This window comes from Micromonospora sagamiensis (assembly GCF_014680085.1).
In the GTDB taxonomy this organism is placed as follows: Bacteria; Actinomycetota; Actinomycetes; order Mycobacteriales; family Micromonosporaceae; genus Micromonospora; species Micromonospora inyonensis.
The window spans coordinates 6,416,809-6,472,995 of record NZ_AP023438.1 but is presented as its reverse complement, the minus strand read 5'-3'; the positions used below and the strand labels follow the sequence as shown (position 1 = coordinate 6,472,995).

Here is a 56,187-nt window from a genome sequence, read left to right as displayed (position 1 = left end):
GAGCCGAGCAGCAGGCCGGTCAGTTCACCCCGGCCCCGCGCGCCGACCACCAGCAGTTGCGCCCGGCGGGACGCCTCGGTCAACGCCGGACCGGGTTTGGCGTGGACCACCTGCCCGGTCACCGGCACCTGCGGATACCGGTCGGCCAGCCCGGCGAGGGACTCGGCGAGCAGCCGCTCCTCCTCGCCGCGTAGGGCCCCCTCCTGGTGCACGAGGGGTTGCATGTCGCCGGGCCCGGTGGACGCCGGATGCCGGTAGGCGTGCACGGCCAGCAGCCCGGTGTCCCGCCACGCCGCCTGCTCGGCGGCGACCTGCACGGCCAGCCGGGACAGGTCGGAGCCGTCCACCCCGACGACCACCGGGCCGGTCGTCCGGTCGGTGCCCCGGGCCACCAGCACCGGGCAGTCGGCGTACGCGGCGACCTGGATCGCCACCGACCCGACCAGCAGCGAGGTGAACCCGCCCAGGCCCCGGTCGCCGACGACGACCGAGGAGGCGGTGAGGGACTCGCCGAGCAGCACCGCGGCGGCACCACCGTCGATGATCTCCCCGGTGACGGGCAGGTCCGCCACGGTGGCCCGGGCCTCGTCGACGGCCTCGTCGACGATCCGGTGGGCCTGCTGCCGCAGTCCGCTGCCCGGTGGCCCGCCGGCCGGTGGGGCGCCGCTGACGTGCAGCAGCGGCCAGATGTACGCGTGCACCACGCGCAGCGGCCGCTGTCGCCGGTCGGCCTCCACGGCGGCCAGGCGCACCGCGCGCAACGCCTGCGGGGAGCCGTCCACCCCGACCACCACCGCCGCGCCGTCCGCCGAGTTCACCGCCGTGGCCCCTTCCGCGCGTCGTCCGACCCGCCTGCCTCGGCCCAGTATCGCGGCCGGGGCCGCCGTGCCGTGGCGATACCGGTCAGGACACCGGTCGGTACGCTGTCGACGATCACAGTGGAGGGGACGAGACGATGGCCGAGCCGACCGCACCGAGCACCGCCCGGATGATCGACTTCTGGCTCGGCGGGAGCGACCACTTCCCGGTCGACGTGGCCGCCGCGCACGCCTTCGAGCAGGCGTACGGGCCGTGCGCGCCGGTGTTCCGGTCGTTGCGGGCGTTCCTCGGCCGGGCGGTGCGGCACATCGCCGACGCCGGCGTGGACTCCTTCCTCGTTTTCGGCGCGGGCGTGCCGACGTGCGGCAACGTCCACGAGGTGGTGCCGGAGGCGACCGTCCTCTACACCGACGTGGACCCGGTGGCCGTCGAGATCGGCCAGCGGATGCTCGCCGGCCACGACCGGGTGGGCTACGGCTTCGCCGACGCCACCGACGTCGGCGGCATCGACCCGGCGCTGCGGCGGCGGTTCCTGCCCGGCTGGGGCGACCGGCCGGTGGGGCTGGTCTTCCTCGGGCTGGCCGCGTTCCTCGACGACGACACCCTGGCCCGCACCCTCGACGACCTGTACGAGGCGGTGGCGCCGGGCAGCCGGCTCGCCGTCGACTTCGACACCGAGGAACTCGCCGGATATCCGCAGGCCCTGGCGATGATGGGTCCGGCGTTCCGGATGCGACCGCCGGAGTCGTTCGCCCGGCTGCTGGGGCGCTGGCAGCCGACCGCCGACGGGATCGTGCCGGTGGCCCGGTGGCGTCCGGACGGCACCGGCGAGGCGGTGCCGGACGCGTTCTACGGGGCGGTGGCGGTCAAACCCGCCGGGTGACCACCGCGGGCGAGGCGCCCGCGGCGTCCTCCGTATGCTTGCTTGCCATAGAGCAACAGTTTTCGGAGGAATCCATGCCGCAGGCGCCCGCATCGGTGTCCCGCGCGTTACGCCAGGCTTCACCCGACCGGTTGGTGGAGGCCGCCGACCGGGTCATCCGCTCGTCGACCGGCGCCCTGCGAACGGACGTCTTCATCGCCGACTACCGCATCACCGGCCTGTGGCCGGTGCTCGACCCGACGCTGCCCGACGCCGGATCACTGCTCGACAGGGGCGGCGCCCAGCGGTGTTTCCGCAGTCAGCAGCCGGTGCTCGACGACGCCGGGAACGGGCGCTGCCAGTTGTGGCTGCCGCTGACGGCGTGGGGTGAGCGGCTCGGGGTGCTGCTGGTGGAGGTGGCCGGGCACCCGGACCGCGACCTGCTCGGCTGGGTCGGGGAGGTCGCCGGGGACCTGGCGGTGGCGCTGCGCGCCGCCGACCGGGAGACCGACCGGTACCGCCGGGCGCGGCGACGGGAGCGGCTGACCCTGGCCGCCGAGATGCAGTGGGACCTGCTACCCGGGCGCAGCCTCAGCCACACCGCGTTCCTCCTGGCCGGGCAGCTCGAACCGGCGTACTCCGTCGGCGGCGACCACTTCGACTGGTCGTTGGACGCCGACCGGTTGACCGTGACGGTGCTCAACGGCACGGGCAGCGGCCTGCCGGCCGCGCTGCTGACCTCGATCACCGTCAACGCGATGCGTAACGCCCGCCGTTCCGGCGGGAGCCTGGTGGAGCAGGCCGAGCTGGCCTCCGACACGATCTTCTACCAGCATCGGGGCGGCCGGCACGTGGCCACCCTGCTGCTGGAGGTGGACGTGCCCTCCGGGCGGGTACGGGCCGTCGACGCCGGGTCGCCGCACCTGCTGCGGGCCCGGGCCGGTGCGGTGCAGCGGATCCCGCTGGACCAGCAGATGCCACTGGGCATGTTCCCCGACACCCGCTACGAGGTGCAGGAGTTCGACCTGGAACCGGGGGACCGGCTGTTCGCGGTCAGCGACGGGGTCTACGCGGCCGACCCGACCGGCACCGAGTCGTACGGGCGGCGGGCGATGGCGCGGGCCATGCGATCGACACGGCTGCAACCGGCGGCCGAGGCGGTTGGTACGGTGATGCGCGAACTGCACGCCTACCACGCTGACGCCGATCTGCGCGATGATGCGGTGGTCGTGTGCCTCGACTGGCGGGGAATACCGCGCCGGGACGGGCGGGAGCAGTAGCCGTACGTCCGGGGACGACCCGGTCGGGACAATCGCAGGGGACATCGGGTGGAGCGACCTCCGAATCTGGCCGCGGCGGTCGAGGCTGCGGCCGGGGCTCTCGTCGGTGTGCTGGAGTCGGCCGCGTCCCGGCACAGTGTGTCGGTGCCACCGACCCAGCTCCGCGTGCTGTCCATCATCACCGAACGGCCGGGCACCAACGTCAACCGGTTGGCCGAGCTGCTGGACGTCGTACCGTCGTCGGCGAGCCGGCTCTGCGACCGGCTGGAGGCGACCGGGTTGGTGCGTCGGGTGCCCGACCCCCGGGACCGCCGTGAGGTCCACCTGGTGCCCACCGCCGCGGCGGAGAACCTGCTGCGGGAGATCAAGGAACGCCGGCACCGGGCGGTGCAGGCGGTGTTGGACCGGATGCCGAACCGGGCGCAGCACGAGCTGCTGCTGGCCCTGCTGGCGTTCGGGCAGGCCGCGGCCCTCGGCGAGCCGGTCCCCGCGCAGCGCGACAAGGCCGCCCGTACGGCCTGAGGCGGCACCGGGCCACCCTGTCATCCTAGGACGACCCACGGAACGTGCCGTCGCACCCACCCGGTGGGCACGACCACACCCGGCTCCAACGACCGGCACCACGGCCAGGAGACGGGAGCCGGATATAGTGGCACCGCGAATCGACGGCCCATGATCACCACGACCACGGGTCGGGGTTCGCGTCAGCGCCCCGACACGGGGCAGAGGGTGCCGGCGACCGCCGGCCCGGCAGCGCGCACGTCCCTCCGCATTGCCCCGACCACCGGCCGGGCGTCGGACCGTGTCGCGGAGGGAGGTTCGGTGTCGCGTCGGCAGGCTCGGGCGGGGCACGCCCAGCCGTCCGGGGACACCGTCGACCGGGCGGCGGACGCGGGCTCGCGGGTGTGGACCCTGCCGAACCTGATCAGCTTCGTCCGGCTGCTCGGGGTGCCGCTCTTCCTCTACCTGTTCCTCACCGTCGAGGCCGACGTCGCCGCGATCGTGGTGCTGGCGATCGGCGGCACCACCGACTGGGTCGACGGGTGGGTGGCCCGCCGGTTGCGTCAGGTGAGCCGGCTCGGGGAGCTGCTCGACCCGTTCGCCGACCGCCTCTACATTCTCGCCACCCTGCTCGCGTTCACCGCCCGCGAGGTGGTGCCGTGGCAGTTCACCGCCGCGCTGCTCGGCCGGGAGCTGCTGCTGCTCGGTGCCCTCGCGGTGCTGCGCCGCCACGGCTACGGCCCGCCGCCGGTGCACTACGTGGGCAAGACGGCCACGTTCGTGCTGCTGGCGGCCTTCCCGATCCTGCTGCTGGGCGCGACCACCCCGGCCGTGGCAACGGCCGCCGCGGCGATCGGCTGGGGCCTGGCCTGGTGGGGGCTGGTGCTCTACTGGGTGGCCGGGGTGTTCTACGTGGTGCAGGCCGGTCAGCTGGTCCGGCGGCGCGGCGGAGCGGCGGCATGACCGACAACACCCCCCGCGACGGCGGTGGTCGCGGTGAGCGGGTCTACGCGCCGGACTTCCTCACCGAGCTGTTCCAGAACCCGCTCGACCAGGGTTACGCCGACGCGGCGCAGCGGCGTCGGGTGGATCCGCCGTCACCGGCCCGGGTCCGGTCGGGTCGGGTGGTCAGCGCGGTGGTGCTGCTGGCGCTGGGGTTCCTCTTCGCGGTGGCGTATCGGCAGACCGTGGCGGAGGAGCCGGACCGCAGTCAGGCCCGCTCGGGGCTGGTGAGCCAGATCCGGGAGCGGCAGGAGGAGACCGACCGGTTGACCCGCCGCGCCGAGCAGTTGCGCGAGGACGTCACCCGGCAGCGGGACGCGGCGTTGACCCGCAGTGCCGCGGCCCGGCTGCGGGACCTGGAGGCGATGACCGGGCTGGGTCGGGTCCGCGGCGACGGGGTGGTGGTGCAGCTCGCCGACGCCTCGGGCAACCAGGACGCGGTCACCGGCGCCGGTGGTCCCGGCCCGGGGCGGGTGCTGTACCGGGACCTGCAACTGGTGGCGAACGCGTTGTGGGCGGCGGGCGCGGAGGCGATCGCGGTCAACGACCAGCGGCTGACCTCGACGTCGACGATCCGGTCGGCCGGCGAGGCGATCCTGGTGGACTTCCGTCCGGTGACCGGCCCGTACCGGGTGTCGGCGATCGGCCCGGACGGGATGCGCCGTCGGTTCGAGGCGAGTACGGCCGCGGCGCTGCTGCGGCGGGTCGCCGACCAGACCGGGCTGTCGTTCGGGTCGCGGGAGGCCTCGGACCTGACGTTGCCGGAGGCGGCCACCGACTCGCAGCTGCGCTACGCCAGTCCGCCGCCGGAGTCCCCGCAGCCGTCCCCGTCGTCCCCGGCGGCGGGCTCGTCCAGCGTTCCCCGGCCGTCCGGGTCGGGAACGTCGTCTCCCAGCCCCTCCGGAGGTGGCCGATGATCGCGGTGCTGGCACTGATCGCCGGTGTGGTGCTCGGGGTGTACCTGGACCCCACCGTTCCCGCCGGCTTGCAGCCGTACCTGCCGATCGCCGTGGTGGCGGCGTTGGACGCGGTCTTCGGCGGGGTGCGCGCGAAGCTGGACCGGATCTTCGACGACAAGCAGTTCGTCGTGTCGTTCATCTCCAACGTGCTGGTCGCCGGGCTGATCGTGTACCTGGGTGACCAGTTGGGGGTGGGCGGGCAGTTGTCCACCGGTGTGGTGGTCGTGCTGGGGGTGCGGATCTTCGGGAACGTGGCGGCGATCCGCCGGCACCTGTTCCGGGCGTAGGTTGGTGGGCGATGAGCGACGAGCAGAGTGGTACCGGTGCCGAGCAGACCGGGCCGTCCCGCCCCACCGGTCCGGCGGCGGAGCCGGATCCGCGTCCCGACGCCCCCGACCCGGAGGAGACCGCGCCGCTGCGGGTCGAACCGCAGCCGGGGGAGACCGCCTCCGACGGTGAGCGCTCCGACGGCGCCGAGGTCACCGTCGACCTGAGCCGGTCCGTGGTGGCCGGTGGCGCACCCGCGGCCACGCCGGTGAAGCGGATGACGTCGGCGTCGGTGATGATCGCCGTGCTGCTGGCGCTGCTGGGGTTCACCCTGGTGGTGCAGCTGAAGACCACGTCGACGGATCCGACCCTGTCGGCGGCCCGGCAGGAGGACCTGGTGCGGATCCTCTCCGACCTGGACGCCCGGGAGAACCGGCTGCGGCAGGACATCGCCGAGTTGGAGGAGAGTCAGCGGCAGCTGGCCTCGGGCGCGCAGGGCCGTGAGGCGGCGCTGGAGGAGGCCGCGCGGCGCGCCGACGAGTTGGGGATCCTGGCGGGTACGTTGCCGGCGACCGGGCCGGGGTTGACGATCCGGATCAGCGGTGGCGGCCGGTCGGTGCCGGCGAGTCGGATCCTCGACGCGGTGCAGGAGTTGCGGGGCGCGGGCGCGGAGGCGATGCAGATCTCCGGTGGGGTCGGTTCCCCGGTGCGGATCATCGCGTCGACGTACTTCCTGGACGGCGAGGGCGGTGGCCTGGTGGTCGACGGCCGTCGGATGACGGGGCCGTATTCGATCACGGTGATCGGTGACCCGGCGACGATGCGAACCGCCTTGAACATTCCCGGCGGGGTGGCCGCATCGATCAAGGGTGACGGCGGTAACGTGAGCTTCGAGGATCGTGAGGTTGCCGAGGTTTCGGCGCTGCACGAGCCGATCAAGTTGGAACACGCCCGTCCGGTCTCCTGACCGGTGGGCGGCGCCGGGACGCAACCCCGGCGCGCGTTTGGTCAGTACGAGGACGAAGGACGCGTCTGGTGATTCCTGAGGACCTGCGATACACCGCCGAGCACGAGTGGGTGGCGGGTGACGGTAGCGGCCCGGTGCGGGTCGGCATCACCCACTACGCCCAGGACGCGTTGGGTGACATCGTGTACGTCCAGTTGCCGGACGAGGGTGCGGTGGTGGCGGCCGGTGAGCCGTTGGGTGAGATCGAGTCGACCAAGAGCGTGTCGGAGATCTACGCCCCGGTGAGCGGGACGGTGGCGGCGCGCAACGAGGCGCTCGGCGACACGCCCGAGGTGATCAACACCGACCCGTACGGCGCGGGCTGGTTGTTGGAGATCCGGCCGGATGATCCGGGTGTGGTGGCGGGTCTGCTGACTCCGGCCGCCTACCAGGATCTCATCGGGGGCTGATTCCTCCGGTCCGGATCGCGGTGTCTCCGCGCGTCCGGTTGCCCTGCATTTCGGCGCTGGCTAGGCTCGCCCAGTCGACCGAGAAACCAAATAGTTGCGCGTCGTGGAAAATTGCCTTCCCGGGCCCGGGGAGCCAGCCGCCGGGTGTTCCTCAGCCCGGCGGCCAAGACCGGTCTTTACCCGACGCCGACCGAACAGATCCGTGAGGTGGTCCCATGACGCGCCCAGACGACGAGTTCCCCCCGCTCGACGTCACGTCGACGCTCAATCTCGGTTCGCTCGACGAGGTTCTCGAGGGTCCGGACACCGACGTGGTGCCGAGCCGGATGTCCGGTTCGCTGCCGCCGGGTATGGCGTTGCTGGTGGTCCGTCGCGGGCCGAACGCCGGTGCCCGCTTCCTGCTGGACCATGACGTGACGACAAGTGGCCGGCACCCGGACAGCGACATCTTCCTCGACGACGTCACGGTGTCCCGGCGGCATGCCGAGTTCCACCGCGACAGCGGCACGTTCACCGTGCGGGACGTGGGAAGTCTGAACGGCACGTACGTCAACCGGGAGCGGGTGGAGGCGGCGACGCTGAGCAACGGTGACGAGGTGCAGATCGGTAAGTTCCGGGTCGTGTTCATCGCCGGTCCGCGCCCGGAGGAGGAGGCCGGCCGGGGGTGAACGAGCCTGCGGCCTCCATGCCGCCCGGGGCGGCCCGGTCCCAACCGCTGATGAGCATCGGCGAGGTGCTGGCCCAGCTGCGGGTGGAGTTTCCGGACACCACGATTTCGAAGCTGCGGTTCCTCGAGGCTGAGGGCCTGGTGGAGCCGCAGCGCACACCGGCGGGTTACCGGAAGTACAGCTGGGACGACGTGGCCCGGCTGCGGTTCGTGCTGGCAGCTCAACGGGATCAGTACCTGCCGTTGCGGGTGATCCGTGAGCAGTTGGCCGAGTGGGACTCCTCGCCGGATGGTGCGGGCCGACCGCGACCGACGTTGGTCGCGGTGGGCCCGGGCGGTGAGGTACCCGGTCGCGCGCCGACGGAGCCGGATCCGGCTCTGTCGGCGTCGGTGCGGCTGAGTCGGACGGACCTGGTGGCCCGTAGCGGGATCGAGGAGTCCACCCTGGGTGAGCTGGAACGGCTCGGGGTGGTGGTGTCGAGTCCGCCGGGCTGGTACGACGGTGACGCCCTGGTCATCGCGAAGGCGGTGGCGGGTCTGGCGGCGTACGGGCTGGAGCCTCGGCACCTGCGGGCCTTCCGGACGGCGGCGGACCGGGAGGCGGGACTGTTCGCGCAGTTGCTGCTGCCGTTGGCGCGGCAGAGCGACCCGGCGGCGCGGGCGCGGGCGGCGGAGACCGCCCGGGAGCTGGTGGCGTTGTCGCAGCAGTTGCACGCGGCGTTGGTGCGGGTGGGGTTGCGGTCGACGTTGGGTCGCTGAGACGGCGGCAGAGATCTGCTCCAGGAAGCGTGCCGTAGGCTTCCTGGGGTAATCCCTCCCGGCGCGGATGCGGCGGGCGTGGTGCGCGCGGGACGGTCGTCTCGGGGTCCGTGTACCGTGCAGGGAAGGGCGCGGTGCGGCGTAGGTGACAACGACACGGAGGCGGCGGTGCGCGAGCTGAGCGTGGTCGGAGTTCGGGTGGAGCTGCCCACCAATCAGCCGATCGTCCTGCTCAGGGAGGTTGACGGGGACCGCTATCTGCCGATCTGGATCGACGCGGTCGAGGCGACGGCGATCGCCTACGAGCAGCAGGGTGTGAAGACGGCCCGGCCGTTGACGCACGACCTGCTGCGGGACGTGCTGACGGCGTTGAAGGCGCCGTTGCGGGCGGTGGAGATCACCGAGCTGAAGGAGAACGTCTTCTACGCCGACCTGCTGATCGGGGACGGGGTGCGGGTGTCGGCGCGGCCGAGTGATTCGATCGCGTTGGCGTTGCGCGTCGGGGCGCCGATTCGTTGTGCCGAGCAGGTCCTCAGCGAGGCGGGGATCGTTATTCCCGACGAGCAGGAGGACGAGGTGGAGAAGTTCCGGGAGTTCCTGGAGCAGGTCCGTCCGGAGGACTTCGCCGGCTGAGCCGGTGCCCGGGGCCACCCGCCTGACGGCTGTGAGGTTGCCTGTCGTCACGTTCGGTGATGTGTGGTGATCGTTCGGCGTGTCGCGACGGTGCCTGCCCGGTAACTCCTGAACCCCGCTATAAGGTTGCCGTGTCGAGGGGTGCACGTCCCACACGACGTGTCACCGCACGGGCGGGGAGGTTGTCGGGATGCACGGGCCACGAGATTCAGATCCGGGTACGGCGCCGCAGGGCCTCGGTGAGGTGTCGCCGCCGTTGGCGACGGAGGGTGACGACTCGGTGGGTTACCGGGGCGTGACGGCGTGCGCGGCGGTGGGCATCAGCTACCGGCAGCTGGACTACTGGGCCCGTACGACGCTGGTGGTGCCGAGCGTGCGGGACGCCTCGGGTTCGGGGACCCAGCGGCTCTACTCCTTCCGCGACCTGGTGGTGTTGAAGGTCGTGAAGCGGTTGTTGGACGCCGGGGTGTCCCTGCAGAACATTCGCAAGGCGATCGAGGCGTTGCGTTCGCGTGGCGTCGGTGACCTGGCCGGCATCACGTTGATCTCCGATGGGACGACGGTGTACGAATGCCGTTCCCCGGAGGAGGTGGTCGACCTGTTGCAGGGCGGCCAGGGGGTGTTCGGCATCGCGATCGGTGGTGCGTTCAAGGAGATCCAGGGTTCGCTGTCGCATCTGCCGGCGGAGCCGGCCGTGCCGGGCCCCGAGGAGCCGGCGGAGCCGGCCGTGGGTGACGAGCTGGCGGCGCGGCGGGCCCGGCGTCGCGCGGGTTGAGCCCGCCGGGTCACCACCGTCGGTGACGGCCGGGGCACGGGAGGCCGACAGGCCGGGCGCGAGTCGTCCACGAGGACACGCTATGGTCCGTCACACGGTCAGTCGGTGTGGCCCGAAAGGGTCATGCCGGTTGGCCGTGTGTTGGTCCGCGCTGTCCTTTGCGCGGTTCCCCTCCCTTCTTGGAAGGATTGACCGTGACGGTTACCGAGCAGTCCATTCCCTCGCACTACGACCGCATCGGCGGTGCGGCCGCCGTGAAGGCGGCCGTCGATGTGTTCTACGGTCGGGTACTCGCCGATCCGGAACTGGCGGGTTACTTCACCGACATCGACATGGTCGGGCAGCGTCGCCACCTGGCATTGATGCTGACCGTGGTGCTCGGGGGTCCGAACGAGTACGCCGGCCGTGGGCTGGCCGAGGCGCACCAGCCGCTGGGTATCCCCGACGCGCACTACGACCTGGTCGGCGCGCACCTGCTGGCCACGTTGACGCAGCTGGGTGTGCCCGCGGACGTGCAGGACCACGTACGGACGGTGTTGGGTCAGGTGCGTGACCAGGTGGTGACCAGCGGCCGTCCGGGCGTCTGAGCGTGGACGTCGCACGGCTCAGGACGAGTTGGAACCTGGTCGCCGCGCACGGCGACCAGGTTCCGCTCTACTTCTACTCGGCGCTGTTCCTGTCCCACCCGGAGATCCGGCAGATGTTCCCGACGAACATGGCCGGCCAGCGGGACCGGCTGGTGACCGCGTTGGGGCACATCGTCTCCCAGGTGGACCAGGTGGACCGGTTGACCGGGTTCCTGCGGGACCTCGGCGCGGACCACCGGAAGTTCGCGGTCCGCCCGGAGCACTATCCGGCGGTGGGTGAGGCGTTGCTGGCCACCCTGCGGCACTTCCTCGGCGACCAGTGGACCGAGGACCTGGCCCGGGACTGGGCGGACGCGTACCAACTGGTGTCCCAGGTGATGATCGAGGCGGCCCAGGCGGCGGAGCAGGTCAACCCGCCGTGGTGGGTGGCGGAGATCGTCGGGCACGAACGGCGGACCTTCGACGTGGCGGTGCTGACGCTGCGTCCGCAGTACCTGCTGCCGTTCACGCCGGGCCAGTCGATCGGGGTGTCGCATCCGGCGGTGCGGGCCTGGCGGTACTACTCCCCGGCGAACGCGCCCCGCCCGGACGGCACCATCGAGTTGCACGTGCGGGCCGCTGCGGGCGGGGCGGTCAGTTCCCGGTTGGTGTACGGGTGCGCGGTGGGTGACCAGATCCACCTGGCGGCCCCGGTGGGGGACCGGTTGACGCTCTGGTCGGCGGGTGGGGCCGACCTGCTGCTCCTGGCCTCCGGCACCGGCTGGGCGCCGGTGAAGGCCCTGGTGGAGCAGGTGGCGGCGGAGGGTTCCCGCCGGCGGGTCGACCTGTACGTGGGGGCGCGGTCGAGGCTGGAGTTCTACGACACCGACGCGGTCGACAAGCTCGCCGCGGCGTACCCGTGGTTGACGGTGACGTCCGTGGTGGGGATCGACCCGCGCCGGCCGGGGGAGGTGACGTACCCGGTGGACCGGGCGCTGGCCGACGGTGACTGGCGGTCCCGGCACGTGTACGTGTGTGGTTCGGACGAGATGGTGGGGCGTACGGTGCAGACCCTGTCCCGGGCCGGCTACCACGCCGGCCAGGTGCACCACGAGGGGCTGGGCCGGCACTGGTACGGCCCGGCGTGGCGCACGGCGGTGGAGTCGTCGCCCCAGGACGATTCCGGAGGTGCCCGGTGAACACGACCCCGATCGGCAGGTACGAGGGGGTGCCGGTGCCGGCGAGCGGACCGCAGGTGCGGTTGACGGCGGACCGGGTCCGGCGGTGGGAGTTCACGACGGCGTCGTTCACCCGCCGGGGCTACGACCATCAGGACGTGGACCGGTTCCGGGTGCAGGTCGCCGACGAGTTGGACCTGCTGGCCGCGCAGCTCGCGCACCTGCGCGCGGAGAACGAGCGGCTCACCGACCGGGTGGAGCTGCACCGGCACGGGGTGATCCCGAGCGCCGGGGCGGCGGGGGCGACCCCGGCGGCGAAGGAGGTGAACCTGCTCTCCGCCGCGCAGCGCGAGGCGGAGCAGATCATCGCCCAGGCGCACGACTACGCCCGGCGGGTCGCCGAGTACGCACGCATGCAGTACGAGAGCTACGTGCAGGCCGCGGCGGAGGAGGCCCGGCAGGAGGCGGAGCGGGCGGTGCAGGACTACCGCCGGTCCGCCGGGTCGGAGTTCGACGACTCGGTGGCCACCCGGGAGGCGTTGCGCATCTACGGCGAGATGATGATCTCGCACATGCAGGCGGCGGCCCGGCAGCTCGACGACGGCAGCGCCCAGTTGGCGCGGACGATGGACCGGCTGGTGGGTGCGGCCGGTGCCGGGCCGGCGGTGGCCGCCGCGGGGGTGGCCCCGGCGTTGCCACGGCAGCAGCCGCCGCCACCCGCGCCGCGTTGAGGCGCGGGGGTCGGTCCGGACGCGGGCCGGCCCCTGGGCGACCCGTTCTCGCCGTGGGCACGTCGGCTGAGGCAGCATGGACGGGTGACGGAGCGGGTCGACGCGGTGGCGGAGCTGGTCGCCGCCGGTGGTGTGGTGGTGCTCAGCGGTGCGGGGCTGTCCACCGAGTCGGGTATCCCGGACTACCGGGGGCCCAGCGGGGTGGCGCGCCGACACACCCCGATGACGTACCAGACGTTCACCGGTGACGCCGCCGCGCGGCGTCGCTACTGGGCGCGCAGCCACCTGGGGTGGCGGTTGGTGGCGAGGGCCGCGCCGAACGCCGGGCACCGGGCGGTGGCCCGGTTGCAGCACGCCGGCCTGGTGGACGCGGTGATCACCCAGAACGTCGACGGCCTGCACACCGCGGCGGGCAGTCCCCGGGTGGTGGAGCTGCACGGCCGTCTCGACGAGGTGGTCTGCCTGGACTGCGGGAACCTCACCTCGCGGGAGGAACTGGACCGGCGGCTGCGCGAGGCGAACCCCGGATTCGACGTGACGGTCACGGCGGTCAACCCGGACGGTGACGTGGACCTGCCCGACGAGGCGGTGGCCGCGTTCCGGGTGGTGGACTGCGCGTTCTGCCGTACCGGGCTGCTCAAGCCGGACGTGGTGTTCTTCGGTGAGACGGTGCCGGCGTCGCGGGTGGCCCGCTGTTTCGACCTGGTGGAGCGGGCGCGGCTGCTGCTGGTGCTCGGGTCGTCGTTGACGGTGATGTCGGGTCGCCGGTTCGTGCTGCGGGCGGCGAAACGGGACGTTCCGGTGGTGATCGTCAACCAGGGACCCACTCGGGGCGACGGGTACGCGGCGGTGACGGTCGACGCGCCGTTGGGGCGGTTCCTGCCCGCCCTGGCCGACCGGGTGGTGGCCGCGCCGGCCGACGTGTCCTCCTGACGGGGTACGCCCCGCCGGCCGCTGGTAGCGTGGACCTTGCCGGTACCACCCACGGGGGAGAGACCGCGCGGGCATCCGTCCCGCCGCGGCGCCGAAGGGGCAACCCCTCCCCGGAACCTCTCAGGCAAAAGGACCTCGCGGGCAGGCACTGTGGAGCGCTGTCCGGGCGCGACAGAGGGGGAGGCCGATTGAGTCGACCTGGCCCCCGGGAGCGCAGCCCATGACCGTAGAGCAGTTCGCCGCCCGTCACATCGGTCCCGATCCGGACAGTGAGCGCCGGATGTTGGAGACGGTGGGATACGGCTCCGTCGAGGAGTTGATGGACGCGGCGATCCCCGAGGTGATCCGCTGGCACGGCACCCTGGACCTGCCGGCCCCGGCCACCGAGCGGGAGGCGATCGCCGAGCTGCGGGCCCTCGCCGCGCGGAACACCGTCGCGGTGTCGATGATCGGGCTGGGCTACCACGGTACGCACACCCCGGCGGTGATCCGCCGCAACGTGCTGGAGAACCCGGCCTGGTACACCGCCTACACCCCGTACCAGCCGGAGATCAGCCAGGGCCGCCTGGAGGCGCTGCTGAACTTCCAGACCATGGTCACCGATCTGACCGGTCTGGCCACCGCGAACGCCTCGATGCTCGACGAGGGCACCGCCGCGGCGGAGGCGATGACCCTCGCGCGCCGGGCCACGAGGACGAAGAGCAACGTGTACGTGGTCGACGCGGACACCCTGCCGCAGACCGTCGCGGTGATCGTCGGGCGGGCCGAGCCGCTCGGCATCGAGGTGCGGGTGCTCGACGTCGACGCCGAGGAGCTGCCGGCGGAGTTCTTCGGCCTGCACCTGCAGTACCCGGGGGCGTCCGGCGCGGTACGCGACCACGCCCCTGTGGTGGCGGCGGCGCACGCCGCGGGTGCGCTGGTGACGGTGGCCGCGGACCTGCTGGCGTTGACGCTGCTGCGCCCGCCGGGTGAGATCGGCGCGGACATCGCCGCCGGCACGACCCAGCGGTTCGGGGTGCCGATGGGCTTCGGTGGCCCGCACGCCGGCTACCTGGCGGTCCGTTCCGGGCTGGAGCGGATGCTGCCGGGCCGCCTCGTCGGGGTGTCCCGCGACGCCGACGGCAACCCGGCGTACCGGTTGGCGTTGCAGACCCGTGAGCAGCACATCCGCCGGGAGAAGGCGACCAGCAACATCTGCACCGCGCAGGTGCTGCTGGCGGTGATGGCCGGCATGTACGCCGTCTACCACGGCCCGGACGGGCTGCGGGAGATCGCGTCGCGGACCCACGACATGGCGGCGCGGCTGGCGGCCGGGCTGCGCGCCGGCGGGGTTGCCGTCGCGGAGGTGCCGTTCTTCGACACGGTGTGCGCGCACGTGCCGGGTCGGGCCGCGCGGGTGGTCGACGCGGCCGCCGCGCGGGGGGTGAACCTGCGGCTGGTCGACGCCGACCGGGTGGGGATCTCCTGCGACGAGACCACCACCGTCGCGCACCTGGAGGCGGTGTGGGCGGCGTTCGGGGTGGCGCCGGTGACCGGTGCGGTGGACGCGGCGCTGCCGGCCGCCCTGGCGCGTACCGGGGACATCCTCACCCACCCGGTGTTCCGCAGCCACCACTCGGAGACGGCGATGCTGCGTTACCTGCGCCGGCTCGCCGACTTCGACTACGCCCTGGACCGGGGCATGATCCCGCTGGGGTCGTGCACGATGAAGCTGAACGCGACCACCGAGATGGAGCCGGTGAGCTGGCCGGAGTTCGCCCACCTGCACCCGTTCGCGCCCGCGGCGCAGACCGCCGGCTACCGCGACCTGGTCGCCCAGCTGGAGGGGTGGCTGGCCGAGGTGACCGGCTACGACGCGGTCAGCGTGCAGCCGAACGCCGGTTCGCAGGGGGAGCTGGCGGGTCTGCTGGCGATCCGCTCGTACCACCGTGGTCGGGGTGAGGCGCACCGGGACGTGTGTCTGATCCCGTCGTCGGCGCACGGCACGAACGCGGCGAGCGCGGTGATGGCCGGGATGCGGGTGGTGGTGGTCGGCTGTGACGCCGACGGCAACGTGGACCTGGTCGACCTCGACGCGAAGATCGACAAGCACCGCGACGCGCTCGCGGCGATCATGGTGACGTACCCGTCGACGCACGGCGTGTACGAGACGGGCATCGCGCAGCTGTGCGCGAAGGTCCACGACGCCGGTGGCCAGGTGTACGTGGACGGGGCGAACCTCAACGCCCTGGTCGGCTACGCCAAGCCGGGCCGGTTCGGGGCGGACGTGTCGCACCTGAACCTGCACAAGACGTTCTGCATTCCGCACGGCGGGGGCGGCCCGGGGGTGGGTCCGGTGGCGGTGCGGGCGCACCTGGCGCCGTTCCTGCCGGGTGACCCGGTCGGTGGGCACGACGCCGACCGGCCGGCGGTGTCGGCGGCCCGGTACGGGTCGGCGGGGATTCTGCCGATCCCGTGGGCGTACCTGCGGATGATGGGCGCCGAGGGCCTGACCCGGGCGACCGGGGTGGCGGTGCTGGCGGCGAACTACGTGGCGGCGCGGCTGCGCGCCCACTACCCGGTGCTGTACGCCGGCAACAAGGGCCTGGTGGCGCACGAGTGCATCCTGGACCTGCGGCCGTTGACGAAGGCGGCCGGGGTGAGCGTGGACGACGTCGCCAAGCGGCTGATCGACTACGGGTTCCACGCGCCGACGATGTCGTTCCCGGTGGCCGGGACGCTGATGGTGGAGCCGACCGAGAGTGAGGACCTGGCCGAGTTGGACCGGTTCTGCGACGCGATGATCGCTATCCGGGCGGAGATCGACCGGGTGGGGTCGGGGGAGTGGCCGGCGGGGGACAATCCGCTGTCGAACGCCCCGCACACCGCGGCGATGGTGTCGGCGGACGAGTGGCCGCACCCGTACCCGCGGTCGGTGGGCGCGTATCCGGCCGGCGTGGACCGGGTGGGACGGTACTGGCCGCCGGTGCGGCGCGTCGACGGCGCGTACGGCGACCGGAACCTGGTGTGTTCGTGTCCGGCGCCGGAGGCGTTCGCCGAGTGATCCGGGCTGCGCCGGGGCGGTGGTGACCGCCGCCCCGGCCGGCGTGGAGCGTGTTCCCAGGTCTAGCCTGGACCAGCGCGGACGCCGGAGGGTGGACGCGGGCGGGGTCCGTCAGGCGGCGAGCGCGTGGCGGGCAGGGCCGCGGTGCGGGGCGATGGTGCGTCCGTCGGGGAGTAGTTCGCCGGTGTCCTCGAAGACGATCACCCCGTTGCAGAGCAGGCTCCAGCCCTGCTCGGGGAAGCAGGCGATGATCCGGGCGGCTTCCCGGTCGGTCGCCTCAGCGGAGGGGCAGGTGGGTTGGTGCTGGCACATCGGGTTCTCCGGACTGTGGGGGCACTGTGTCATGGTTCACATGACCAGTGACGCACAGTACCAAGCGAAAGTGCACGGCATCGAGCAGCTATGGACATAATCGCCCGGAAATCCTCTGAACAGACGATCCCCCATGGCCCGGACGTCGTGGAAGCGCTCCCACAGCGGGTGGGTGTTCCCCCGGCCGCCCCCGCCGGCTGCCGGCACGCCCTCACCGCCGTCGCCCGCCTCGAGTGGCGGACCGCCGACGGCGGTGATCCCGCCACCGTCGTGCAGGACTTCCTCACCGCCCACGGCCTGCCCGTGGCCGACCTGACCCGCCCCGCCCGCCACGACCCCACGGGCGTCTGCGGCGCCTCCCTCTACGTCTCCGCCGCCGCCGGCGCCCGCATGGTCGGCGCACCGACCGGCCCACCCACCCCCGTCCCCGCACTGCCCGACGTCGCCGTCGTCGTCCACGCCCACACCGACCGGCCCGCCCCGCCGCCACCCGCGTCCCGGCCTTGGTGGCTCGGCCAGTGGCGACCCAGCTGGACCCCCGACCAGCACGCCGCCGCCGTCGACACGGTCCGCGCCGCCATCGCCCGCGGCGACGTGTACCAGGTCAACCTGGTCGGCCACGCCGCCGCCGACTACACCGGCGACCCCCTGCCGGCGCTCGCCCGCCTCGGCGCCCTCCCCGGCGCCCGCTACGGCGGCACCCTGCACGGCCCCGGCTGGGCACTCGGCTGCGCCTCCCCGGAAACCCTCGTCGAGGTCACCGCCGGGCGGATCCTCACCCGCCCGATCAAGGGCACCCGCCCCGCCACCCCCACCGGCCGCCGCGACCTGCTCGCCTCCGCCAAGGAACGCGCCGAACACGTCATGATCGTCGACCTGGAACGCAACGACCTGGCCCGCGTCGCCCGCACCGGCAGCGTCCGCGTCGACGAGCTGTTCGCCGTGCGCCGCTGGTGCGACCTGTGGCAGGCCGAGTCCACGGTCTCCGCCGTCGCCGCCGACGGCCTCGCCCTGGCCGACCTGCTGCGCGCCGTCTGCCCCGGCGGCTCGGTCACCGGCGCCCCGAAACTCGCCGCGCTGGCCGAGATCGCCGCCTGCGAACCCGTCGGCCGGGGCGCGGGCATGGGCGCCCTCGGCTGGGTCGGTCCCGGTCACGTCGACCTCGGCCTGACCATCCGCACCGCCGCCGCCGACCCCCACCGGATGCACCTGTGGGCCGGTGGCGGCATCACCTGGGACAGCGACCCGCACGCCGAGGTCGTCGAAGCCGCCGCGAAGGCCGCCCCGCTGCGCGCCGCCCTGGCCCGCCCCTAGGTCCGTCCCCCGCCCGGTGGACCGGGGTCGGCTCAGCGCACGGCGGCGAACTCGTCCAGCGCGGCGGTCACCGCCGCGACCATGTCGGGCCCGCGGGAGCCGTGCCCGTCCGCGTCGAGCAGCACCAGCCGGGCGTCCGGCCATGCCTGCGCGAGCTGCCACGGCCCGTCGGCGGGGCTGCTGATGTCGAGGCGGCCGTGCACCAGCACCCCGGGGATCCCGGACAGCCGGTGCGCGCCGCGCAGCAGTTCCCCGTCGTCGAGGAAACAGCCGTGCCGCCAGTAGTGGGTGACCAGCCGGGCGAACACCATCCGGAACTCCGGGTCGGCGTACCGCTCGTCGGGGCGGTACCCGGGAACGGTGGTCACATGGGTGTCCTCCCACGCACACCAGTCGCGGGCGGCCCGCTCCCGTACGGCCGGGTCGGAATCGGCCAGCAGCCGGGCGTACGCGTCGGCGAGACAGCCGTCCCGGTCGGCGGGCGGCACCCCGTCCCGGAACCGCGCCCACTCGGCCGGGAACACCCGACCCATGTCCCGCAGGATCCACTCCACGTCCCGGCGGGTGCCCAGGGTGACGCTGAACAGCACCAGCTCCGACACCCGCCGCGGATGCCGCTGCGCGTACGCCAGGGCCAGGCTGCTGCCCCACGACGCGCCGAGCACCAGCCACCGGTCCACACCCAGGTGTTCCCGCAGGCGCTCCACGTCGGCGACCAGGTGGTCGGTGGTGTTGGTGGACAGGTCCACCGTCGGATCGCCGGCGTTGGGGGTGCTGCGCCCGCAGCCCCGCTGGTCGAGGAACACGATCCGGTACCGGGCCGGGTCGAACACGCGGGCCGCGCCCGGCGCGGACCCCGACCCGGGGCCGCCGTGCAGCACCACTGCCGGTTTGCCGTCCGGGTTCCCGCCGACCTGCCAGAACACCTGGTGACCGTCGCCGACGTCGAGCATTCCCTCGGCGTGTGCCTGCATCGTCGGGTGCATGGGCGGCTCCTCCGGTTTTGTCACAGCAACGGCAACCGACCATGCTCGCCGGTCCGGTCGCGGTTCGGCGACCGGTTTTTCTCAGCCGCCGCCGAGCAGCGCGGCGGCGCGGGCCGCCGCCCGGGCCACCAGCCCCCGCAGCTGCTCCGGGTCGACACCGGCGGCGGGGGAGAACAGTGGCGGCGTGACCGGCCCGCCCGGTGGTCCGGCCGCCGCCGGCAGCGCCGCCACCGGCCGGGCGTACGCCCGGTGGGGGCTCTCGCCGGGCGGTTCGTCGTCGCCGGCTCGCCCGGATCCGTCGCCGGCCGGCCCGGGTTCCTCGGCGACGCGGATCCCGGCGAGGAAACCCGCCTCGTCCCGGCCACGCATCAGCAGCAGCAGGAACGGGTCGGTGTCCAGCAGCCAGGCCACCTGCGTGACGAGCGCGGCGACGTGCCGGCACGGGTGCTCCCAGTCGGGGCAGTCGCACTCCGGGGTCAGGTCCGCCACCCCGGGCAGCAGCGGCACCCCGGCGTCGTCGGGCAGCCCGTCGGGCAGGTGCCGGGCCAGCAGCGCGGCGAGGTGTCCGGTCCGGTCGGTGACCGCCGCGCCGAGCCGCCCCCAGTCGGCGTCGGCCAACCGGGCCACCCGTACCACCGCCCGGTGCGCACGCTCGGGATCCCCGTCGTGGACGGCGGCGGCGACCCGGCCGGCGCTGACCGTGACCGGGCCGACGTGCCCGGCGACGGCGTACCGGCGGCCCCGGCGCAGCGGCCGTTGGTCCAACGCGACGTCGTCCCAGGTCCGCAGCCACGCCGTCGCCCACCACGACCGGACCCGCCGGGCCCGGCCCGGGGCGAACGCGGGAAAGCCGCGGGCGGTCACCGGGGCTCCTCCGTCAGCCGCACCAGGTCCGCCAACCCCGCGTCGTCCAGGGCACCCCACCCGCCCGGACCGGCGTCGAGGACCGCCCCGGCGAGGTCCCGTTTACCGGCCAGCAGCGCGGCGACGCGTTCCTCGACCGTACCCACGCACACCAGCCGGTGCACCTGCACCGGGCGGGTCTGCCCGATCCGGTACGCCCGGTCGGTGGCCTGGTCCTCGACGGCCGGGTTCCACCACCGGTCGTAGTGCACGACGTGGTCGGCGCGGGTCAGGTTCAGCCCGGTGCCGGCGGCGGTCAGCGACAGCAGGAACACCGGCGACCGGCCGGCCTGGAAGCGGGCCACGAGGTCGTCGCGCGCGGCGACCGGCAGCCCGCCGTGCAGCAGCAGCGCGTCCACACCCCGCCCGGCCAGGTGCCGGTGCAACAACCGGGCCATGGCCACGTACTGGGTGAACACCAGCACCGCCCCGCCGGCCGGCAGGATCCCGTCGAGCAGGTCGTCGAGCAGGTCCAGTTTCCCGGAGCGCCCGGCCAGGCGCGGCGCGGTCTCCCGCAGGTACTGGGCGGGATGGTTGCAGATCTGCTTGAGCGCGGTGAGCAGCCGCACGACCAGTCCCCGCCGGGCGAAGCCGTCCCGCCCGGCGATCGCCGCGAGCAGCTCCCGGACGGTCGCCTGGTAGAGGGTCGCCTGCTCGACGGTCAGTGACACCGGGTGGTCGGTGACGGTCCGGGCGGGCAGTTCGGGGGCGACACCGGGGTCGCTCTTGCGGCGGCGCAGCACGAACGGCCGCACCAGCCGGGCCAGTTCCCGCCCGGCGGCCGCGTCCCGGTCGGTCTCGACGGGCCGCACCCAGCGGGCCCGGAAAGCACCCAGCCCACCCAGCAGGCCCGGGGTGCTCCAGTCCAGGATCGCCCACAGGTCGGTGAGGTTGTTCTCCACCGGGGTGCCGGTGAGCGCCACCCGCGCGGCGGCGGGCACCGTCCGCAGCGCCCGCGCCGCCCCGGCAGCGGGGTTCTTCACCTGCTGCGCCTCGTCGGCGACCAGCAGCGACCAGCGGTGCCCGGCCAGTCGGGCGGCGTCGCGGCGCAGCGTCCCGTACGTGGTGAGCGCGACCCCGCCGGCCAGGCCGGTCAGCGTCCGGGCGGGACCGTGGAAGCGGCGTACCGGGGTGCCCGGGGCGAACCGGGTGACCTCCCGTTCCCAGTTGCCCAGCAGCGAGGCAGGGCAGACCACCAGAGTCGGTCCGGCGGTCACCGGGTCGGTCTGCCGGTGCAGGTGCAGCGCGATCAGGGTGACGGTCTTACCGAGCCCCATGTCGTCGGCGAGGCAGCCACCCCAGCCGAGCCCGGTCAGGCGGGCCAGCCAGGCCAGGCCGTCGCGCTGGTAGCCGCGCAGGGTGGCGGCCAGCCCGGGCGGGTCGGGCACCGCCAGCGGAGCCTGCTCCAGGGTGCGCCGCAGGTCGGCCAGACCGCCGGTGACGGTCACCTCGACGGGCACGCCGCGCACCGGCAGCGTCCCGGTCAGCGCGGCGCGCAGCGCGGCCGGGCCGGTCACCGGGGCGAGGTCGGGTCGGCGGGCGCGGTCGGCCAGGTCGGGGTCGACCAGCACCCACCCGTCACGCAGGCGGACCACCGGCCGGCGGGCCCGGGTCAACTCCTCCAGCTCGGCTTCGGTGAGCACGTTGCCGCGCAGGGTCAACCGCCAGTCCAGGCCCCACCCGTCCGGGTCGGTGAACACCGATGCCCCGGCGGGGCTGCGCAGCCGTACCCCGGCGGTCAGCCCCCGGTCGACGGTGGCCGGCCAGTGCACCTCGACGCCCGCGTCGGCGAGCCGCCGCCCCGCCGGCCCGGCCAGGTCGGTCAGGTCGAGATCGGACAGCGGCAGCGGAGCCGGGGCGGCCGTGTCCAGCAGCGCGCCCAACGGCGGCCACACCCCCGCGGCGTGCCGCAGGGCCAGCAGCACCGTGGCCCGCGACCGGGACGGAAATCCGGGCACCGGACCCCGCCACAACGCGGCCGCGTCGGTCAGCAACCCCGCGTCGGCGCGGTGGTGCACCTGGGCCACCGCCTGCCAGGGCCCGTCGGGGTGACCGCCGTCGGCCGGTTCCAGCCGCAGCGACAGCCGGGTCGTCGCGTCGGCCCGCGCCTGCGCGGCCCACTCCCGCAGGCGCGCGTCGACCCGTACCGGCGTGGTCCCCGCCCAGGGGAGCCGCGACCCGCCAGCGTCCGCCGGCGGATCGGCGCGGGGGAGGGTGTCGGCGACCGCGTCGCAGAACCGACGCAGCAGGGCCAGCGGGTCGGGCAGCCACCCACCGGGGCCGGGCACCGCACGCGCGGCGGCGGGCATCGCGGCGGCCAGGGCACACAGCCGCTCCTCGTCGGCCGGGCCGTACGGCCCGATCCGCCACGTGTCGTGACCGCCGGCGGTCACGGCGGGCCACACCAGACCCCGGGCGACCAGGTGCAGGGCCTCCCGGACGGCGCCCGCCCAGAACACCGCCGTCGGATGCGCGCCGGCCGGCACCGCCAGCAGCGGCCCGACCGCCTCGGCGATCGGCACCGGCCGCACCGGCAGCGCCGTCACCGTCCCGTCCGGCGGGACCGCCAGGTCCACCCGACGGTCGCCGTCGTCCACCCACACCAGCAGCGCCCCGGCGCGCGGCGGGTCGGCCGGCGCGAACGTCACCGGATGCTGCCCGTCGAAGCCCACGTCCCCGCCCATCGCGGCCACCGTACACCCTACGGTAAGCCGCACGGGTACAGTGTCGCCGTGACCACCGAGTACAGCGGCACCGGCGACCCCGCCCGCAGCCTCGCCCTGCTCTGGCGCACCCGGGAACGACCCACCCGACGCGGCCGCCCCGACCTCACCGTCGACCGGATCGTCCGCGCCGCCATCGACCTCGCCGACACCGAAGGACTACCCGCCCTGTCCATGCGACGGGTCGCCGAACACCTCGGCGTCGGCACCATGAGCCTCTACACCCACATCCCCGGCAAGGGCGAACTCCTCGACGTCATGGTCGACACCGTCTACGGCGAACCCACCGACCCACCCACCCCGACCGCCCACGACTGGCGCACCCGACTCACCCACATCGCCCACACCAACTGGAACCGCTACCTCCGCCACCCCTGGCTCCTCCAGGTCGCCACCACCCGCCCCCCACTCGGCCCCCACGTCATCGCCAAATACGAGAGCGAACTCCGCGCCGTCGACGGCATCGGCCTCACCGACCTCGAAATGGACGCCGTCATCACCCTCCTCAACGGCTACGTCCACGGCGCCGTCCGAGGCGCCGTCGAGATCGCCCAAGCCGCCGGACACACCGGCATGACCGAGGAACAGTGGTGGCACGCCCACGCCCCCTACCTCGAAAAAGCCCTCGACCCTCGCCGCTACCCGACCGCCGCGCGCGTCGGCACCACCGCCGGCGAAGAATACGGCGCCACCACCGACCCCACCCGCGCCTTCACCTTCGGCCTCGACCGCATCCTCGACGGCATCGCCGTCCTCATCACCAACCGACCGGACACCACACCCCCCGCACCCGGCCGCTAACCTTCCGCCATGACCATGCGCCCCATCCGCATCATCGGCGACCCCGTCCTGCGAACCCCCAGCGAACCCGTCACCACCTTCGACGCCGACCTACGCGCCCTGGTCACCGACCTCATGGACACCCTCCTCGGCGCACCCGGCCGCGCCGGCGTCGCCGCCCCCCAGATCGGCGTCAGCGCCCAGGTGTTCGTCTACGACGCCGACGGCCACCGCGGCCACCTCATCAACCCCACCCTCGAACTGTCCACCGAACTCCAGGACGACGACGAGGGCTGCCTCTCCATCCCCGGCCTGTACTTCCCGACGCCCCGCGCCCTGCACGCCACCGCCCACGGCTTCGACCAGCACGGCGAACCCCTCACCATCACCGGCAGCGGCTTCCTCGCCCGCGCCCTGCAACACGAGACCGACCACCTCGCCGGCACCCTCTACGTCGACACCCTCCGCGGCGACACCCGCCGCCGGGCACTCCGCGAGATCCGCGCCGGCCGCTACGACTCACCCCGCCGCCGCTGACCCCCACGCCGTCAACACGAACTCCCCGTACCCCGCCACCGGCGTGAACCCCAACCGCCCGTAGAGCCGCAACGCGGCCACGTTGTCCGCCCGCACGTTCAACGCCACATGATCCACACTGCTCCGCAACCGCCCACACAGCGCCGCCACCACCGCACCCGCCCACCCCCGACCCCGATGACCCGGCCGGGTGGCGACATTCCCCACCGCCGCCACCCGGAACACCGGCGACCACACGTGCACACCCGCCACCGCCACCAGCTCACCAGCCACCCGCACACCCACGTACTGACCGGTCTCCACCATCCGCGGATCAAACCAGTTGTCCGGATACGCCACCGCGTACAACTCCTCCAGATCCGGCAGATCCGCCCCCGTCAACACCGCACCCGCCGGCCGCACCCCCGCCAACCGCCCCACGTCGGTCAACGCCAACCGGTGATGCGCCACCGCCGCATCCACCCGGAACCGGCCACCCAACGCACCCACCAGACCAGGGGAGAGGTGCGCGTACACCCGCTCCGGCAACACCGGCGCCACCTCCGCCAGCAGCGCCCCCAACCCACCGACACACTCCGCCCCACCGAACGCCAACAACGTCGGCGGACTCGTCGCCCCATACAGCAACACCACCTGGTCACCACGACGGAACCACGTCGTGTACGGCCAGAAGAAATCGTCCAGATCACCCAACTCGTAGACGTGCAACAACGGATCCCGCCCCAGCAGACCCGCCAACACCGCCCGGTCACGTTCCACCCGCACCCGCAGATGATCACACAGCCGCCCCGGCGGCCCACCCCACCAGGATCAGCCCGCCCGCCACTGGTCGTAACCCAACTTCGCCACCAACGCCAGCACCACCACCAGCAACACCACCCGCACGAACCCGGCACCCCGCCGCAACGCCATCCGAGCCCCCAGAGCCGCACCGGCGATGTTGCACACCGCCATACCGAGCCCCAACAGCCACCACACATGCCCCGCCAGACCGAACACCACCAGCGCGCCGAGGTTCGTACCCGCATTCACGATCTTCGCCATCGCCGACCCGTGCACGAAGTCCGCCCCCACCAACACGGTGAACGCCACCACCAGGAACGTCCCCGTACCCGGACCGATCAACCCGTCATACAGAGCGATCCCACCACCGGCCACCGCCACCGCGACCACCACCCGCACCCGGGTACGCCGCTGCGGCACCGCCACCGTCCCCAACCGCGGCCGCACCGCCACGAACACCGCCACCGCCACCAACACCACCAACACCACCGGCCGGTACGCCCCCGCCGGCACCGCCCCCGCCAACGCCGCACCCACCCCGGCCGTCACCACCGCCAACCCCGCAGCCGGCCCCGCCACCGCCCAGTCGACCTTCGTCCGCCGCGCATAGGTGACCGCCGCCGTCGACGTCCCCGCGATCGCCGCCAACTTGTTCGTCCCCAACGCCGTCGCCACCGGCACACCCGGCGCGGCCACCAACAACGCCGGCAACAACAGCAGGCCACCCCCACCCACCACCGCATCCACCCACCCGGCAACAGCGGCAGCAGCGAACAAGGTCGTCAACGACAGCGGATCCACGGGCCGCATTCTGCCCACCCACACCCACCCGCCGAAGGCCCTGTGGCCAGCCTCACCGGCCCCGACGACGACGCACCCACACCCCGACCGCCCCGACCGCCACGAACAACAGCACCGAACACAGCAACGCCCTGACCACCCGGCAACCCTCCCACGGCCACGTATCGTGCAAGAGTGCGCCTGGCCACCTTCAACCTGCTGCACGGCCGCTCCCCAGCCGACGGGCTCGTCGACCCCGACCGGCTCACCGCAGCCGTCACCGCACTCGACGCCGACATCCTCGCCCTCCAGGAAGTCGACCGCGACCAGTCCCGCAGCGGCCACCTCGACCTCACCGCCATCGCCGCCCGCGCACTCCACGCCACCGAACACCGATTCGCCGCCGCGGTCGTCGGCACCCCCGGAGAACAGTTCCGACCCCTCACCCACGACGACGACGGCCACGGCGAACCCTGCTACGGAGTCGGCCTCATCAGCCGCTACCCCGCACGCACCTGGCAGGTCACCCGACTACGCCCCGCCCCCATCCGATCCCCGGTCTACCTACCCGGCCCACACGGCGGCCTCGTCCTCCTCCACGACGAACCCCGAGTCCTGCTCGCCGCCGTCCTCGACACCCCACACGGACCACTCACCGCCGCCGCCACCCACCTGTCATTCGTGCCCGGCTGGAACGCCCACCAACTCCGACAGGTCGTCCGCGCCCTACGCACCCTCCCCGCACCCCGGATACTCCTCGGCGACCTCAACCTCCCCGCCGGCGCCGCCCGCCTCATCTCCGGCTGGCAACCACTCGGACGACAACCCACCTTCCCCGCCGCCCAACCCCGGGTACAGCTCGACCACATCCTCATCGACCGCCACGACGCCCACCGACTCCCACCGGTCACCGCCGTCACCACCCCGGTCTCCACCATCTCCGACCACCGCCCCCTCGTGGTCGACCTCACCTGACCGCAGACCCGATCACGCCCTCCACCGCCGGCGCCCCACCACCCACCAACACCCGCTTATGCGCCAACGCCGCACCCACATCCGCGAACACCAGACCCTCACGTCGCAACCGATCCACCGCCCCCACCGCATCCAGCACCCGATCGTGGCCCGGCACGACACCCGACAACAACACCACCACCCCCCGCCGACCCAACGCAGCCACCACCTCACCAGCTCCCCGTCGGGCCCACACCCTCACTCCACCGACACCAACCCCACCAACACCCGATGCGTACGATTCGACCGCACCGCCGCCCGCTGCTGACCCGCCGTCACCTCGATGTACGTCTGCGACGACGCCAACGACGCATGCCCCAGCAACCGCATGATCTCCGCAGCGCTCGCCCCGTCCTCGGCCAGCCGCGTCGCGAACGTATGCCGCAACGCGTGCAACCGCGCACCCCGCGGCACCCGATCCGCGATCCCCGCCCGCCGATAACACGAATCCACCAGATACTGCAGACCACCCCGCCGTAACGGCTCACCCCGCCGATCCACCAGCAACGCCGAGTCCGGCCGCACCGAACGCGCACCGAACCGCCGCACCCGACTCTCCAGATACGCCACCAGCACCCCGTCCAACTCCGGCTCCACCGGCACCACCCGCGGACGACCACCCTTGCCCGCCACATCCACCCGACGCTCACCCGGACGACCCGCCACCGAACCGACCCGCAACGCCAACAACTCCGACAACCGCAACCCCGTACACAGCGCCAGCGCCACCACCGCCAGATCCCGCTCCGGCCACGGATCGTGCTGCCGGCCCGCAGCACGGGCCACCGCGTCGAGCAACCGCTCCGGGGTGTCCTCGCCGCGCAACGGCTTCGGCTGGGGGAGCGGAGCGCGGGGCCGGTCCACCGCCGGCATCGGGTTGCCCGGCACCACACCCTCGGCGACCAGGAACGTGAAGAAGTTGTTCCAGGTGGACCACGCGCGATGCACCGACGCCGCCGCCCGGGGAGCGGCGAACGCGGCGAACGCCGCGCGCAGCACCCGGGGGGAGAGGGCGGTGACCGGCAGGGCGTCCAGCGGCAGGGGAGGGGTGGCGCGCTCCGCGGCCAGCCGGGCTACCCCCACCAGATCCCGCCGGTACGCCTGGAGCGTGTGCGGCGACGGCTTCCGGGTCGCCCGGGCGATCAGGAACTCCTCGATCAGCACCGTAACCCGATCGTCCACTTTGTCATGCATAAGGGTAATTATGCATGATTTTCGGATTACTGCACATCGCTACGGGAGTGGGGCAGGAGCGGAGCGTGATCGTCCGACGACAACCGTCGAGGCCGGGGTGCACGGCCCCGACCTTCGCGACGGTCGAACGGCCCCCAGCACCGCTGGGGGCCGTTCGACGCATTCGAAGAGCGGAAGGTCAGACGCCGAACGCCGCCGGGTAGCGGATGACACCGCTCGGGACCGGCTGTTCCGGGTTGAGGGCGAGCGCCATCATGTACTTGTCCTCGACGTCGAAGGGCGGGCGGATGCCGAATCCGGAGGCCGGGGTGAAGCCGAAGCGCGGGTAGTACTCGGCGTGCCCGAGCACGAGCACCAGGTTCTCGCCCCGCTCGCGGGCGGCTTGCAGAGCGGCGCGGATAGCGGCGGAACCGGCGCCCCGCCGCTGATGTTCGGACTTGACGGCGCAGGGGCCCAGGGTGAGTGCGGGTGAGTCGCCGACGTGGCAGCGGGTGAGCAGCGCGTATCCGGCGAGCTCGCCACCGGGGGCCTCGGCCAGCCAGGACAGGCCGGCCAGCCACGCCTGCGGGTCGGCCCGCAGCGCCTCGACGAGGTCGGCCTCGTGCGGGGTGGGGAAGGCGGCAAGGTTGATGTCGCGGATGGCGGCGACGTCGCCGGCGCTCTCGGGACGGGTGGTCCAGGAAGGGGTCATGGTCGGGTTCGTCTCCTTGTCCTTTGGACGATGAGCGGTCGGGGAGGCCGGTGGGATGCGGCCGGTCATGGCTGCTGGTCCCGGAACCTGTAGGTGGCGCGCAGGTGACTGGTGATGGCCTTCTGCCGGTTGACGTGCTCTTCGCGCAGCCGGGCATCGGTACGTGAGGCCGCCCAGGCGTTCTCCCGTCGCAGCTTGTGGTAGCTGCGCAGGCGACGTTCGGGCAGTTCACCCGCCTCTATGGCGGCCTGCACCGCACATCCTGGTTCGGTGTCGTGGGAGCAGTCGCCGAAGCGGCAAGACGTGGCGAGTTCTTCGATCTCGGCGAAGACCTGCTCCAGGCCGTCGGCGGCATCGTGCAGGCTGATCCCGCGCAGGCCGGGCGTGTCGATGAGGACCCCGCCGCCGGGCAGGGGGAGCAGCTCGCGGCGGACGGTGATGTGGCGGCCCTTGCCATCCCGCTCTCGTACCGTGCCGGTGGCCAGCAGTTCCTCGCCGAGCAGCGTGTTGCCGAGGGTGGACTTGCCCGCGCCCGAGGGGCCGAGCAGCACGGTGGTGCCGTGCATCATCGCGGCCAGCACGTCGATGTTGTCGCCGGTGGCGGCGCTGGTGACCAGGACGTCCACGCCGGGTGCCAGCGCTGCGGCCTCTGCGTGGACGGCCGTGGGATCGTGGGCCAGGTCCGCCTTGGTCAAGACGATCACCGGCTGTGCCCCGCTCTCCCAGGCCAGGGTGAGCAGCCGCTCCAGTTTGGCCGCGTCCAGGGGGGTGGCCAGGGACAGGGCGATGACGACCGTGTCGACGTTGGCGGCGAGCATCTGTCCGTGGGAGGACCTGGACGCCGACGAGCGCACGATCGCGCTGTGCCGCGGCAGCAGCGCCACCAGGTGCGGCTCGGTGCCCGGGCGCAGCGCGGCCCAGTCGCCGGTGCAGGGTGTCAGGAGCGGGTCGGGCGGGTACGGCGCGGCGAACGTGGCCCGCGTCGGGCCCGACGCGGTGATCGCCGTGCACAGGCCGCGATCGACTCGGGAGATCCGGGCCGGTACGAGGCCTGCGTCGTAGTGCTCGGTGAAGGTTTGGTCGAGTGTGCCGGTCCACCCGTATCGGGACAGGCCGGATGGATCGGTGTGCGTGTATGGCAACGTGAGAGACCCTTGCGGAGAAGGGGCCCCGACGAGACGCGGACATCACCCCGCCTGGCGAGCGCGATGGCTCGAGGCTGGGGGAAGAAGTAGGTCAGACCGGGGCCCGGGACGTGAGGTTGGTCCGGGCGCTGCGCATGGCAGCGGTCTTCACCGCGGTCATCAAACCTCACCTCCCTCGCACGCTGATCCGATACTGAACGAGTGGCAGCCTAGCACCCCGGCGCCGGGGTGCATCTACGTGGTTCTCTCGTCTGGATCCGCAGTTTCCGGCTCCGCGCCCGGGGAAACCAGATTCGATAATGTGCATTATGTCAAGTAGACCGGTTGGGGGCCCTCCTCCGGCGCGAGGCGGGTCAGAGGCCGCCGGCGACGCGCAGCACCGTACCGGTGGTGTAGGAGGCTTCCGGGCTGAGCAGCCAGGCGATGGCGGCGGCGATCTCGTCGGGTTCGCCGGCCCGCCCGATGGGGATCCGTTCCGCCGCGCGGTCGGGTCGGTCGGGCATGCCGGACAGGGCGTGGATGTCGGTGCGGACGATCCCGGGCGCGACGGCGTTGACCCGGATGCCGCGTGGGGCGAGTTCCTTGGCCAGGCCGACGGTGAGGGTGTCGGCGGCGGCCTTGCTGGCGGCGTAGTGGATGTACTCCCCCGGGCTGCCGAGGGTCGCGGCGGCCGAGGAGACGTTGACGATGGCGGCTCCGGCGGTCATCCGGCGGGCGGCCTGCTGGGCGCAGAGGAGGTAGCCGACGACGTTGACGTCGACGACGCGGCGCAGGTCCTCGACGGTGAGGTCGACGAGGGGGCCGATCGGGCTGGTGATGCCGGCGTTGTTGACCAGGCCGGTGATCGGGCCGAGGGTGTCGGTGGCGGTGTCGAAGAGGTGGGTGACCTGGTCGGGTTCGCGGGTGTCGGTGGGTACGGCGACACCGCGGCGCCCGGCGGCGTGGACGTCGGCCAGGACGGCGGTGGCGGCGTCGGTGTCCCGGCGGTAGCAGAGGGCGATGTCGTGGCCGGCGTGGGCGAGGCGGCGGGCGGTTGCGGCGCCGATGCCGCGTCCGCCTCCGGTGATGACGGTGACCGGCGTCGTCATGTGGCCTCTCCCCCCGCGCTGGTGGTGTCGGCCGAGGCTACCGTGGCGCGCGCCGGGGGTCGGTCGGTTGTGGTCGGTGGTGGGTGGTGCCCCCGGCGGGGTGGGTGTCGGGGGTGGCTGGTATCAAAGGCAGGAATTTCCGACAGTTGTCCGAAAAGAGGGTGGTTGGCGATGGGGGCGACGGGTCAGGGATTGTCCACTGACGAGGTGCAGAGCATCCGGGAGGCGTTGGCGGCGGGGCGTAAGCCGAAGGTGGTGTTCACGGCTGCGGCGGGGCAGATCGCCGGGCAGGTGGGTCAGGTGGTGGAGCTGACCGATCCGGCGGTGTCGGACGAGTTCGTGGTGGTGCGGTTCGGGCGGGACGAGTTGCCCTTCTCCCCTGCCGACGTGGCGGTGGCGCCGCGTGGTGCGGGGCGGCGGGTGGTGGAGCCGAAGCCGGAGGCGGAGGCCGGGTCGGAGCCGGTGGTGGCGGAGCCGGAGTTCGTGTTGGAGCGGGTGCCGGTGCCGGAGCAGTCGCGTGGGGACGAGTCGCGGGGTGAGCGGCGGGAGGAGCCGAAGGTGGATGTGGTGGAGGCGAAGCCGGCGAAGCGGGCGGTGAAGGCGGCGAAGCCGAAGGCGCCGGCGGGGTTGACGGTGACGTTGCAGTACGCGGAGGGCGAGTGGACGGTGGCGGCGCAGCAGGGCAGCAAGTCGTTGGCGAAGCCGTATGTGGTGAAGCCGGCGGAGGCGTTGCGGATGGTGGCGTTGGTGGATGTGCCGGGTGTGCAGGAGGCGGTGGAGCAGATCCTGGGGGCGGAGCGGGCTGAGGCGGAGCAGCAGGCGGAGCGGTTGCGGGCGGAGTTGGCGGAGATCGAGGCGCGGTTGGCGGAGTTGCGCGAGGCGGGGTGAGGTGTGGGTCGGGGGCGCCGGTGGGTGTCGCTGACCCGTGGTGTGTGTGGCGTGGGGTTGCCTGAGGGTGGCTCCGCGCCACGTGGTGTTTTCGGCCCCCGACAGAACGTCGGGGGCCGGTTGGTGTGTGGGTCAGTGGGTGGGGATGTGGGCGACGCCGATGCGTTTGCGGAAGACCCAGTAGGTCCAGCCCTGGTAGGCGAGGACGACGGGGGTGAAGATGGCGGCCACCCAGGTCATGATCCCGAGCGTGTAGGGGGTGCTGGCGGCGTTGGTGGCGGTGAGGGTGCCGGTGGGGTCGCCGGTGGAGGGCAGGACGTTGGGGAAGAGGGCGGTGAAGAGGGTGGCGACGGTGAGGGCGATGGCGGTGGCGGTGCCGGTGAAGGCCCAGCCTTCGCGGCGGGTGTGGGCGGCGGCGAGGCCGGCGAGCAGGGCGGCGGTGGCTGCGGTGGCGAGGATGACGGCGGCGGGGTTGCTGCGGATGGTGAGGGTCCAGGTCAGGAAGGTCACGGCGAGGGTGGCGGCGAGGATGCCGAGGCGGACGGCGAGGGTGCCGGCGCGGTGGCGGATGTCGCCGGTGGTTTTGAGGGCGGTGAAGATGGCGCCGTGGGTGAGGAAGAGGGCGGTGGTGGTGGCGCCGCCGAGGAGGGCGTAGGGGTTGAGGAGGTCGAGGAGGGTGCCGGCGTATTCGTGGTCGGCGTCGAGGGGTACGCCGCGGAGGATGTTGGCGAAGGCGACGCCCCAGAGGAGGGCGGGGATGAGGCTGCCGAGGGTGATGGCGGTGTCCCAGCGGCGTTTCCAGGTGGTTTCGGGGCGCTTGTGGCGGTATTCGAAGGCGACGCCGCGGACGATGAGGGCGAGGAGGATGAGCAGGAGGGGGAGGTAGAAGCCGCTGAAGAGGGTGGCGTACCACTCGGGGAAGGCGGCGAACATGGCTCCGCCGGCGGTGATGAGCCAGACTTCGTTGCCGTCCCAGACGGGCCCGATGGTGTTGATCATGACGCGGCGTTCGCGGTCGTCGCGGGCGAGGACGGGTAGGAGCGCGCCGACGCCGAAGTCGAAGCCTTCGAGGATGAAGTAGCCGGTGAAGAGGACGGCGATGAGGACGAACCAGACGGTGGTGAGGTCCACGGTGGGGCTCCGGGGTCAGTAGGCGAAGGCGAGGGGGCGGTCGGTGTCGTCGGTGTCGTCGGGTGTGGGGTCGGGGGTGTCTTCGGGGAGGCCGGTCCTGGCGTAGCGGACGAGTAGGCGGACCTCGATGACGGCGAGGGTGGCGTAGACGATGGTGAAGGCGGTGAAGCTGGTGAGGACTTCGGTGAGGCTGACGGTGCGGGAGACGCCGTCGCGGGTGAGCATTTCGCCGAAGACGATCCAGGGTTGCCGGCCCATCTCGGTGAAGATCCAGCCGAAGCTGTTGGCGGCGAGGGGCAGCAGGGGCATGACGAGGCCGGCGCGGAGGAGCCATTTTCCGCGGGGGGTGCGGCCCTTGCGGTGGGCCCAGAGGACCCAGAGGGCGATGGCTGCGGCGGCGAGGCCGAAGCCGATCATGAGGCGGAAGCTCCAGTAGGTGACCGGGATGATCGGGGTGTAGCTGCCGGGGCCGTACTGGGCGGTGTACTGGGCCTGGAGGTCGTCGATGCCCTGGACGGTGCCGTGGGGGTCGCCGGTGCCGAGGACGCTGAGCAGGTAGGGGATCTTGAGGGCGTAGATCTCGCGGCTGCCGTCGAGGGTGCCGATGGTGAGGACGCTGAAGGCGGCGGGGCTTTCGGTGGTGTAGAGGCCTTCGGCGGCGGCCATCTTCATGGGCTGCACGTCGGTCATGATCTTGCCTTGGATGTCGCCGGTGATGAGGACGCCGGCGGTGGCGGCGAGGGTGACCCAGGCTCCGAAGCGGGCGGCGAAGCGGTAGGTGGGGGTGTCGGTGTGGCCGGGGTGGCGGATGAGGTGCCAGAGGGCGACGGCGACGATGAGGCTGCCGGCGACGAGGAAGCAGCCGGCGATGGTGTGGGGGAAGGTGATGAGGGCGACCTTGTTGGTGAGGACGGCGAGGAAGTCGGTGAGTTCGGCGCGTCCGGTGTCGGGGTTGATGCGGTAGCCGACGGGGTTCTGCATCCAGGAGTTGGCGGCGAGGATGAAGTAGGCGCTGAAGGTGGAGCCGAGGGCGGCGGCCCAGATGGTGGCGAGGTGGATGCGTCTGGGGAGGCGGTCCCAGCCGAAGATCCAGAGTCCGAGGAAGGTGGATTCGAGGAAGAAGGCGACGAGGGCTTCGATGGCGAGGGGTGCGCCGAAGATGTCGCCGACGAAGCGGGAGTAGTCGCTCCAGTTCATGCCGAACTGGAATTCCTGGACGATGCCGGTGACGATGCCCATGGCGAAGTTGATGAGGAAGAGCTTGCCGTAGAACTTGGTGAGTTTGAGGTAGCGCTGGTCGCCGGTGCGGTGCCACATGGTCTGGAGGATGGCGACGAGGACGGACAGGCCGATGGTGAGTGGTACGAAGAGAAAGTGGTAGACGGTGGTGACACCGAACTGCCAGCGGGCGACGTCCAACGCGTCCACCAGGAACCCCCCAGGTCGTACTACAAGACGTAGTAAATACTACCGGGTGTCGTAGGGGTGAGGGCAGGGTCGCCCGTCCCGAAGCGTCCCGGGGCCAAAGACCCTGGTCACCGGGCCGGTCGACCCCCACCGCTCCCCCACCGGTCGCCCCGTCCCGCGCGTCGCTGGCGCGGGCGTGCGACCATCGACCGCTGATGGAAACACCGCACTCCCCCTGGCGCGCGCCGTGGCTGTGGCGCGCGGCGCAACTGCTCGCCCGACTCGTGGTCGGCGCCCTGGCCCGCCTCCAGGTCAGCGGCGACGTGCCCGACCGGCTGCGCGCCGGGCCGCTCATCCTGGCGGCCAACCACATCAGCCCGTTCGACCCGATCGTGCTCGCCGCCGCCTGCCGGGCCCGGGGGGTGGCTCCCCGGATCATGGCCACCGGCGGGTTGTTCCGGGCCCCGGTGGTGGGTGCGGCGATGCGTCACGCCGGGCACATCCGGGTGGACCGGGGAACCGCCGCGGTGGGGCGGGCACTGCACGACGCCGCCGACGCGGTCGCCGCCGGGTCGGTGATCCTGGTCTACCCGGAGGGACGCATCGGCCTGGACCCCGGCATGTGGCCGGAGCGCGGCAAGACCGGGACCGCCCGTCTGGCGTTCGCCAGCGGCGCGACGGTGGTGCCGGTCGCCCAGTGGGGTTCGCACGAGGTGCTGCCGTACCGGGCGCCGAAGGGCCTGTTGGGCGCGGTGTGGCGGGCGGTGTGGCGGCGGCCGGTGATCCGGGTGCACTTCGGCGCGCCGGTGGACCTGGCCGATGTGGATCCGGCGGCGGTCGGCGCGGCCCGGCGGGTCACCGACCGGATCATCGACGCGGTCACCGACGCGCTGGTGCCGTTGCGCCCCGACGAGCCCGACCGGCCCCGGCACGTCGACCCGGGGCGGCCGGCGGACACCAGCCGGCTGCACCGGCGGCGTCCGGCCCGCCCCTGAACCGGGGACTACGCCGCCGGTAGGCGGGTTGACCTGCCCTTCTCCGGTACGGTCAGGACCGGGGCAGCCGCCCGCCGCCAGGGGGCGCGTCCCGCCTGCCGCCACGGTGCGGCGGTGGTGGCTGCCGGCCCCGTACCCGGCGGCGGAGCGGTCCGCGCCGAACCGTGGAGGCACGTATGCGCGCACCGAACGGGGTGACCCGCTTTCCCGCCCTGGCGCCGGCGACGGTGGTGCCGCTGCTGGCCGTGGTGGCTCTGGTCGCGGTCTGGGGCCGGGCCCTGCCGGCGGTGGTGGAGGTCGTCGTCGTGGTGCTGCTGGCGGGCGCGGTCCTGGCGGCGGTGCACCACGCCGAGGTGGTCGCGCACCGTGTCGGGGAGCCGTTCGGGTCGCTGATCCTCGCGGTCGCGGTGACCGTGATCGAGGTCGGCCTGATCATCACGCTGATGGTCTCCGGTGGCCCGGACACCGCCACGTTGGCGCGGGACACCGTGTTCGCCGCCGTGATGATCACCTGCAACGGGATCGTCGGGCTGTCGCTGCTGCTGACCGCCGTGCGTCGCCGGGTGGTGGTGTTCAACCCGGAGGGCACCGGCACGGCGTTGGCGACGGTGCTCACCCTGGCGACGCTGAGCCTGGTCCTGCCGACGTTCACCACCGGCAGTCCCGGTTCGGCGTTCACCGGTCCGCAGTTGACGTTCGCCGCGGTGGCGTCCCTGTTCCTGTACGCGACGTTCGTCTTCGTGCAGAACGTACGGCACCGCGACTACTTCCTGCCGCCGCCGCGCGAGACCCACGCGGTGGCCTCCGGCCCGCGTCGCCCGGCTGGGGACGCGACGGACAGCGCCGCCGGGGACGACGAGCACGCCCCGGTGCCGTCGGCGACGACCGCCCTGGTCAGCTTCGCGCTGCTGATCGTGGCGCTGGTCGCGGTAGTGGGGTTGGCGAAGGTCGAGTCGCCGACCATCGAGGCGGTGGTCGCCGACGCGGGGCTGCCCCGGCCGGTCGTCGGCGTGGTCATCGCCCTGCTGGTACTGCTGCCGGAGACCCTGGCGGCGGCCCGTAACGCCCGCCGGGACCGCGCCCAGATCAGCCTCAACCTGGCCCTCGGGTCGGCCATGGCGAGCATCGGGTTGACGATCCCGGCGATCGCGGTCGCCTCGCTGTGGCTCGACGGGCCGCTGGTGCTCGGTCTCGGGGCCACCCAGATCGTGCTGCTCGGTCTGACCGCCGCGGTGGGGATCCTCACCGTGATGCCCGGCCGGGCGACCCTGTTGCAGGCCTGGGTGCACCTGGCGCTGTGTGCGAGCTACCTCTTCCTCGCCACCAACCCGTGACGGGGCGTCGCCGCCGTGGCGGTACGCGGTGTCCGATGTCCGGCACGGGCCGTGCCGGTCGCCGGCCGGTCACCCACCGGCCACCGGCGGCGGGCATACTGCCGGCGTGTCCCACCCCTACCTCGACGCGCCCGCCCCGCTGGCCTTCGCCCACCGGGGCGGCGCCGCGCAGGGCGACGAGAACACCGCCGCGGCGTTCGCCCGGGCCGTCGCGCTCGGCTACCGGTACGTCGAGACCGACGTGCACGCCACCGCCGACGGCGTCGCGGTGGTCTTCCACGACGCCACCCTGGACCGGCTCACCGGTGAACGTGGGCGCATCGCCGCGTTGCGCTGGGCGGACCTGGCCACCGTGCGGGTCGGCGGGGCGGCCGTGGTGCCGCGTCTGGAGGAGGTCCTGGCCGCCTGGCCGGAGATCCGGTTCAACGTCGACGTCAAGGCCGACGGTGGGATACGGCCGACGGTGGCGACGGTGGAACGGGCCGGGGCCGGCGAGCGGGTGCTGCTGGCCTCGTTCAGCGACGCCCGACTGGCCCGGATCCGGGTCCTCGCCGGTCCGAAGGTCGCCACCTGCCTGGGTGTGCGCGGGGTGGCCCGGCTGCGGTGGGCGTCGCTGACCGGGCAGCGGCTGCGGCTGCCGCCGTCGGTGGTCGCCGCGCAGGTCCCGGTCCGCTACGGGCGGGTACGGGTGGTCGACCGGCGGCTGCTGCGTCACGCCCACCGACTCGGCCTGCAGGTGCATGTCTGGACGATCGACGAACCTGCCGAGATGCACGAGTTACTCGACCTGGGCGTGGATGGCATCATGACCGATCACGTCGGCGTGCTGCGCGACGTCTACCGCAGCCGCGGCCACTGGGCCGCCTGATCCACCCCGAGGAACCCGATGGCCGAGACCCTGACCACCCCGGCGGCGCACACCCCGCCGTCGAGCAGCCGCCGGGAGCGCACCGGCTGGTACTTCTACGACTGGGCGATGTCGGCGTTCTCCACCACCGTCATCACGGTCTTCCTGGGGCCGTTCCTGACCAGCGTCACCGAACTGGCCGCCGGCTGTGAGCTGGGCGCGGACAACTGCTCCGGGTACGTGTACCCGCTGGGCGTGAAGGTGGCCGCCGGGTCGTACTTTCCGTACCTGGTGTCGCTGTCGGTGTTCCTGACGGTGTTCGTGCTGCCGGTCACCGGCGCGGTCGCCGACCGGTCGCGGCACAAGAAGCGGCTGCTGGCCGGGTTCGCGTTCCTCGGCGCGGGGGCGACCGCCGCGATGCTCTTCGTCACCGGGGACCGCTACCTGCTCGGTGGGGCGCTGTTCGTGCTGGCCAACATCGCCTTCGGCGCCGGTGTGGTGGTGTACAACTCGTTCCTGCCGCAGCTGGGCGGCCCGGACGAGCGGGACGCGATCTCCAGCCGGGGCTGGGCGTTGGGCTACCTCGGTGGTGGTCTGCTGCTGGCGGTGAACCTGGTGGTGGTGAACTCGTTCGGCGACGGCACCGACCAGCGCACCCTGGACCTGGCCCGCTGGTCGATCGTGTCGGCCGGGCTGTGGTGGGCGGTGTTCACCCTGGTGCCGCTGCGCTGGCTGCGGGAACATCCGTCGGTGGAGGCGACCGTCGGCGGTGGCAACGTGCTCGTCGACGGGTTCCGGCAGCTCGGCCGGACCCTGCGGGAGGTCAAGGCGTACCCGCTGACGTTGTTCTTCCTGCTGGCGTTCCTGGTCTACAACGACGGCATCCAGACGGTGATCGCCCTGGCCAGCCAGTACGGCACCAAGGAGCTGCGGCTGGGCCAGACCACGTTGATCGTGACGATCCTGCTGGTGCAGTTCCTCGCCTTCGGTGGGGCGCTGCTGCTCGGCGCGCTGGCCCGCCGGATCGGGGCGTGGAAGACGGTGCTGCTGTCGCTGGTGCTGTGGACGGTGGTGATCCTCGCCGCGTTCCGGCTGCCGGCCGAGGCGCCGGTGCCGTTCATGGTGCTCGGCGCCGGCATCGGCCTGGTGCTCGGCGGCAGTCAGGCGCTGAGCCGGTCGCTGTTCAGTCAGCTGATCCCCGCCGGACGGGAGGGCGAGTACTACGGTTTCTACGAGATCAGCGACAAGGGCACCAGCTGGCTCGGGCCTCTCGCTTTCGGGTTGGTGTTCCAGCTGACCAACTCCTACCGGGTCGGGCTGGTCTCCCTGCTGATCTTCTTCGTGGTCGGATTCCTGCTGCTGGCGGCGGTGCCGGTACGCCGGGCCATCATCGCCGCCGGGAACACCCCGCCCCGCGTCCTCTGACCAGACCCATTGGTCAGGGTCGATGGGATAGGCTGCCCGACCGTGACCGACGCCGACCCCGCCGCCCCGACCTGCCTGGCCCGACCCCTGCCGGGTGAGCAGGACACCCCCGTCTGCGCCGCCGCGCGCGGGGCCGACGGGCGTCCGCTGCACGCCGCGGCGCTGAAGTTCTTCTGGGGGCCGATGGACTGCGGCAAGTCCACGATGGCCCTCCAGATGAACTACAACCACGCCCGGCAGGGCCGGCGGGGCCTGGTCACCACCCGCATCGACCGGTCCCTGGGCCCCCGGGTCACCACCCGCATCGGCCTGGCCCACGACGCCATCGAGGTCACCGACGACCTGGACCTGCGGGCCCTGGTACGCGACCGCTGGGCCGCCGGGGAACGCGTCGACTACCTCATCTGCGACGAGGCGTCCTTCTACAGCGTCGCCCACGTCGAGCAGATGGCCGAACTGGTCGACCACGACGACGTCGACGTGTTCGCCTTCGGCCTGGCCACCGACTTCCGGTCGTGTTTCTTCCCCGCCGCGCAGCGGCTGTTCGAACTGGCCGACTCCGTCGCCCGCATCCAGGTCGAGGTGCTCTGCTGGTGCGGCCGGGAGGGACTGCTCAACGCCCGGGTCGTCGGCGGACGGGTGGTCCGTGAGGGCGAACAGGTCGTCATCGGTGACACCGTTCCCGACGCGCAGGTCCGCTACCAGGTGCTCTGCCGCCGTCACCACCGCACCGGGGACCTCGGCCCCCGCGACTGACCCGCCCCGACGCCGACCCTCCGTGACCAGACCGTGATCGAGACTTCCGGCCGCCGCGCCAACCTTTCGGCTCCTCTGGCCGCTCTCCACCGGCACGCGGGACGGCACCGGGCCACCCCGCCACGGCGACGCGGGGGACACGACACATGCGGCTGGCGCTTCGACGGGCCCGTGGGGCGAAGGGTCTGCTCCTGGCGGCGGTGGGCGCCACCCTGGTGGCGACGGTCGCCCTCACCGGCCTGGCCGGCTACCACCGCGACGTCGTCAGCTCCGGGGTGCGCGGGGTCCTGGCCGCCGCCACCGTCGAGGAGCGCTCCGTCCTGGTACGCGGTGCGGCCGGCCGCACCGCCGACACCCTCGCCCAACGGGACACCGCGCTGCGCGCCGGCGCCGCCGACGTCCTCGACGGCTGGCCCGGCACCGTCGAGGCGGCCGGGTACGCCGCCGGCCGGCAGCTGCACGGCGACGTCGGTGACGCCGTCGCCGACGACGCCGGCACCGTCTACGCCAGCGTGCTGTTCCTCGACGACCTCGCCGCGCACGCCGACCTGACCGCCGGCACCTGGCCGGCCGCCGGCGGCAGCCCCGTGCAGACCACCCTCGCCGAACCGGTCGCCACCACCCTCGGCGTCACCGTCGGCGACCGCATCCCGGTCACCGACGGGTTCACCGGCCGGATCACCGACCTCACCGTCGTCGGCCTGTGGCGGCCCCGGGCCGCCGACGACCCGTACTGGCGGCTGGCCCCCGAGGCCACCACCGGCGTGCAACCCGGCACGGCCACGTACGGTCCGCTGACCGTGGACCGCGCCGACTTCGTCCGTCACTTCCTCACCAACGCCTCCGCCGGCTGGCTGATCACCCCCGACGTCGGCGCGGCCACCGGCACCGCGGACCTCGACCGGCTCGCCGACGCCGCCGACGCCGCCACCGGACTGGCCGCCACCGCCGGACTCGGTGACTCCGGCACCGCCACCACCGCCCTCGGCGACCTGGTCGACCGGATCCAACGCGCCGCCCTGGTCGGCCGGTCCGCCCTGGTCACCCCGATGCTGCTGGTCGCCGTGCTCGGCGGGTACACGCTGCTGCTGGTGGCGGCGCTGCTCACCGAGCAGCGCCGCGCCGAGACCGCGCTGCTGCGCGCCCGCGGCGCCGCCCGCTGGCAGCTCGCCGGCCTCGCCGGCCGGGAGGCGGCACTGGTCGTCGCCCCGGCGATCCTGCTGGCCCCACCGCTGGCCACCGAACTGCTGCGGCACGCCGGCCGGATACCGGCGCTGGCCGAGGCGTCGCTGCGCCTGCAACCACGCCTGGACGTTCTCACCTGGACCGCTGCGCTCCTCGTGGCCGCCGGGTGCGCGCTGGCCATGCTCGGCCCGAACCTGCGCCGGGGCGACAGCTACGTCGCCGACCTGGCCGCCCGGTCCCGGCCCGGCCGCCGGGGCGCGGTGCAACGCGCCGGTGTCGACGTCGTCCTCGTCGTGGTCGCCCTGCTCGGCTGGTACCAGCTGCGGTCGTACTCGTCGCCGCTGTCCGGTGTCGGCGGCGACCTGGCCGTCGACCCGCTGCTCGCCGCCGCCCCCACCATCGGCGTGCTCGCCGGTGCCGTCGCGGCCCTGCGGATCCTGCCGCCGCTGACCCGCCTCGCGCAGCGGTACGTCGACCGCACCCGCGCCACCGCCGCGATGCTCGGCATGTGGCAGGCCGGCCGCCGCCCCCACGCCGGCCCGGTGCTGCTGGTCGCCCTCGCCGTCGCGGTCAGCGCCCTCGCCTGGTCCCTGGCCGGCACGACCGGACGGTCCCTGACCGACCAGGCCGACCACCGGGTCGGCGCCGACCTGCGGCTGACCGAGACCGCCGGCACCCCACCCGCCGACCGGGCCGCGCAACTGGCCCGGCTGCCCGGCGTGAGCGCCGCGCTGCCCGCCTGGCGGGCCACCCTCAGCCTCGGCGCGACCGGGCAGCCGGCGTCGCTGGTCGCCGTCGACGCCGGCACCGCCGCCCGCGTCGTGCGGCTGCGCCCCGACCTGGCCGACGGCTCCCCCGCCGACGTGTTCACGCAGGTCACCCGGGCCCGCGTCGACGCACCCCACACCGCCCTGCCGGTCGGGGCGCGACGCCTGACCGGCCGGTTCACCGGCACCGTCACCGCCACCACCGCCCCGGTGCGTGCCTTCGCGGTGTTCGCCGAACCCGCCGGCACACACCGCCGGGTGCCGTTGGGCGCCAGCCGGGACGGACGGGCGGTCGACTTCACCGTCGACCTGCCCGACGACCCGGCCCGGCTGGCCGGGTTCACCGTCGAGACCACCGGCCCCGCCAAGCTGGTCGTCGACTGGCGGCTGCGTGACCTGCGCGCCGACGGCCGGCCCGTCGACCTGGGTGGCGGGCCGTGGCACACCGTCGACCGCAGTGGCGTGACCCGCGACGGCACCACCGCCACCGCCGCCGGTGACACCCTCACCGCCCGCTGGGTACGCGACGACGACACCCGCCGGGGTCGGGGCGGCTCCCCCGTGCACCTGGCCGTCACCCGACCGGCGGCCGGCCGGGTGCCGCTGCTGGTCACCCCGCAGGCCCTGGCCGCGCTCCGGTTGGCCGTCGGCGACGACACCCGGCTGTTCCTCGGCGCCGCCGAGGTCGACGTCCACGTCGTCGGCACCGTCGAGGCGTTCCCCGGCGACACCGCCGCCGCCACCGTCTTCGCCGACCTGCCGTCACTGCGCGACCGGATCTTCCACGACCGGGGCCTCACCCGCGACGTGCAGGAATGGTGGCTGTCGGTGCCGACCGACCGGCACGACGAGGCGGTGACCGCCGCCGGCGCGCTGACCGGCGTGGACGTGCTCGACCGGCAGGCGGTCGCCCGGGACCTGGCCGGTGACCCGTTCGGCGTCGGCGCGCGCGGCGCGCTGTTCGCCGCCGCCCTCGGCGCGGTGCTGCTCGCCGCCGTCGGCATCGCCGTCGACGTCAGCGCCACCGCCCGCCGCCGGGCCACCGAACTGGCCGTGCTGCGCACCCTCGGCGCGACCCACCGCACCGTCACCCGGTCCCTGGTGACCGAACAGGCGTTCCTCGCCGGCACCGGTGTGGCCGTCGGCCTCGTCGTCGGCGTCGCCGTGGCCGCCACCATGGCGCCGTTGGTCATCCTCACCCCGTCGGCGGACCGGCCGACACCCACGCCCGCCCTGCTCATCGACTGGCCGCCCCTGCTGGCCACCGCCGCCGGCGTGCTCCTGCTCGCCGTCGCCGCCACCTTCACCGCCGCAGCCCGGCTACGCGGGCGTTCCGAAGCCGGCCAGCTGCGCGGCGGGGAGGACCGGTGACCACCACCGTGACCGGACGGCCCGCCACCGGGCGGCGGCGACGCACCGGCGGGCCCGGCGCCCGCCTGCGGACCTTCGCCGGCCCCGCCGTCCTGCTCGCGCTGCTCGGCCTGGTCGCGGCGGCGCTGGTCACCGGTGCGCCGAGACTGACCAACGACCTCGCCGACCGGAGCCTGCACGCCGACCTGGGCCCCCTGCCCCACCAGGTACGCGACCTGACCATCGAGGTCCGTGCCGGCGCCGACGGGGCCGCCCCGACCGGAGCGGCCGGCGCGCTGGAACGCTTCCACGCCGCCCTGCCGCAGCCGCTGCCCGCCCTGGTCGACCAGCGGTGGCAGGCGGCCGCCGTCGCCGCCGACACCGCGACCGCCTCCGGTGACGTCGGCCCGCTCGCCGAGGGCGGCACCGTCCGCCTCGGACTGCGCACCCAGACCGGCCTGCCCGAGGCGGCCCGGCTGACCGCCGGAACGTGGCCCCGCACCAACCCCGGCCAGCCCGTGCAGGTCGCCGTGTCGCAGGCCGTCGCCGACACCCTCGCCCTGCGTCCCGGGGTGCGCCTCGGCGTCGCCGCACCCGGACAACCCCCCGCCGACCTGCTCGTGACCGGGGTGTTCCAACCGGCCCGCCCCACCGACCCGCTCTGGGCGGCCATGCCCCAGGCGGTGGAACCGCTGCTACCGGTCAACGACGGCGACCCGTTCGTGGCCGTCGCCGTCACCGACCCCGCCGGCCTGGACGCCGCCGGCCGGGCCGGGCTGCCCGTCACCCACTCCTGGCGGTACCGGTTCGACCACGACCGGATCACCTCCTCGACGATCGAACCGGTCGCCGCCGCCGTCGGCGCGGCCCGACGCACCCAGTGGCTGCCCGGCGCGACCGTGCAGACCTCCCTGGACACCCAACTGGTGCGCTTCGGCGCGCAGCTCACCTCGGTCCGCAACCTGCTGGCCGTGGTGCAGGCCGGACTGCTGGCCAGCCTGCTCGGGCTGATCCTGCTCGCCGCCCGGGTGGCCGTGCAGACCCGCCGCGCCGAACTGACCCTGCTGCGGTCACGTGGCGCGTCGCTGGCCGCCATCGGCCGGCACACCCTCGCCGAGGCGGCCCTGCCGCAACCGGCCGCGGTGGCCGCCGGGGCGCTGCTCGCGCTGGCGGCACCCGGACGCGACGGCGGAACCTGGTGGGCGCTGCCGCTGATCGCCGCCGTCACCACCGCCGCGGTGCCGGTGTTCGCGATGGCCGGGCAGCGGCACGTCGCCGTGGTCACCGGCCGGCAGGACCTGACCCGGACCCGCCCGTCGGCGCGCCGCGTCACCGTCGAGGTCACCGTGCTGCTGGCGGCCGTCGGAGGGCTGGTCCTGCTGCGCCGCCGGGGCCTGGACTCCGGCGGCGACGTCGACGTCTACCTCGCGGCGGTGCCGGTGCTGCTGGCCGCCGCGGTGGCCCTGCTCACCCTGCGGGCCCTGCCCTGGCCGCTGCGGCTGCTCGACCGGGCCGCCGCCCGGGCCCGGGGCGCGCTGCTGTTCCTCGGCGTGGCCCGCGCCGGCCGGGGCACGCCGGTGACCACCGCCCCCCTCGCGGTGCTGGTCGTCGCGGTCAGCACCGGCGTGTTCAGCGCGGTCGTCACCGACACCGTCGGCCGGGCCCGGGACACCGCCGCCGACCTGAGCGTGCCCGCCGACGCCTGGCTCACCGGGTACGCCTTCACCCCCGACACCGCCGGACGGCTCGCCGACGTCGACGGGGTACGGGCGCTCACCCCGGTGCGCATCGACTCGAACCGGCCGCTGCGCTCTGGCACCGACCCGCAGGCCCGTACCCTCGGCACCGCCCGGATCATGGTGGTCGACGCGCCCGCGTTCGCCCGGGTCGCCGCGGCCAGTGGCGTCGACGTGGACGTGCCGGCGGTGCTGCGCGCCGCCGTGCGGGGCGACGGTCCGGTGCCGGCGGTGGTGTCCCCGGGCGTCGCCGCGGCCGTCGACGACACCGCCGCCGCGGACGTGCAGAGCCGCCTGTACCCGTTCCGGGTGGCCGGGGTCGTGGACACCTTCCCCGGCGTGGACCTGGGCACCGACCGGTTCGTGGTGCTGCCCTGGCAGGCGCTGACCGAGTACGAGCACACCCCGATCGTCGCCAACCGGTACCTGCTCGCCACCGACGACCACGACCCGGCGGTGCTGCTGCGCACCGCCGACGACGGTCAGCGGCGGTGGCAGTCGGCGGTGCTGGGCAGCGAGGTCGACGCGCCCGAGGTGCCGGCACAGCTGCTCACCCGGCGCGCGTACCGGGAGGGCCTGGACCGTACCGGCGCCAACGACGTGCTCACCCTGGCGTTCACCGTCGGCGCGGTCGGCGGCAGCGCGCTGGCCGTCCTCGCCGTCGGGTTCGCGGTGCTCGCCGACGCCCGCGCCCGCGCCCGGCTGCTGTCCCGGCTGCGCACCCTCGGCTTCTCCGAGGGGCAGGGCCGCCGGCTGCTGGTGTACGAACTCGTGCCGCTGGTGGGGGTCGCCGCGCTGGCCGGCGCCGCCGTCGGGGTGGCCCTGCCGGGGCTGCTCGGCCCGACGCTCGGGCTGTCCGCGTTCACCCCCGGCGTCACCGCCGGCTGGTACCTGGACCCGCTGGTCGTCGGCGCGGTGCTCGGGCTGGTCGCGGTGGGCCTGACCGCCGGGCTGGGCGTGGAGATTCTGGTGAACCGACGGACGCGTCCCGCCGAGGCGCTCCGGCTGGGAGAGGAGAACCCGTGACCGCCGTCCACACCGTCCCGGACCTGGTGTCGTTGCAGCAGCGCGCCGCCGACCGGGCCGCCGACCGCGCCGGGGGCGCCGACCGGCTGCGCGGCCACATCGTCTGCGACGGCCTGGTGCGCATCTTCTCCACCGACGGGGTGGAGGTCGTCGCGTTGCAGGGCCTCGACCTGGTCGTCGACCGGGGGGAACTGCTGGCCGTCGTCGGCGCCTCCGGCTCCGGCAAGTCGACCGTGCTGAACATCCTCTCCGGACTGGACGTACCCACCGCCGGGATCGCCCGGGTCGCCGGGTACGACCTGCTGACCATGTCGGCGCGCAAGCGCCTGGCCTACCGTCGGCGGACCGTCGGGTTCGTGTGGCAGCAGACCGCCCGGAACCTGCTGCCCTACCTGAGCGCGGCGGAGAACGTCGAACTGCCGATGCGGCTGGCCGGCCGGCGGGGCCGCGTCGCCCGTCGGCGGGCCGCGGAACTGCTGGACATGGTCGGGGTGGGACACTGCGCGGACCGTCGGCCGGCCCGGATGAGCGGCGGTGAGCAGCAGCGCTGCGCGGTGGCGGTGGCGGTGGCCAACGACCCGGAGGTGCTCCTCGCCGACGAGCCGACCGGGGAACTCGACGAGAACACCGCCGCGGAGGTGTTCGGGGCGCTGCGCACCATCAACGCCGAACTGGGTGTCACCGTCGTGGTGGTCACCCACGACCACACGGTCGCCACCCAGGTCCGCCGGACCGTCGCGATCCGCGACGGCCGTACCGCCAGCGAGGTACGCCGCCGTGCGCGCGTCGGCGCCGACGGCGTCGAGGAACTGGTCACCGAGGAGTACGCGGTGCTCGACCGCACCGGCCGGATGCAGCTGCCCGCCGCGTTCGTCGACGCCCTCGAACTGCGTGACCGGGTCCGGCTCACCCTGGAACCCGACCACGTGCAGGTGCGTCCGGGCAGCGGGCAGGAGGAGCAGCAGTGAGCGAGGACCTGGTCTCCGTCGAGGGCGTCGGCCGTGAGTTCCCCGGCGTCGGGCAGGTGGTGCACGCCCTGCGGGACGTGTCGTTCACCGCCGGCCGGGGTGAGCTGGTGGCCGTACGGGGCCGCTCGGGTGCCGGCAAGACGACCCTGCTGAACCTGGTCGGCGGCCTGGACCGGCCCACCGCCGGGCGGATCCGGGTGGCCGGGCGGGACGTGACCGCCGCCAGCCGGCGGGAGCTGCTGGCGTTGCGCCGCGACACCGTCGGGTTCGTGTTCCAGTCGTTCGGGCTGATCCCGATCCTCTCGGCGGCGGAGAACGTGGGACTGCCGCTGCGGTTGGCGAAGGTGCCCGCCGCCGAACGGGACCAGCGGGTGGCGGTGCTGCTGGAACTGGTCGGCCTCGGCGGGCACGCCCGGCAACGGCCGTACGAGATGTCCGGCGGCCAGCAGCAGCGGGTCGCCCTGGCCCGGGCCCTGGCCAACGACCCGGCGCTGCTGATCGCCGACGAACCGACCGGGCAGTTGGACTCGGAGACCGGTCAGGCGGTGATGGACCTGCTGCGGGCGCTGGTCCGCACCCGGGGCATGACCGCGCTGGTGGCCACGCACGACCCGGCGCTGGTGGAGGCCGCCGACCGGGTGGTGACCCTGCGCGACGGCCGGCGGGTCGACGCCCCGGTGCCCGCCTGATGCGGGGCGGGTCAGAACGGGTCGCCGCAGATCCGCCAGCCGTCGTCCTCCCGCACCACCGGAAGTTCCCGCTCCTCGCTGCGCCCCCCGTCGCGGATGAGCCGTACGGTCACCGTGCCGGTGGGTTTCCCGTCGCGGGTGCTCACCGACACGTCGGTGAGCTGGTGTCCGGTCACCACCGGCGGGGTGCGTACCCAGGCCGCGAACCCGACCGGACTCCACCGGGTGCGTGCCGACGCGCAGAGCCGCCGGTACGCCCGGTCGGCGTCCCCGGCGGCCACCTCCGTCAGGAACGCCTCGGCGGTCTCGCGGACCGGGGCGTCGGCCTGCCGCACCGCCTGCACGTTCCACACGCCCAGCCCGGTCACCCCGACGCAGCACAGGCCCAGCAGCGCGCCGGTCACCACCAGCCCGACCCGCACCGGCCGGTGCGGGCGGTGCGGGCGGGACCACTGCGCCGAGGACATGATGACCAACGGTAGATAATCCGACACCCACCGCGCAGGAACTCGCGCCTGTCGCCGCGCCCGGGGATCGTCTACCGTCGACGCGAGCCCCTGTCCCCCCTCGCCAGGAGTGACGCATGGTCCGCTTCGTGCAGCCGGTGTCGGCACCCGCCGACCCGTACGTCGGTGACCCGCTGCTGCGGTCGTGGCTGGAGCGGCAGCTCGGCCCGGCCGGACACGCCGCCGCCAAGGGCCGCCTGGCCGATCTGGCCGCCGACGTGACCGGTCCGCTGCGCGCCGCGCACGCCGACGCCGAGGCCCACCCGCCCACCCTGGTCCGCTACGACCCGTGGGGTGCCCGGATCGACCGGGTCGACACGTCCGCCGGGTGGCGGACGCAGCGGGCCGCCGCCGCCCGGCACGCCGTGGTCGCCCTGCCCTACCTGGAGTCCGCGCGCGGCACGTGGGGCGCGGCGGCCCGGATCGTGCAGCACGCCCTGCTGCACCTGTACGGGGCGGAGTCGGCGACGTTCTCCTGCCCGGTGGCGATGGCCGACGGCGCGGCGGCGCTGCTGTCCCGTCCCGAGGTCGACGCCGACGTGCGCGACGCGTGGCTGCCCCGGCTGACCGCCACCGACCCGGACGTGGCGATCACCAGCGGCCAGTGGATGACCGAGTCGCAGGGCGGCTCGGACCTGGCCCGCTCCAGCACCATCGCCCGCCCTGCCCGGGACGGGTCGTGGCGGCTGACCGGCGAGAAGTGGTTCTGCTCGGCGGTCGACTCGGCGATGGCGGTGGCCCTGGCCCGGCCGGAGGGAGCCGGGAAGGGCAGCCGGGTCCTCGCCCCGTTCCTGGTGCCCCGCTACGCCGCCGACTCCCCCCTCGCGGACGGCCGGGCCCCGGACGCGTGCGCACCGGGGGTGCGCATCCACCGGCTCAAGGACAAGCTCGGCACCCGGGCGTTGCCCACCGCCGAGGTCGGCCTGCGGGACGCGTACGCGCTGCCGCTGGGCGACCCGACGCAGCCCGGCCTGGTCCGGGCGATGACCCTGGTGGTGGTCACCCGGCTGCACAACGCGGCCGCCGCCGTGTCCGGGATGCGCCGGGGTCTCGCGTACGCGCGGGCCTACGCCGACGCCCGGCAGGTCGCCGGGGGCCGGTTGGTCGACTCGCCGCTACACCGGGCCACCCTCGGCACCCTCGGGGTGGACACCGCCGGTGCGTTCGTCCTGGCCGGACACGCGTTCGCGCTGTTCGGCCGGGTCGAGGTGGGCGCCGACCCGGACGCCGCCGCCGAACTGCGGGTCGTCGCGCCGCTGGCGAAGCTGGCCACCGGGCGGCTCGCCGTCGCCTGCGCCAGCGAGTACGTGGAGGCGTTCGGTGGGGCCGGCTACGTGGAGGACACCGGGGTGCCGCGGCTGCTGCGCGACGCGCAGGTCCTGCCGATCTGGGAGGGCACCACGAACGTGCTCGCCCTGGACGTGCTGCGCGCGGTCACCCGGGAGGACGCGGCCCGGCCGTTGCTGCGCCGCCTCGCCGCCGCCGCCGACACCGCCCGCGGCCTGTCCCCCGCCCTGGCGCACACCCTGACCGCGGTCACCGAGGAACTGCGGGACACCTTCGCCGCGGTCACCGCCGACCCGGGCGGGGTGGAGGCGGTCGCCGGGGCCCGCGCGGTGGCGTTGCGTGCCGCGTACGCCCTGACGGCGGCGCTGCTGGTCGAGCACGCCGCCTGGGGCGACGAGACGGCCGAGGTGGCGGCCCGGCTGTGGGCGCGGCGCTGGCTGCGGCACGAGGAGATCGCCGTGGACGCCCACCAGCACCTGGACCTGCTCTGCTGACGCCGCACCCCGGAGACCGGGCCGGGGCGCCTCAGCCGGGTGACCGCCGGGACCGGGCCGCCCAGATCACGTACGCCGGGTCCCGGTCGAGGTTGTGCCGGTCCCGGTCGTAGCGTCGGGTGGTGCGCGGGTCGGCGTGGCCCATCGCGTCCTGCACGTCCTCGAGGGGGACGCCCTCGGCGCGGGCGGTGGTGGCGAAGGCGTGCCGCAGCGAGTGCGGGGACAGTCTCGCCCAGGCGGGGATCCCGGCGTCCCGGGCCAGCCGGCGGACCAGCCGGAACACCGAGTGCCGGTCGAGTCGGCCTCCGCTGGCGGTGACCAGCAGCGGCCCGGTCAACTCGTGCACGGCCACGCCCTGCGCGTCCGCCCGCGCCGCCAGGTACGCGTCGAGCGCGTACGCGGTGCCCGGGGTCAGTGCCCGCCGCCGGGACCGGCCGCCCTTGCCGACGAACCGCACGCTGCGGTGACCGCGTTCCACGCCGAGGTCGTCGAGGTTCAGCGACACCAGTTCCCCGACCCGCAGCCCGAGGTCGGCCAGGAGCGCCACCACGGCCCGGTTCCGTACGGCGGTCGGACCGGTGGCGGCCTGCGCCGCCGCGAGCAGCGCGTCGACCTCCTGCGGGGTGAGTCCGACGGTGGCCGAGTGGTCCCGGTCGACGCGCGGCCGGTCGGCGCCGGAGACCGGGTTGGCGTCGATGGCGCGCAGTTTGACCAGGAAGTCGTACCAGCTGGACAGCGCGGAGAGCTTGCGGGCGACGGTTGCCGGGGTCAGCGGGCGGCCCGTCCGCGCGGCGAGGGTCGACTCCAGGTCCCGGCCGTAGGTGTTGACGTGCAGGAAGTTGGCCCGCAACGGGTCGATGTCCTGGGCGGCGCACCAGGTGAGCCAGCCGGCGACGTCGCGCCGGTAGGCGTCGCGGGTGTGCGTGGACAACCGCCGGTTGGCGAGCCACGCCTCGGTGAAGTCGACCGGGGCGTCGGGCAGGGCGGGCGTCGGCGCGGTGCCCGACAGCACCGGAAGGTCGGAATACGACATACCGGAAAGGCTCTCAGGTTCGGGCCGGGATGGCGACGAGGCGCGCCCGGCCGGTTCCTGCCGTCCCGGTTGGCCGGTACGCCTTTTCGCGCATGGGGTTCGCGTATTTGTCAGGCACGTTCGCCGTCAACATAATCGGGGTCCGGAAAACCGCGTGACCGCTCGTGCCGTCGCGCTACGCGGGCACGAGCGCATCCGAGATCAGGGAAAGGGGACGGAGTGACGAGCCGGCGGGGCCGTTGCTCCACATCATCCTATGGGAATTGATCACCACGGTCGTACGCACCGCCTGGACTGGGAGGACGCCACGCTACGGGAGTGGGACTGCACCGTCCTGTGGTCGGATCCCGCGGATCCCGAGCAGGGCATCGTGCTGGACCGCTCCGCCTTCTACCCCGGCGGGGGTGGACAACCACCGGACCACGGGGTGCTCATCTGGCAGGGCGTGCAGACCAGGATCGTCGGCACCCGCAAGGGCGACGACCTCTACCTGCTGCCCGCGCCCGGCGACCCGGTGCCGCCGCCCGGGACGACCGTCGTGGGGGCGGTCGACGACGACCGCCGCTCCGCCCTGATGCGGACCCACTCCGGGCTGCACGTGCTCTGCGGGGCCGTCTTCCGTGACTTCAACGCCCTGGTGACCGGCGGCAACATGGAGCCCGGCGAAGCCCGGATGGACTTCAACCTGCCGGAGGTGCCGCCCGGGTTCAAGCAGAACCTGGAGGACGCGGTGAACGCCGAGATCGCCGCCGACCGGAAGATCGTCGTCCGGCTGATCTCCGCGGAGGAGGCCAACGCGATCCCCGACCTGGTCCGCACCCAGTTCGTGGCTCCGCCGACCATGCCCCAGGTCCGCGTCGTCGACATCGTCGGTCTCGACGTGCAGGCCGACGGGGGCACCCACGTCGCCTCCACCGGGCAGATCGGCCGGGTGGTCGTCACCAAGGTCGAGAGCAAGGGCCGACAGAACCGGCGGGTCCGGATCAAGCTGGTGTCCTGAGCCGACACCCCAGCGTCCCGCGGGTACGGCACCCGCGGGACACGCAACCGACGCCACGGTCAGGAGTTGATCTCCCTGCGGCCGTTGCCGTTGGTGAGGACGGCGACCCGGCGCGGCTTGGCCCGCTCGGCCACCGGGATCCGCAGGGTGAGGACCCCGTTGTCGTAGCCGGCCTCCAGCCGGTCGGTGTCGAGGGTGTCGCCGAGGAAGAGACGGCGGGTGAAGGTACCCATCGGTCGTTCGGCGGCGACGAGTTCCACGTTGTCCCCGGTGGGCCGACGGCGTTCCGCCCTGACGGTCAGCACGTTGCGCTCCACGGTGCAGTCGATGCTGTCCGGGTCCACGCCGGGCAGGTCGAACGCGGCGTAGAAGTGGTCACCGTCGCGGTAGGCGTCCAGGTGCATCACCGCCGGACGGGTGGCGGTGCCGAAGACCTGGTCGGCGAGCCGGTCGATCTCCCGGAACGGGTCGGTCCGCATCAGCATGGTGTGCCTCCTCGGTTCTCCTGGGCCGAAGGTTTCAAGTTGAGTCTGGTCGACTCAAGTTCTTCTCCTTTGATAGCGCGCCCCCGCGGCGTCGTCAAGTCGATCCGACCACCGCCCTCCGAGACGTTGACCCTCCCCCTCGGGCAGACCCCAGGCTGGTCCGTGCCGGTCACCCGGACCGGCACGAGGAGGATGGCGACGTGGGGCTGCTGACCATCGGGGCGTTCGCCCGGGCGGCACGGCTGACGCCGAAGGCGTTACGCCTGTACGACGAACTGGGTCTGCTGCCACCGGCGGCGGTGCACGCCGAGTCCGGGTACCGGCTCTACGACCCGACACAACTCGACCGGGCACGGCTGATCGCCCGACTCCGCCGCATCGGCATGCCGCTGACCGAGATCCGTGACGTGTGCGACCTCGACGGCGGGGCGGCGGCCGAGGCCGTCACCGCGTACTGGCAACAGGTCACCGCCGACACCGCGACCCGCGCCCGACTGGCCGCCCTCCTCGTCCAGGACCTCTCCGGAAGGGGCACCATGTCCGACCCGACCCCCACCATCGTCGTCCGCTCCGCCGCCGGCTGCGACCCCGGCGCCGTACGGGACAGCAACGAGGACGCTGCCTACGCCGGTGACCGGCTGCTGGCCGTCGCCGACGGCATGCGCGGCCCCGGCGGCGCCGCAGCCAGCGTCGCCGCCATCGACGCCCTCAAACCGCTGGAACTGACCGACGCGCCGGCCGCCGACCTGCTGACCATGCTCGCCCGCGCGGTCGCCGACGCGCACCGGGTGGTCCGCGGCGCGGGAACCGGCGACCACCAGCCGGTCACCACCCTGACCGCGCTGCTGCGCCACGGTTCCCGGCTGGCCCTGGTGCACGTCGGCGACACCCGGGCGTACCTGCTGCGCGGCGGCGCCCTGTTCCGCCTCACCCAGGACCACACCTGGGTGCAGACCCAGGTCGACCAGGGCCGGCTCGACCCGCACCGGGCCGCCACCCACCCCCGGCGCGCGCTGCTGGTCCGTGCCCTCGGCGGCGGACACGACGTCGAGGCGGACCTGGCACTGCGCACCGCCCTGCCCGGCGACCGCTACCTGCTCTGCTCCGACGGGCTGCACGCCGTGGTGGACCAGGCGGCCCTGCACGCCGCACTCGAGGGCACGGACCCGCCGGAGCGGACCGTGCGACAGCTGATCGCCCTCGCCCACGCCCACGGCGCGCCGGACAACGTCGCCTGCGTCGTCGCCGACATCGTCGCGACCTGAGCCACCACCGGTCGGCTCAGGTCAGCGGGAAGTCGGCCAGTTCACGGACCGCCGTGTCCAGCGACGCGTCGAACCCCTGCGCGACCATCTCCCGGAAGGCGGGGTCACCGGCGGCCGCGTTGCGCCGGATGCCGTCCGCCGACGCGGCCGCACGCTCCCGGACCACCGCCAGGAACCTGTCGAGCGGCCCGTCCCAGCCGTACGCGTCGAGGAAGAGCCGCAGCCGAGCCGGCCGGTCCGCGAACGCGGTGAAACCCTCCGCCGTCACCACGTGCCGGGCGTGCAGCGGCACCCAGGCGAACGCGGTGAACGCCACGTCCCACTCCACCGTCACCGGTCCCGCGAAGTCCCAGTCGAAGAACCCGACCAGCCGTCCACCGGACCACGCCGCGTTGTACGGCGCGGCGTCGTTGTGCCCGACGATCAGCCCCGGACGCCACCGGCCGCCCTCCCGCCAGACGGCGTCCGGTGGCGGAACGAAGTCGGCGACCGCCGTGTGGAAGGCCCGCAGCCAACCGGCGACCTGGCGAAGCGCGTCTACCCCGTGCACCCAGGACGGCCACGGCCGGCGGTCCCCGACCACCTCGCCGGGCAGATACGTCAGCACCTCCCGACCCTGACCGTCGACGCCGCGCGCCCGTGGGGCCCCGGTGAACCCGACCGCCTCCAGATGGCGCAACAGGGCGTGCACGGCTGGTGTCCACGGCCCGGCGGTGCGACGTACCGTCTCACCGATCCGCACCGCACCACCGCTGTTGCCACCGGGTAGACGCTGTTCCACGGTCAGGGCCCTCTCCTTCGGCACACGTCGGCGGGATCGTCCACCGGGCACCGGTCGAGTGTGACGCCTACCGGCAGCGAGTTCGACACGACCGCCGGCCGGCGCCACCGATACGGTTCGTCCCATGGACGCAGCGTCGACGCGAGTATCTCCGCACCTGCGAGAACGCCTCAAGCTCGTCCACTGGATCGGCGGTGGCAGCGGCGCCGGCAAGTCCACGATCGCCGCATGGATGACCGGTGGGTGAACCGGTCTCCGGACACCATGCTGGACACGTTCCACTGGTACCGCGGCGAGGCGTTCGACCTCGTCGTCGAGGACCTGCTGGCGTTCCCGGCCGAGCGCGGCGTCATCGCGGAAGGCTTCCGACTTCTGCCGGAACTTGTCGCGCCGCTGCTGGCCGAGCCCCGACGCGCCGTCTGGCTGCTCCCGACACCGGATTTCCGCCGAGCGGCGTTCGACAGCCGCGGTGGCCTGTGGCAGATCGCCGGCCGGACCAGCGACCCCGAACGCGCCCTGCGCAACCTGCTGGAACGAGACCGGATGTTCACCGAGCGCCTCGATGCCACGGTGACCAGCCTGTGCCTGCCGGTCATCCGCGTCGACCCGCAGACAACCGAGGACGACCTCGCAGCCCAGGTCGCCGAGTCGCTCGGTCTCTGACCGGGCGCCGCGGACCGGTCGCCGGTGAGGGCGAGCCCATGACCTGGGGCGGCCCGTAGCGTGGGGCCCATGCTCTCCCGCGTCAACGGCCTGTCCCGCCACTTCACTCCCGACAGTCTGCGTGAGCACCTCCTCGCCCGCGCCACCCGCGTCGACACCGGATGTCTGATCGTGCGGGGCTACGGCACCCGACGCGGGGTCCACCAGAAGGTCGCCGGCCGCGCCTGGGCACACATCGCCGCGTACGCCGTCTTCGTCGGCGACTACGACCCGGACCTCGAGGTCGACCACGTGTGCGGGGTCGCGGACTGCATCGAGCCCACCCACCTGCGGCAGGTCACGCACGCGGAGAACTGCCGGGACCGGATCCGCCCACCGCGCTGCCGCAACGGCCACGAGCGGGAGGTCGACCCGGCCACCGGCACGTACCGCCGGGTGTGTCGCGCCTGCAACCGGGACGCCCAGCGGCGCTGGCGGGAACGGCGGGCCGCCGAGGCGGCCGGGGCGCGCATCGCCTACGGACGCGAGTAGCCCTCCGACCGGGGGGGGGGGTGGAGAGGCCTGAGTCACGGGCCGGTACACCAGCGTAAGTGCTTACGCACCTTAACTGACATTATGGTGCGCGGCCGGTATGCCCGATTTGCCGGAGGCCTTTATCGTATTGCTTTTATCGGTAATCCGATAATCCGCGCGGCCCTGGCCTCCGCGCGTGGTCGATGGTCGACGCGAGGTGTGGGGCCATCGCCATCGCCAAGCTCCTCGGCGTCAGCCCCGGCACCCTCTCTACAACCACATCCCCGACCTACGCGAACTCCGCGCCGCCGGCGCGGCCGTGTGCGACCATCGCGAATTACGTGAGACGACATGCCGATGAGGACGTCACGGTTCACGAGCTGGTTATGGGTCGATGGAAGGACCGAGCCACTTGGTGCAGGTTGTGGTCGTGGGAGCGGGAATCGTCGGTGCCGCGGTGGCGTACGAAGCCGCACGGGCCGGAGCCGAGGTCGTCCTGGTGGACAAGTCGCTTCCCGCTTCGGGAGTCACTGCGGACTCCTTCGCTTGGATCGGCGGCCCACGAGGAGGAGACGCGCCGGATCCCAGCACGGTCCTGCGGCGCCGGGTTCTGCAGGACTACCGGCGTCTGGAGGACGAGGTGCCAGGCCTGCGGGTGCGCTGGCGAGGCGCCCTGATGTGGGGCGAGGAACAGCTTGACGACGGTCGTCTCGCGCCTGGCGAGCGCCTCGTTGACGCCAGAGAGGTCGGGCTGTTGGAGCCTCGCCTGAAGGCCCGGCCGATACGCGCTCTGCACCTCGAGAGTCACGGTGCCATCGACCCGGTCGCCGTGACACAGGCGCTGGCACGTGCAGCGCAGGAACACGGTGCGCGGCTGATGGCGAACTCCGCCGTCACCGCACTGGATCTCCGTGACCGTCAGGTCACGGGAGTGCGGACGTCGACCGGCTCCCTGCCCGCCGACACCGTCGTCGTGACCGCCGGTGTCGACGCGCCCATGCTGTGCGGGCCGCTC

At 73.6% G+C, this 56,187-nt stretch carries 55 protein-coding genes and 1 riboswitch (2 of these 56 cut by a window edge); of the genes, 37 read left to right on the top strand and 18 right to left on the bottom strand.

The window, feature by feature from the left end; translation table 11 throughout:
- Positions 1-818 carry the 5' portion of a universal stress protein gene (locus tag IGA62_RS27770; protein ID WP_145817898.1) on the bottom strand. The gene continues 64 nt to the left of window position 1, outside the view, so the window shows 818 of its 882 coding nt (coding positions 1-818); it begins with the start codon at positions 816-818; its stop codon lies off the left edge, out of view.
- Positions 819-955: 137 nt separating this feature from the next.
- On the opposite strand from IGA62_RS27770, the gene IGA62_RS27765 reads away from it, so the two are divergent.
- From IGA62_RS27765 to gcvP, 17 genes are all read left to right on the top strand, one after another.
- Positions 956-1,702 (top strand): SAM-dependent methyltransferase, encoded by a 747-nt coding sequence (locus IGA62_RS27765; RefSeq protein WP_145817900.1) that lies wholly within the window; start codon positions 956-958, stop codon positions 1,700-1,702.
- Between the two features lie 74 nt (positions 1,703-1,776).
- Entirely contained in the window at positions 1,777-2,961 is a 1,185-nt protein-coding gene (locus IGA62_RS27760) for a PP2C family protein-serine/threonine phosphatase (RefSeq protein WP_145817902.1), read from the top strand.
- Between the two features lie 48 nt (positions 2,962-3,009).
- Positions 3,010-3,483 (top strand): MarR family transcriptional regulator, encoded by a 474-nt coding sequence (locus IGA62_RS27755; protein WP_145817904.1) that lies wholly within the window; start codon positions 3,010-3,012, stop codon positions 3,481-3,483.
- Positions 3,484-3,783: 300 nt separating this feature from the next.
- Entirely contained in the window at positions 3,784-4,425 is a 642-nt protein-coding gene (locus IGA62_RS27750) for a CDP-alcohol phosphatidyltransferase family protein (RefSeq protein WP_145817907.1), read from the top strand.
- A complete protein-coding gene (locus tag IGA62_RS27745) occupies positions 4,422-5,381 on the top strand; it encodes a DUF881 domain-containing protein (protein WP_145817909.1) in 960 nt (319 codons plus the stop codon). The genes IGA62_RS27750 and IGA62_RS27745 overlap by 4 nt, the downstream gene beginning before the upstream one ends.
- A complete protein-coding gene (locus IGA62_RS27740; RefSeq protein ID WP_088983906.1) occupies positions 5,378-5,710 on the top strand; it encodes a small basic family protein in 333 nt (110 codons plus the stop codon). The genes IGA62_RS27745 and IGA62_RS27740 overlap by 4 nt, the downstream gene beginning before the upstream one ends.
- An 11-nt stretch (positions 5,711-5,721) precedes the next feature.
- Positions 5,722-6,657 (top strand): DUF881 domain-containing protein, encoded by a 936-nt coding sequence (locus IGA62_RS27735; protein ID WP_145817911.1) that lies wholly within the window; start codon positions 5,722-5,724, stop codon positions 6,655-6,657.
- 68 nt (positions 6,658-6,725) lie between these two features.
- Positions 6,726-7,106: a glycine cleavage system protein GcvH gene (gene gcvH, locus IGA62_RS27730; RefSeq protein WP_091461603.1), complete on the top strand. Its 381-nt coding sequence runs from the start codon at positions 6,726-6,728 to the stop codon at positions 7,104-7,106.
- A gap of 215 nt (positions 7,107-7,321) precedes the next feature.
- Positions 7,322-7,774: an oxoglutarate dehydrogenase inhibitor Odhl gene (gene odhI, locus IGA62_RS27725; protein WP_088983909.1), complete on the top strand. Its 453-nt coding sequence runs from the start codon at positions 7,322-7,324 to the stop codon at positions 7,772-7,774.
- A 50-nt stretch (positions 7,775-7,824) separates the two neighbouring features.
- Complete coding sequence (gene ftsR / locus IGA62_RS27720; protein ID WP_186500274.1) at positions 7,825-8,532, top strand: transcriptional regulator FtsR; 708 nt, start codon at positions 7,825-7,827, stop codon at positions 8,530-8,532.
- 168 nt (positions 8,533-8,700) lie between these two features.
- The gene (locus IGA62_RS27715) at positions 8,701-9,165 is read left to right on the top strand and encodes a bifunctional nuclease family protein (RefSeq protein WP_145817914.1); all 465 of its coding nucleotides are present in this window, start codon (positions 8,701-8,703) and stop codon (positions 9,163-9,165) included.
- Positions 9,166-9,355: 190 nt separating this feature from the next.
- Entirely contained in the window at positions 9,356-9,940 is a 585-nt protein-coding gene (locus IGA62_RS27710; RefSeq protein WP_186499836.1) for a MerR family transcriptional regulator, read from the top strand.
- A gap of 194 nt (positions 9,941-10,134) precedes the next feature.
- Positions 10,135-10,527: a group I truncated hemoglobin gene (locus IGA62_RS27705; RefSeq protein WP_145817916.1), complete on the top strand. Its 393-nt coding sequence runs from the start codon at positions 10,135-10,137 to the stop codon at positions 10,525-10,527.
- 2 nt (positions 10,528-10,529) lie between these two features.
- Positions 10,530-11,705 carry a globin domain-containing protein gene (locus IGA62_RS27700; RefSeq protein ID WP_145817918.1) on the top strand — a complete coding sequence of 392 codons (1,176 nt, stop codon included), beginning with the start codon at positions 10,530-10,532 and terminating at the stop codon, positions 11,703-11,705.
- Positions 11,702-12,415, top strand: a complete 714-nt coding sequence (locus IGA62_RS27695) for a DivIVA domain-containing protein (protein ID WP_186499837.1) — start codon at positions 11,702-11,704, stop codon at positions 12,413-12,415. Before IGA62_RS27700 ends, IGA62_RS27695 begins: the two co-directional genes overlap by 4 nt.
- Before the next feature lie 84 nt (positions 12,416-12,499).
- Positions 12,500-13,348, top strand: coding sequence for an NAD-dependent protein deacetylase (locus tag IGA62_RS27690; protein WP_145817921.1), 849 nt, complete (start codon positions 12,500-12,502; stop codon positions 13,346-13,348).
- A gap of 44 nt (positions 13,349-13,392) precedes the next feature.
- A riboswitch (glycine riboswitch) is annotated at positions 13,393-13,494 on the top strand.
- A gap of 74 nt (positions 13,495-13,568) precedes the next feature.
- Positions 13,569-16,391 carry an aminomethyl-transferring glycine dehydrogenase gene (gene gcvP, locus IGA62_RS27685; protein ID WP_145817924.1) on the top strand — a complete coding sequence of 941 codons (2,823 nt, stop codon included), beginning with the start codon at positions 13,569-13,571 and terminating at the stop codon, positions 16,389-16,391.
- Positions 16,392-16,502: 111 nt separating this feature from the next.
- Here the strand turns inward: gcvP and IGA62_RS27680 are convergent, their stop codons facing one another.
- Complete coding sequence (locus IGA62_RS27680; protein WP_091461618.1) at positions 16,503-16,703, bottom strand: DUF5999 family protein; 201 nt, start codon at positions 16,701-16,703, stop codon at positions 16,503-16,505.
- A gap of 90 nt (positions 16,704-16,793) precedes the next feature.
- Between IGA62_RS27680 and IGA62_RS27675 the strand changes: the two genes are divergently transcribed.
- Complete coding sequence (locus IGA62_RS27675; protein WP_145817926.1) at positions 16,794-18,017, top strand: chorismate-binding protein; 1,224 nt, start codon at positions 16,794-16,796, stop codon at positions 18,015-18,017.
- 32 nt (positions 18,018-18,049) lie between these two features.
- Here IGA62_RS27675 and pip read toward each other — a convergent pair whose 3' ends face one another.
- The 3 genes from pip to IGA62_RS27660 all read right to left on the bottom strand — a co-directional run bounded on the left by pip (position 18,050) and on the right by IGA62_RS27660 (position 22,590).
- A complete protein-coding gene (gene pip / locus IGA62_RS27670; protein ID WP_145817928.1) occupies positions 18,050-19,003 on the bottom strand; it encodes a prolyl aminopeptidase in 954 nt (317 codons plus the stop codon).
- A gap of 81 nt (positions 19,004-19,084) precedes the next feature.
- Positions 19,085-19,867 carry an SWIM zinc finger family protein gene (locus IGA62_RS27665; RefSeq protein ID WP_145817929.1) on the bottom strand — a complete coding sequence of 261 codons (783 nt, stop codon included), beginning with the start codon at positions 19,865-19,867 and terminating at the stop codon, positions 19,085-19,087.
- Positions 19,864-22,590 (bottom strand): DEAD/DEAH box helicase, encoded by a 2,727-nt coding sequence (locus IGA62_RS27660; RefSeq protein WP_145817931.1) that lies wholly within the window; start codon positions 22,588-22,590, stop codon positions 19,864-19,866. The genes IGA62_RS27665 and IGA62_RS27660 overlap by 4 nt, the downstream gene beginning before the upstream one ends.
- Before the next feature lie 48 nt (positions 22,591-22,638).
- On the opposite strand from IGA62_RS27660, the gene IGA62_RS27655 reads away from it, so the two are divergent.
- Both IGA62_RS27655 and def read left to right on the top strand, forming a co-directional pair.
- Positions 22,639-23,430, top strand: coding sequence for a TetR/AcrR family transcriptional regulator (locus tag IGA62_RS27655; protein ID WP_145817933.1), 792 nt, complete (start codon positions 22,639-22,641; stop codon positions 23,428-23,430).
- Positions 23,431-23,439: 9 nt separating this feature from the next.
- Positions 23,440-23,946, top strand: a complete 507-nt coding sequence (gene def / locus IGA62_RS27650) for a peptide deformylase (RefSeq protein WP_145817935.1) — start codon at positions 23,440-23,442, stop codon at positions 23,944-23,946.
- Here the strand turns inward: def and IGA62_RS27645 are convergent.
- Both IGA62_RS27645 and IGA62_RS27640 read right to left on the bottom strand, forming a co-directional pair.
- The gene (locus tag IGA62_RS27645; protein ID WP_232624797.1) at positions 23,929-24,711 is read right to left on the bottom strand and encodes a GNAT family N-acetyltransferase; all 783 of its coding nucleotides are present in this window, start codon (positions 24,709-24,711) and stop codon (positions 23,929-23,931) included. The genes def and IGA62_RS27645 overlap by 18 nt on opposite strands.
- 45 nt (positions 24,712-24,756) lie before the next feature.
- Entirely contained in the window at positions 24,757-25,539 is a 783-nt protein-coding gene (locus IGA62_RS27640; RefSeq protein ID WP_145817939.1) for a TSUP family transporter, read from the bottom strand.
- Between the two features lie 165 nt (positions 25,540-25,704).
- Between IGA62_RS27640 and IGA62_RS27635 the strand changes: the two genes are divergently transcribed.
- Positions 25,705-26,484 (top strand): endonuclease/exonuclease/phosphatase family protein, encoded by a 780-nt coding sequence (locus IGA62_RS27635; RefSeq protein WP_145817941.1) that lies wholly within the window; start codon positions 25,705-25,707, stop codon positions 26,482-26,484.
- On the opposite strand, the gene IGA62_RS27630 is transcribed toward IGA62_RS27635, so the two are convergent.
- The 5 genes from IGA62_RS27630 to IGA62_RS27610 form a co-directional block, all read right to left on the bottom strand.
- On the bottom strand, positions 26,477-26,692 hold the full coding sequence (locus IGA62_RS27630) for a hypothetical protein (RefSeq protein WP_145817943.1): 216 nt from the start codon (positions 26,690-26,692) through the stop codon (positions 26,477-26,479). The genes IGA62_RS27635 and IGA62_RS27630 overlap by 8 nt on opposite strands.
- Before the next feature lie 29 nt (positions 26,693-26,721).
- Positions 26,722-27,717 carry a tyrosine-type recombinase/integrase gene (locus tag IGA62_RS27625; RefSeq protein ID WP_145817945.1) on the bottom strand — a complete coding sequence of 332 codons (996 nt, stop codon included), beginning with the start codon at positions 27,715-27,717 and terminating at the stop codon, positions 26,722-26,724.
- A 178-nt stretch (positions 27,718-27,895) separates the two neighbouring features.
- The gene (locus tag IGA62_RS27620) at positions 27,896-28,408 is read right to left on the bottom strand and encodes a GNAT family N-acetyltransferase (RefSeq protein ID WP_145817947.1); all 513 of its coding nucleotides are present in this window, start codon (positions 28,406-28,408) and stop codon (positions 27,896-27,898) included.
- A 65-nt stretch (positions 28,409-28,473) separates the two neighbouring features.
- A complete protein-coding gene (rsgA, locus tag IGA62_RS27615; protein WP_145817949.1) occupies positions 28,474-29,550 on the bottom strand; it encodes a ribosome small subunit-dependent GTPase A in 1,077 nt (358 codons plus the stop codon).
- A gap of 356 nt (positions 29,551-29,906) precedes the next feature.
- A complete protein-coding gene (locus IGA62_RS27610; RefSeq protein WP_145817951.1) occupies positions 29,907-30,641 on the bottom strand; it encodes an SDR family NAD(P)-dependent oxidoreductase in 735 nt (244 codons plus the stop codon).
- Between the two features lie 171 nt (positions 30,642-30,812).
- On the opposite strand from IGA62_RS27610, the gene IGA62_RS27605 reads away from it, so the two are divergent.
- Positions 30,813-31,529, top strand: a complete 717-nt coding sequence (locus tag IGA62_RS27605; protein ID WP_145817953.1) for a hypothetical protein — start codon at positions 30,813-30,815, stop codon at positions 31,527-31,529.
- Positions 31,530-31,661: 132 nt separating this feature from the next.
- Here IGA62_RS27605 and cydB read toward each other — a convergent pair whose 3' ends face one another.
- Complete coding sequence (gene cydB / locus IGA62_RS27600; protein ID WP_145817955.1) at positions 31,662-32,660, bottom strand: cytochrome d ubiquinol oxidase subunit II; 999 nt, start codon at positions 32,658-32,660, stop codon at positions 31,662-31,664.
- Between the two features lie 15 nt (positions 32,661-32,675).
- On the bottom strand, positions 32,676-34,088 hold the full coding sequence (locus IGA62_RS27595) for a cytochrome ubiquinol oxidase subunit I (protein WP_145817956.1): 1,413 nt from the start codon (positions 34,086-34,088) through the stop codon (positions 32,676-32,678).
- Positions 34,089-34,282: 194 nt separating this feature from the next.
- Between IGA62_RS27595 and IGA62_RS27590 the strand changes: the two genes are divergently transcribed.
- The 9 genes from IGA62_RS27590 to IGA62_RS27550 all read left to right on the top strand — a co-directional run bounded on the left by IGA62_RS27590 (position 34,283) and on the right by IGA62_RS27550 (position 47,145).
- Positions 34,283-35,062, top strand: coding sequence for a lysophospholipid acyltransferase family protein (locus tag IGA62_RS27590; RefSeq protein WP_145817957.1), 780 nt, complete (start codon positions 34,283-34,285; stop codon positions 35,060-35,062).
- A 176-nt stretch (positions 35,063-35,238) separates the two neighbouring features.
- Positions 35,239-36,396, top strand: coding sequence for a calcium:proton antiporter (locus IGA62_RS27585; protein WP_145817958.1), 1,158 nt, complete (start codon positions 35,239-35,241; stop codon positions 36,394-36,396).
- 106 nt (positions 36,397-36,502) lie between these two features.
- Positions 36,503-37,264: a glycerophosphodiester phosphodiesterase family protein gene (locus tag IGA62_RS27580; protein WP_145817959.1), complete on the top strand. Its 762-nt coding sequence runs from the start codon at positions 36,503-36,505 to the stop codon at positions 37,262-37,264.
- Between the two features lie 18 nt (positions 37,265-37,282).
- Positions 37,283-38,668 carry an MFS transporter gene (locus tag IGA62_RS27575; RefSeq protein WP_145817960.1) on the top strand — a complete coding sequence of 462 codons (1,386 nt, stop codon included), beginning with the start codon at positions 37,283-37,285 and terminating at the stop codon, positions 38,666-38,668.
- 75 nt (positions 38,669-38,743) lie between these two features.
- Positions 38,744-39,424 carry a thymidine kinase gene (locus IGA62_RS27570; protein ID WP_186500278.1) on the top strand — a complete coding sequence of 227 codons (681 nt, stop codon included), beginning with the start codon at positions 38,744-38,746 and terminating at the stop codon, positions 39,422-39,424.
- A 146-nt stretch (positions 39,425-39,570) separates the two neighbouring features.
- Positions 39,571-42,747, top strand: a complete 3,177-nt coding sequence (locus tag IGA62_RS27565; RefSeq protein ID WP_145817963.1) for an FtsX-like permease family protein — start codon at positions 39,571-39,573, stop codon at positions 42,745-42,747.
- Positions 42,744-45,488: an FtsX-like permease family protein gene (locus IGA62_RS27560; RefSeq protein ID WP_186499838.1), complete on the top strand. Its 2,745-nt coding sequence runs from the start codon at positions 42,744-42,746 to the stop codon at positions 45,486-45,488. Before IGA62_RS27565 ends, IGA62_RS27560 begins: the two co-directional genes overlap by 4 nt.
- Positions 45,485-46,456, top strand: a complete 972-nt coding sequence (locus tag IGA62_RS27555; RefSeq protein ID WP_145817965.1) for an ABC transporter ATP-binding protein — start codon at positions 45,485-45,487, stop codon at positions 46,454-46,456. The genes IGA62_RS27560 and IGA62_RS27555 overlap by 4 nt, the downstream gene beginning before the upstream one ends.
- Positions 46,453-47,145, top strand: coding sequence for an ABC transporter ATP-binding protein (locus tag IGA62_RS27550; protein WP_145817967.1), 693 nt, complete (start codon positions 46,453-46,455; stop codon positions 47,143-47,145). Before IGA62_RS27555 ends, IGA62_RS27550 begins: the two co-directional genes overlap by 4 nt.
- A gap of 11 nt (positions 47,146-47,156) precedes the next feature.
- Here IGA62_RS27550 and IGA62_RS27545 read toward each other — a convergent pair whose 3' ends face one another.
- Positions 47,157-47,612: an Rv0361 family membrane protein gene (locus IGA62_RS27545; RefSeq protein WP_145817969.1), complete on the bottom strand. Its 456-nt coding sequence runs from the start codon at positions 47,610-47,612 to the stop codon at positions 47,157-47,159.
- 116 nt (positions 47,613-47,728) lie between these two features.
- Here IGA62_RS27545 and IGA62_RS27540 point away from each other — a divergent pair, with 116 nt between their 5' ends.
- Complete coding sequence (locus IGA62_RS27540) at positions 47,729-49,432, top strand: acyl-CoA dehydrogenase family protein (protein WP_145817971.1); 1,704 nt, start codon at positions 47,729-47,731, stop codon at positions 49,430-49,432.
- Between the two features lie 31 nt (positions 49,433-49,463).
- On the opposite strand, the gene IGA62_RS27535 is transcribed toward IGA62_RS27540, so the two are convergent.
- The gene (locus IGA62_RS27535; protein ID WP_145817973.1) at positions 49,464-50,465 is read right to left on the bottom strand and encodes a tyrosine-type recombinase/integrase; all 1,002 of its coding nucleotides are present in this window, start codon (positions 50,463-50,465) and stop codon (positions 49,464-49,466) included.
- A gap of 256 nt (positions 50,466-50,721) precedes the next feature.
- Between IGA62_RS27535 and IGA62_RS27530 the strand changes: the two genes are divergently transcribed.
- Positions 50,722-51,465: an alanyl-tRNA editing protein gene (locus IGA62_RS27530; protein WP_145817975.1), complete on the top strand. Its 744-nt coding sequence runs from the start codon at positions 50,722-50,724 to the stop codon at positions 51,463-51,465.
- A 59-nt stretch (positions 51,466-51,524) separates the two neighbouring features.
- Here IGA62_RS27530 and IGA62_RS27525 read toward each other — a convergent pair whose 3' ends face one another.
- Positions 51,525-51,950, bottom strand: a complete 426-nt coding sequence (locus IGA62_RS27525; protein ID WP_145817977.1) for an Hsp20/alpha crystallin family protein — start codon at positions 51,948-51,950, stop codon at positions 51,525-51,527.
- A 200-nt stretch (positions 51,951-52,150) separates the two neighbouring features.
- On the opposite strand from IGA62_RS27525, the gene IGA62_RS27520 reads away from it, so the two are divergent.
- A complete protein-coding gene (locus IGA62_RS27520; protein WP_145817979.1) occupies positions 52,151-53,215 on the top strand; it encodes a MerR family transcriptional regulator in 1,065 nt (354 codons plus the stop codon).
- Between the two features lie 16 nt (positions 53,216-53,231).
- On the opposite strand, the gene IGA62_RS27515 is transcribed toward IGA62_RS27520, so the two are convergent.
- On the bottom strand, positions 53,232-53,996 hold the full coding sequence (locus IGA62_RS27515) for a phosphotransferase (RefSeq protein ID WP_198501134.1): 765 nt from the start codon (positions 53,994-53,996) through the stop codon (positions 53,232-53,234).
- A gap of 228 nt (positions 53,997-54,224) precedes the next feature.
- Between IGA62_RS27515 and IGA62_RS27510 the strand changes: the two genes are divergently transcribed.
- From IGA62_RS27510 to IGA62_RS27500, 3 genes are all read left to right on the top strand, one after another.
- The gene (locus tag IGA62_RS27510) at positions 54,225-54,659 is read left to right on the top strand and encodes a hypothetical protein (protein ID WP_232624796.1); all 435 of its coding nucleotides are present in this window, start codon (positions 54,225-54,227) and stop codon (positions 54,657-54,659) included.
- A gap of 69 nt (positions 54,660-54,728) precedes the next feature.
- Positions 54,729-55,190 carry an HNH endonuclease gene (locus IGA62_RS27505; RefSeq protein ID WP_145817983.1) on the top strand — a complete coding sequence of 154 codons (462 nt, stop codon included), beginning with the start codon at positions 54,729-54,731 and terminating at the stop codon, positions 55,188-55,190.
- 397 nt (positions 55,191-55,587) lie between these two features.
- Positions 55,588-56,187 carry the 5' portion of an NAD(P)/FAD-dependent oxidoreductase gene (locus tag IGA62_RS27500; protein WP_190289223.1) on the top strand. It continues 483 nt past the right edge of the window, so only the first 600 of its 1,083 coding nucleotides appear in the window; the start codon lies at positions 55,588-55,590; its stop codon lies beyond the right edge, outside the window.

What these genes read in the sequence shown, in the direction of transcription:
- IGA62_RS27765 (WP_145817900.1), top strand. Translation starts at nt 956, where the DNA reads ATGGCCGAGCCGACCGCACCGAGCACCGCCCGGATGATCGACTTCTGG.
- IGA62_RS27760 (WP_145817902.1), top strand. Translation starts at nt 1,777, where the DNA reads ATGCCGCAGGCGCCCGCATCGGTGTCCCGCGCGTTACGCCAGGCTTCA.
- IGA62_RS27745 (WP_145817909.1), top strand. Translation starts at nt 4,422, where the DNA reads ATGACCGACAACACCCCCCGCGACGGCGGTGGTCGCGGTGAGCGGGTC.
- IGA62_RS27740 (WP_088983906.1), top strand. Translation starts at nt 5,378, where the DNA reads ATGATCGCGGTGCTGGCACTGATCGCCGGTGTGGTGCTCGGGGTGTAC.
- IGA62_RS27735 (WP_145817911.1), top strand. Translation starts at nt 5,722, where the DNA reads ATGAGCGACGAGCAGAGTGGTACCGGTGCCGAGCAGACCGGGCCGTCC.
- odhI (WP_088983909.1), top strand. Translation starts at nt 7,322, where the DNA reads ATGACGCGCCCAGACGACGAGTTCCCCCCGCTCGACGTCACGTCGACG.
- ftsR (WP_186500274.1), top strand. Translation starts at nt 7,825, where the DNA reads ATGAGCATCGGCGAGGTGCTGGCCCAGCTGCGGGTGGAGTTTCCGGAC.
- IGA62_RS27710 (WP_186499836.1), top strand. Translation starts at nt 9,356, where the DNA reads ATGCACGGGCCACGAGATTCAGATCCGGGTACGGCGCCGCAGGGCCTC.
- gcvP (WP_145817924.1), top strand. Translation starts at nt 13,569, where the DNA reads ATGACCGTAGAGCAGTTCGCCGCCCGTCACATCGGTCCCGATCCGGAC.
- IGA62_RS27680 (WP_091461618.1), bottom strand. Translation starts at nt 16,703, where the DNA reads ATGTGCCAGCACCAACCCACCTGCCCCTCCGCTGAGGCGACCGACCGG.
- IGA62_RS27675 (WP_145817926.1), top strand. Translation starts at nt 16,794, where the DNA reads ATGGACATAATCGCCCGGAAATCCTCTGAACAGACGATCCCCCATGGC.
- pip (WP_145817928.1), bottom strand. Translation starts at nt 19,003, where the DNA reads ATGCACCCGACGATGCAGGCACACGCCGAGGGAATGCTCGACGTCGGC.
- IGA62_RS27660 (WP_145817931.1), bottom strand. Translation starts at nt 22,590, where the DNA reads ATGGGCGGGGACGTGGGCTTCGACGGGCAGCATCCGGTGACGTTCGCG.
- def (WP_145817935.1), top strand. Translation starts at nt 23,440, where the DNA reads ATGACCATGCGCCCCATCCGCATCATCGGCGACCCCGTCCTGCGAACC.
- IGA62_RS27640 (WP_145817939.1), bottom strand. Translation starts at nt 25,539, where the DNA reads ATGCGGCCCGTGGATCCGCTGTCGTTGACGACCTTGTTCGCTGCTGCC.
- IGA62_RS27625 (WP_145817945.1), bottom strand. Translation starts at nt 27,717, where the DNA reads ATGCATGACAAAGTGGACGATCGGGTTACGGTGCTGATCGAGGAGTTC.
- IGA62_RS27620 (WP_145817947.1), bottom strand. Translation starts at nt 28,408, where the DNA reads ATGACCCCTTCCTGGACCACCCGTCCCGAGAGCGCCGGCGACGTCGCC.
- IGA62_RS27610 (WP_145817951.1), bottom strand. Translation starts at nt 30,641, where the DNA reads ATGACGACGCCGGTCACCGTCATCACCGGAGGCGGACGCGGCATCGGC.
- IGA62_RS27605 (WP_145817953.1), top strand. Translation starts at nt 30,813, where the DNA reads ATGGGGGCGACGGGTCAGGGATTGTCCACTGACGAGGTGCAGAGCATC.
- IGA62_RS27590 (WP_145817957.1), top strand. Translation starts at nt 34,283, where the DNA reads ATGGAAACACCGCACTCCCCCTGGCGCGCGCCGTGGCTGTGGCGCGCG.
- IGA62_RS27585 (WP_145817958.1), top strand. Translation starts at nt 35,239, where the DNA reads ATGCGCGCACCGAACGGGGTGACCCGCTTTCCCGCCCTGGCGCCGGCG.
- IGA62_RS27575 (WP_145817960.1), top strand. Translation starts at nt 37,283, where the DNA reads ATGGCCGAGACCCTGACCACCCCGGCGGCGCACACCCCGCCGTCGAGC.
- IGA62_RS27565 (WP_145817963.1), top strand. Translation starts at nt 39,571, where the DNA reads ATGCGGCTGGCGCTTCGACGGGCCCGTGGGGCGAAGGGTCTGCTCCTG.
- IGA62_RS27545 (WP_145817969.1), bottom strand. Translation starts at nt 47,612, where the DNA reads ATGTCCTCGGCGCAGTGGTCCCGCCCGCACCGCCCGCACCGGCCGGTG.
- IGA62_RS27540 (WP_145817971.1), top strand. Translation starts at nt 47,729, where the DNA reads ATGGTCCGCTTCGTGCAGCCGGTGTCGGCACCCGCCGACCCGTACGTC.
- IGA62_RS27535 (WP_145817973.1), bottom strand. Translation starts at nt 50,465, where the DNA reads ATGTCGTATTCCGACCTTCCGGTGCTGTCGGGCACCGCGCCGACGCCC.
- IGA62_RS27530 (WP_145817975.1), top strand. Translation starts at nt 50,722, where the DNA reads ATGGGAATTGATCACCACGGTCGTACGCACCGCCTGGACTGGGAGGAC.
- IGA62_RS27525 (WP_145817977.1), bottom strand. Translation starts at nt 51,950, where the DNA reads ATGCTGATGCGGACCGACCCGTTCCGGGAGATCGACCGGCTCGCCGAC.
- IGA62_RS27510 (WP_232624796.1), top strand. Translation starts at nt 54,225, where the DNA reads ATGGATGACCGGTGGGTGAACCGGTCTCCGGACACCATGCTGGACACG.
- IGA62_RS27505 (WP_145817983.1), top strand. Translation starts at nt 54,729, where the DNA reads ATGCTCTCCCGCGTCAACGGCCTGTCCCGCCACTTCACTCCCGACAGT.